Origin of the sequence: Macrococcoides caseolyticum, from assembly GCF_002902665.1 — a bacterium.
Classification (GTDB): Bacteria; Bacillota; Bacilli; order Staphylococcales; family Staphylococcaceae; genus Macrococcoides; species Macrococcoides caseolyticum.
In genome coordinates this window covers 57672-115342 of sequence record NZ_PPRM01000008.1, presented here as the reverse complement: position 1 = coordinate 115342, position 57671 = coordinate 57672, and the positions used below count along the sequence as shown (strand labels likewise).

Annotated in this window: 54 protein-coding genes and 2 pseudogenes (2 of these 56 cut by a window edge); 51 read left to right on the top strand and 5 right to left on the bottom strand. The window is 37.9% G+C overall.

The features are described 5' to 3' along the window. The 3 genes in view from rsgA to CD152_RS02100 are tightly spaced (each overlapping or abutting the next) and all read left to right on the top strand, a layout consistent with a single transcriptional unit that may run on beyond the window. A protein-coding gene (rsgA, locus tag CD152_RS02110) for a ribosome small subunit-dependent GTPase A (RefSeq protein ID WP_012656712.1) crosses the window boundary here: on the top strand, positions 1-81 show its final stretch. Its footprint begins 795 nt before the window's first position; 81 of the gene's 876 nt are visible here — the last part of the coding sequence; its start codon lies off the left edge, out of view; it ends in the stop codon at positions 79-81. Next, positions 81-731: a ribulose-phosphate 3-epimerase gene (gene rpe / locus CD152_RS02105; RefSeq protein WP_086038548.1), complete on the top strand. Its 651-nt coding sequence runs from the start codon at positions 81-83 to the stop codon at positions 729-731. Before rsgA ends, rpe begins: the two co-directional genes overlap by 1 nt. Then, positions 728-1366: a thiamine diphosphokinase gene (locus CD152_RS02100; RefSeq protein ID WP_103214313.1), complete on the top strand. Its 639-nt coding sequence runs from the start codon at positions 728-730 to the stop codon at positions 1364-1366. Before rpe ends, CD152_RS02100 begins: the two co-directional genes overlap by 4 nt. Positions 1367-1413: 47 nt before the next feature. Here CD152_RS02100 and rpmB read toward each other — a convergent pair whose 3' ends face one another. After that, entirely contained in the window at positions 1414-1602 is a 189-nt protein-coding gene (gene rpmB / locus CD152_RS02095; RefSeq protein WP_041635892.1) for a 50S ribosomal protein L28, read from the bottom strand. Between the two features lie 252 nt (positions 1603-1854). On the opposite strand from rpmB, the gene CD152_RS02090 reads away from it, so the two are divergent. From CD152_RS02090 to rplS, 21 genes are all read left to right on the top strand, one after another. Next, a complete protein-coding gene (locus CD152_RS02090; RefSeq protein WP_099483194.1) occupies positions 1855-2229 on the top strand; it encodes an Asp23/Gls24 family envelope stress response protein in 375 nt (124 codons plus the stop codon). 10 nt (positions 2230-2239) lie between these two features. Next, a complete protein-coding gene (locus CD152_RS02085) occupies positions 2240-3889 on the top strand; it encodes a DAK2 domain-containing protein (protein ID WP_232237516.1) in 1650 nt (549 codons plus the stop codon). A gap of 67 nt (positions 3890-3956) precedes the next feature. Then, positions 3957-4622 (top strand): L-serine ammonia-lyase, iron-sulfur-dependent subunit beta, encoded by a 666-nt coding sequence (sdaAB, locus tag CD152_RS02080; RefSeq protein WP_101034963.1) that lies wholly within the window; start codon positions 3957-3959, stop codon positions 4620-4622. Between the two features lie 12 nt (positions 4623-4634). Next, positions 4635-5525, top strand: a complete 891-nt coding sequence (gene sdaAA / locus CD152_RS02075; RefSeq protein ID WP_103214311.1) for an L-serine ammonia-lyase, iron-sulfur-dependent, subunit alpha — start codon at positions 4635-4637, stop codon at positions 5523-5525. Further along, positions 5494-7530 (top strand): ATP-dependent DNA helicase RecG, encoded by a 2037-nt coding sequence (recG, locus tag CD152_RS02070; protein WP_103214310.1) that lies wholly within the window; start codon positions 5494-5496, stop codon positions 7528-7530. The genes sdaAA and recG overlap by 32 nt, the downstream gene beginning before the upstream one ends. Positions 7531-7542: 12 nt before the next feature. Next, complete coding sequence (locus CD152_RS02065) at positions 7543-8193, top strand: class A sortase (RefSeq protein WP_103214309.1); 651 nt, start codon at positions 7543-7545, stop codon at positions 8191-8193. A gap of 142 nt (positions 8194-8335) precedes the next feature. Further along, the gene (gene fapR, locus CD152_RS02060; protein ID WP_103214308.1) at positions 8336-8899 is read left to right on the top strand and encodes a transcription factor FapR; all 564 of its coding nucleotides are present in this window, start codon (positions 8336-8338) and stop codon (positions 8897-8899) included. Positions 8900-8901: 2 nt separating this feature from the next. Further along, the gene (gene plsX / locus CD152_RS02055) at positions 8902-9882 is read left to right on the top strand and encodes a phosphate acyltransferase PlsX (RefSeq protein ID WP_101034961.1); all 981 of its coding nucleotides are present in this window, start codon (positions 8902-8904) and stop codon (positions 9880-9882) included. Next, entirely contained in the window at positions 9875-10771 is an 897-nt protein-coding gene (gene fabD, locus CD152_RS02050; RefSeq protein WP_103214307.1) for an ACP S-malonyltransferase, read from the top strand. Before plsX ends, fabD begins: the two co-directional genes overlap by 8 nt. A 1-nt stretch (position 10772) precedes the next feature. Further along, complete coding sequence (gene fabG / locus CD152_RS02045) at positions 10773-11507, top strand: 3-oxoacyl-[acyl-carrier-protein] reductase (RefSeq protein WP_041635893.1); 735 nt, start codon at positions 10773-10775, stop codon at positions 11505-11507. 30 nt (positions 11508-11537) lie between these two features. Continuing rightward, the gene (locus CD152_RS02040; RefSeq protein ID WP_041635894.1) at positions 11538-11771 is read left to right on the top strand and encodes an acyl carrier protein; all 234 of its coding nucleotides are present in this window, start codon (positions 11538-11540) and stop codon (positions 11769-11771) included. A 151-nt stretch (positions 11772-11922) separates the two neighbouring features. Beyond that, positions 11923-12651 carry a ribonuclease III gene (gene rnc, locus CD152_RS02035; RefSeq protein ID WP_103214306.1) on the top strand — a complete coding sequence of 243 codons (729 nt, stop codon included), beginning with the start codon at positions 11923-11925 and terminating at the stop codon, positions 12649-12651. Then, the gene (smc, locus tag CD152_RS02030; protein ID WP_103214305.1) at positions 12651-16229 is read left to right on the top strand and encodes a chromosome segregation protein SMC; all 3579 of its coding nucleotides are present in this window, start codon (positions 12651-12653) and stop codon (positions 16227-16229) included. Before rnc ends, smc begins: the two co-directional genes overlap by 1 nt. Continuing rightward, entirely contained in the window at positions 16226-17476 is a 1251-nt protein-coding gene (gene ftsY / locus CD152_RS02025) for a signal recognition particle-docking protein FtsY (RefSeq protein WP_103214304.1), read from the top strand. Before smc ends, ftsY begins: the two co-directional genes overlap by 4 nt. Next, a complete protein-coding gene (locus tag CD152_RS02020) occupies positions 17469-17813 on the top strand; it encodes a putative DNA-binding protein (RefSeq protein WP_012656727.1) in 345 nt (114 codons plus the stop codon). The genes ftsY and CD152_RS02020 overlap by 8 nt, the downstream gene beginning before the upstream one ends. An 11-nt stretch (positions 17814-17824) precedes the next feature. Next, positions 17825-19177, top strand: coding sequence for a signal recognition particle protein (ffh, locus tag CD152_RS02015; protein ID WP_103214303.1), 1353 nt, complete (start codon positions 17825-17827; stop codon positions 19175-19177). A gap of 142 nt (positions 19178-19319) precedes the next feature. Then, on the top strand, positions 19320-19595 hold the full coding sequence (gene rpsP / locus CD152_RS02010) for a 30S ribosomal protein S16 (RefSeq protein WP_041635895.1): 276 nt from the start codon (positions 19320-19322) through the stop codon (positions 19593-19595). Positions 19596-19600: 5 nt separating this feature from the next. Continuing rightward, positions 19601-19828 carry a KH domain-containing protein gene (locus CD152_RS02005; RefSeq protein WP_041635896.1) on the top strand — a complete coding sequence of 76 codons (228 nt, stop codon included), beginning with the start codon at positions 19601-19603 and terminating at the stop codon, positions 19826-19828. Between the two features lie 47 nt (positions 19829-19875). Beyond that, positions 19876-20373, top strand: coding sequence for a ribosome maturation factor RimM (gene rimM / locus CD152_RS02000; RefSeq protein ID WP_086038558.1), 498 nt, complete (start codon positions 19876-19878; stop codon positions 20371-20373). Continuing rightward, on the top strand, positions 20373-21095 hold the full coding sequence (gene trmD, locus CD152_RS01995; RefSeq protein WP_103214302.1) for a tRNA (guanosine(37)-N1)-methyltransferase TrmD: 723 nt from the start codon (positions 20373-20375) through the stop codon (positions 21093-21095). Before rimM ends, trmD begins: the two co-directional genes overlap by 1 nt. Before the next feature lie 122 nt (positions 21096-21217). Further along, positions 21218-21565: a 50S ribosomal protein L19 gene (gene rplS / locus CD152_RS01990; RefSeq protein ID WP_012656731.1), complete on the top strand. Its 348-nt coding sequence runs from the start codon at positions 21218-21220 to the stop codon at positions 21563-21565. 38 nt (positions 21566-21603) lie between these two features. Here rplS and CD152_RS01985 read toward each other — a convergent pair whose 3' ends face one another. The 4 genes from CD152_RS01985 to CD152_RS01970 are packed head-to-tail and all read right to left on the bottom strand — an operon-like array spanning position 21604 to position 28095. Next, positions 21604-24183, bottom strand: coding sequence for a YfhO family protein (locus CD152_RS01985; RefSeq protein ID WP_103214301.1), 2580 nt, complete (start codon positions 24181-24183; stop codon positions 21604-21606). Continuing rightward, on the bottom strand, positions 24167-26761 hold the full coding sequence (locus tag CD152_RS01980) for a YfhO family protein (RefSeq protein WP_232237477.1): 2595 nt from the start codon (positions 26759-26761) through the stop codon (positions 24167-24169). Before CD152_RS01980 ends, CD152_RS01985 begins: the two co-directional genes overlap by 17 nt. A gap of 3 nt (positions 26762-26764) precedes the next feature. Further along, the gene (locus CD152_RS01975) at positions 26765-27142 is read right to left on the bottom strand and encodes a GtrA family protein (RefSeq protein WP_103214299.1); all 378 of its coding nucleotides are present in this window, start codon (positions 27140-27142) and stop codon (positions 26765-26767) included. Beyond that, positions 27139-28095, bottom strand: a complete 957-nt coding sequence (locus CD152_RS01970) for a glycosyltransferase family 2 protein (RefSeq protein WP_012656735.1) — start codon at positions 28093-28095, stop codon at positions 27139-27141. The genes CD152_RS01975 and CD152_RS01970 overlap by 4 nt, the downstream gene beginning before the upstream one ends. A 122-nt stretch (positions 28096-28217) precedes the next feature. On the opposite strand from CD152_RS01970, the gene ylqF reads away from it, so the two are divergent. The 27 genes and pseudogenes from ylqF to infB all read left to right on the top strand — a co-directional run. Further along, positions 28218-29090, top strand: coding sequence for a ribosome biogenesis GTPase YlqF (ylqF, locus tag CD152_RS01965; RefSeq protein WP_103214298.1), 873 nt, complete (start codon positions 28218-28220; stop codon positions 29088-29090). Then, positions 29080-29874: a ribonuclease HII gene (locus CD152_RS01960; protein WP_103214297.1), complete on the top strand. Its 795-nt coding sequence runs from the start codon at positions 29080-29082 to the stop codon at positions 29872-29874. Before ylqF ends, CD152_RS01960 begins: the two co-directional genes overlap by 11 nt. Before the next feature lie 97 nt (positions 29875-29971). Further along, the gene (gene sucC, locus CD152_RS01955; RefSeq protein WP_012656738.1) at positions 29972-31141 is read left to right on the top strand and encodes an ADP-forming succinate--CoA ligase subunit beta; all 1170 of its coding nucleotides are present in this window, start codon (positions 29972-29974) and stop codon (positions 31139-31141) included. A gap of 15 nt (positions 31142-31156) precedes the next feature. Then, positions 31157-32065: a succinate--CoA ligase subunit alpha gene (gene sucD, locus CD152_RS01950; protein WP_012656739.1), complete on the top strand. Its 909-nt coding sequence runs from the start codon at positions 31157-31159 to the stop codon at positions 32063-32065. A gap of 130 nt (positions 32066-32195) precedes the next feature. Continuing rightward, positions 32196-33083: a DNA-processing protein DprA gene (dprA, locus tag CD152_RS01945; RefSeq protein ID WP_103214296.1), complete on the top strand. Its 888-nt coding sequence runs from the start codon at positions 32196-32198 to the stop codon at positions 33081-33083. Between the two features lie 84 nt (positions 33084-33167). Next, the gene (gene topA / locus CD152_RS01940) at positions 33168-35237 is read left to right on the top strand and encodes a type I DNA topoisomerase (protein ID WP_103214295.1); all 2070 of its coding nucleotides are present in this window, start codon (positions 33168-33170) and stop codon (positions 35235-35237) included. Between the two features lie 164 nt (positions 35238-35401). After that, positions 35402-36703 carry an FADH(2)-oxidizing methylenetetrahydrofolate--tRNA-(uracil(54)-C(5))-methyltransferase TrmFO gene (gene trmFO / locus CD152_RS01935; protein ID WP_012656742.1) on the top strand — a complete coding sequence of 434 codons (1302 nt, stop codon included), beginning with the start codon at positions 35402-35404 and terminating at the stop codon, positions 36701-36703. A 59-nt stretch (positions 36704-36762) separates the two neighbouring features. Beyond that, positions 36763-37635: a tyrosine recombinase XerC gene (locus CD152_RS01930; protein WP_086038567.1), complete on the top strand. Its 873-nt coding sequence runs from the start codon at positions 36763-36765 to the stop codon at positions 37633-37635. An 11-nt stretch (positions 37636-37646) separates the two neighbouring features. Next, positions 37647-38189, top strand: a complete 543-nt coding sequence (gene hslV, locus CD152_RS01925; RefSeq protein ID WP_012656744.1) for an ATP-dependent protease subunit HslV — start codon at positions 37647-37649, stop codon at positions 38187-38189. Positions 38190-38199: 10 nt separating this feature from the next. Then, positions 38200-39573, top strand: coding sequence for an ATP-dependent protease ATPase subunit HslU (gene hslU, locus CD152_RS01920; protein WP_086038568.1), 1374 nt, complete (start codon positions 38200-38202; stop codon positions 39571-39573). A gap of 17 nt (positions 39574-39590) precedes the next feature. Continuing rightward, positions 39591-40364: a GTP-sensing pleiotropic transcriptional regulator CodY gene (codY, locus tag CD152_RS01915; RefSeq protein WP_086038569.1), complete on the top strand. Its 774-nt coding sequence runs from the start codon at positions 39591-39593 to the stop codon at positions 40362-40364. A gap of 215 nt (positions 40365-40579) precedes the next feature. Then, complete coding sequence (gene rpsB / locus CD152_RS01910) at positions 40580-41347, top strand: 30S ribosomal protein S2 (RefSeq protein ID WP_086038570.1); 768 nt, start codon at positions 40580-40582, stop codon at positions 41345-41347. A 125-nt stretch (positions 41348-41472) separates the two neighbouring features. Next, the gene (gene tsf, locus CD152_RS01905; protein WP_012656748.1) at positions 41473-42354 is read left to right on the top strand and encodes a translation elongation factor Ts; all 882 of its coding nucleotides are present in this window, start codon (positions 41473-41475) and stop codon (positions 42352-42354) included. A gap of 144 nt (positions 42355-42498) precedes the next feature. Further along, positions 42499-43221, top strand: a complete 723-nt coding sequence (gene pyrH / locus CD152_RS01900; RefSeq protein WP_012656749.1) for a UMP kinase — start codon at positions 42499-42501, stop codon at positions 43219-43221. A gap of 25 nt (positions 43222-43246) precedes the next feature. Then, positions 43247-43804: a ribosome recycling factor gene (gene frr, locus CD152_RS01895; RefSeq protein ID WP_086038571.1), complete on the top strand. Its 558-nt coding sequence runs from the start codon at positions 43247-43249 to the stop codon at positions 43802-43804. 142 nt (positions 43805-43946) lie between these two features. Further along, positions 43947-44696 carry an isoprenyl transferase gene (locus tag CD152_RS01890; protein WP_103214294.1) on the top strand — a complete coding sequence of 250 codons (750 nt, stop codon included), beginning with the start codon at positions 43947-43949 and terminating at the stop codon, positions 44694-44696. A gap of 10 nt (positions 44697-44706) precedes the next feature. Continuing rightward, entirely contained in the window at positions 44707-45492 is a 786-nt protein-coding gene (locus CD152_RS01885; RefSeq protein WP_086038572.1) for a phosphatidate cytidylyltransferase, read from the top strand. Between the two features lie 152 nt (positions 45493-45644). After that, positions 45645-46775 carry a 1-deoxy-D-xylulose-5-phosphate reductoisomerase gene (dxr, locus tag CD152_RS01880; protein ID WP_101140662.1) on the top strand — a complete coding sequence of 377 codons (1131 nt, stop codon included), beginning with the start codon at positions 45645-45647 and terminating at the stop codon, positions 46773-46775. Between the two features lie 2 nt (positions 46776-46777). Continuing rightward, positions 46778-48058, top strand: coding sequence for an RIP metalloprotease RseP (gene rseP / locus CD152_RS01875; protein WP_101039682.1), 1281 nt, complete (start codon positions 46778-46780; stop codon positions 48056-48058). 83 nt (positions 48059-48141) lie between these two features. Continuing rightward, positions 48142-49848: a proline--tRNA ligase gene (locus CD152_RS01870; protein WP_101152207.1), complete on the top strand. Its 1707-nt coding sequence runs from the start codon at positions 48142-48144 to the stop codon at positions 49846-49848. A 71-nt stretch (positions 49849-49919) separates the two neighbouring features. After that, the gene (locus tag CD152_RS01865; RefSeq protein WP_407943919.1) at positions 49920-54224 is read left to right on the top strand and encodes a PolC-type DNA polymerase III; all 4305 of its coding nucleotides are present in this window, start codon (positions 49920-49922) and stop codon (positions 54222-54224) included. A 114-nt stretch (positions 54225-54338) separates the two neighbouring features. Next, positions 54339-54806, top strand: coding sequence for a ribosome maturation factor RimP (gene rimP / locus CD152_RS01860; protein WP_012656757.1), 468 nt, complete (start codon positions 54339-54341; stop codon positions 54804-54806). 9 nt (positions 54807-54815) lie between these two features. Beyond that, positions 54816-55877 carry a transcription termination factor NusA gene (nusA, locus tag CD152_RS01855; protein ID WP_086038576.1) on the top strand — a complete coding sequence of 354 codons (1062 nt, stop codon included), beginning with the start codon at positions 54816-54818 and terminating at the stop codon, positions 55875-55877. Positions 55878-55886: 9 nt separating this feature from the next. Then, positions 55887-56174: an RNase P modulator RnpM gene (rnpM, locus tag CD152_RS01850; RefSeq protein ID WP_041635898.1), complete on the top strand. Its 288-nt coding sequence runs from the start codon at positions 55887-55889 to the stop codon at positions 56172-56174. Further along, positions 56171-56503, top strand: coding sequence for a YlxQ family RNA-binding protein (locus CD152_RS01845; protein WP_012656759.1), 333 nt, complete (start codon positions 56171-56173; stop codon positions 56501-56503). The genes rnpM and CD152_RS01845 overlap by 4 nt, the downstream gene beginning before the upstream one ends. Next, positions 56496-56655, top strand: a pseudogene (locus CD152_RS12225) (translation initiation factor IF-2 N-terminal domain-containing protein); the annotation flags it as partial. The gene CD152_RS01845 and the pseudogene CD152_RS12225, both read left to right, overlap by 8 nt. A gap of 113 nt (positions 56656-56768) precedes the next feature. Beyond that, positions 56769-57671 (top strand): annotated as a pseudogene (gene infB / locus CD152_RS01840) (translation initiation factor IF-2); its annotated part runs 1005 nt beyond the window's last position; the annotation flags it as partial.

Sequence of the window (57671 nt, the reverse complement as noted above, 5' to 3'; positions counted from 1 at the left end):
ACCGGTGAAGTACTGCAATCAAGATATGATCATTATTTACAGATGATGTCTGAAATTGAGAATAGAAAGGTGAGATATTAATGAAAGTAGCCCCAAGCTTATTATCCTGTAATTTTCTTGAATTGAAAGAGGAAGTAGCTGCCCTCCATGCAGCAGGTGCAGATTATCTTCATTTTGATGTGATGGATGGCCAGTTTGTTCCGAATATTTCCTTTGCCTTCCCAGTATTACAGCAGATTAGAAGTATAACAGATCTGACGATCGATACACACTTGATGATACAAGATCCAGAACGGTATATTCAAGCGTTTGCTGATGCAGGTAGTGATATTATAACAGTGCATGTAGAATCTACGAAACATATTCATAGAGCACTGCAGATGATTCGGAATGCTGGCAAGAAAGCAGGAATTACACTTAATCCAGGAACACCGGTCGCATCGATTATCCCGGTACTTGACATGGTTGATCTTGTTCTCGTTATGACAGTGAATCCAGGTTTCGGTGGTCAGTCATTTATCAAGAGTGGCGTTGATAAAATTCGGTTCTTAAATGAATATCGAAATGAGCATGGCCTTTCATATGAAATAGAGGTCGATGGTGGTGTCAATGAGGATACAGCTCTTTTATGTAAAGCAGCCGGTGCTGATGTACTTGTAGCAGGCTCTTATTTCTTTAAGCATGAAGATTATGAAATACCAGTAAAGCTATTGAAAGGAGATAGAGAATGAATCTTCATATATTATGTACGCAGCTGGAAGTAGATGAATCGATTTTTGAGAGGTATGGAAGTGACGACTGGATTGGTGTAGATTATGGTGCATTGATGCTGATTGATCGTAACATTCGACCAATCGCAGCATTTGGAGATTTCGACTCTATTGATGAGACAGAGAAATTACGTATAGAGTCTGTTATCGATATCGACCTTCTTCCTGCTGAAAAGAATGAAACAGACCTTGAAGTTGCAATGCAATATGCGAAAGACTTAGAGTACAACAAAGTATTTATTCATGGTGCGACGGGTGGAAGACTTGATCATTTTCTTGGAAACCTGCAGACACTATTACATCCAGAAATATTATTGTCGGCAAGCGAATTTCATATCGTTAATGCGTATAACACGATTCAGGTACTTACTGCAGGCACACATATCATTGAACATGAACCTGGTAAAAAGTATATATCCTTTATTCCGGTGAATGACGGTGTAACCTTGACGCTTGAGGGATTTAAATATGATGTTGATCGCCTGGAAGTGAGTCTTGGAATTACAAGAACGGTTTCGAATGAATTTGTTGAGCGTCGTGCGCAAGTTACGGTAGAACAAGGGATGGTTTATTGTATACAAAGTACAGAGCAATAAAAAAAAGACCTTTCACACAAAGGTCTTTTTTGTATCTATATATTCAATTAAACGCGAGTCACTTTACCTGATTTTAATGCACGAGCTGAAACCCATACACGTTTAGGCTTACCATCTACTAAGATGCGGACTTTTTGTAAGTTAGCTCCGAAGCGACGTTTGCTGTGGTTCATTGCGTGAGAACGATTGTTACCAGTTACGGCTTTACGACCTGTAACATGACATACTTTAGCCATTGTTTTTGCCTCCTTTAATAGAATATAGAGATACACTTATCTTTTACATACCATAATAATTTAACATAATTCAATGTGTAATGCAATAAATTTTTGTTTATCGGTTATAGCAATAGAGTAAAAATTACAGTAGTTACTTAAAATAATATTATATATAATATTATTTTATCTTTAAACAATAGATTTCTTGTAATTATGAATATTTATTGATTATAATAATATGACGAGTGTATAAACAAGGGAGGCAATGAAATGACATTAGAAATAACAAATGAATTTGGTTCAATCGATATCTCTAGCGATGTTATCGCAACGATTGCAGGTGGTGCGGCAGTTGAATGTTATGGTATCATCGGTATGGCAAGTAAGCATCAGGTAAGAGATGGTATCGCGGATATTTTAGGTCGTGACAACTATTCTAAGGGTGTTATTGTAACAAATAACAACGGTACATTAGATGTTGATATGTATATTATTGTTGCATATGGCACGAAAATTTCTGAAATTGCAAGCAATGTACAATCGACAGTTAAATACACTTTAGAACAAACTTTAAACTTAACGGTTAATTCAGTAAACATATACATTCAAGGTGTACGTGTCATCAAACTGGATGATGAAGAATAGGGAGGATTTCATAATGAAAACAATTGACGGCAAGCTATTTGCTGAAATGATCATCACAGGAGCAAATAACTTATCTCAAAATGCAGACTATGTAGATTCACTGAATGTCTTTCCGGTACCAGATGGTGATACTGGAACGAATATGAATCTTTCGATGAGTTCAGGTGCGAAAGAGACTGAGGAGAATATTGAAGCACATATTGGAAATGTGGGAATTGCATTCTCAAAAGGTTTATTGATGGGAGCGCGTGGGAATTCGGGTGTTATTCTATCACAGCTATTCAGAGGGTTTTCTAAGTATATCGAAACGGAGAGTACGATAGATTCCCAAAAATTTGCTAAAGCATTTCAAGCTGGGGTTAAAACAGCTTATAAGGCAGTAATGAAACCAGTTGAAGGTACTATTCTTACAGTCGCTCGTGAAGCTGGAGAAGCTGCTATGAAGGCTAGTGAGTCAACGGACGACTGTATCGTAATTATGGAAGCGCTTGTTAAAGCTGGGAACGAATCATTAAAGCGCACGCCAGACCTGCTTCCGGTATTAAAAGAAGTTGGTGTAGTAGATAGCGGTGGTCAAGGGTTAATGTATGTCTATGAAGGATTCCTTACTGTTTTAAAGGGTGAGACGATTGCGGCGCCTGTTAAACGAGATCTTAATGACGATTTCATCAATGATGATCATGATTTCGGTGATGTGGTTAAAACTGAAAATATCGTGCCGGGATTCTGTACTGAATTTATGGTTCGATTTAAAGATGGAATGAAACCGTTTAATGAAGATGATTTCAGAGAAGATATGTCTAAGTTTGGTGATTCGCTCCTTGTGATTTCTGATGAAGAAATCGTTAAAACGCATGTTCACTCAGAAACGCCTGGGGAAGCATTAACATATGGTAGTCAATATGGAGAAATTATCAAGATTAAGATAGAGAATATGCGTGAACAGCATCGTGAAGTGTTGCGTAAGCGTGGTATTAAGGAAGCTAAAAATGAGATTGAGAAAGTAGAAAAAGCGTTGATTACTATTTCTATGGGTGAGGGGATTACGGATTTATTCAGGTCTATTGGTGCAACGCATGTTATTAGCGGTGGACAGACGATGAATCCATCTACTGAAGATATTGTAAAGATTATTGAAGCAAGTGGATGTAAAGAAGCGGTCGTTCTACCGAATAATAAGAATATAATTATGGCTGCAGAACAAGCAGCTCAAGTTGTGGATATTCCTGTAGCAGTAGTTCCGTCTAAGACAATACCACAAGGATTAGGTGCGATGCTTGCATACAATCCGGAAGCATCTAGTGAGGACAATAAGGCATCAATGACAGAAGCGATGCAGCATGTGAAGTCAGGTTCCGTTACATATGCCGTCAGAGATACGACTATTGATGGTGTTAACATTGAGAAAGATGCATTTATGGGTATTAATGAAAGTAAGATTACGGTATCGGATAAAGATCAGAACAAAGTATGTATTGAATTGTTGAAATCAATGATTGATGAAGATGCAGAAATTGTTACGATCATTAAAGGAATCGATGCTGCAGATGAAAATGTTGCTGCCATTGAAAATTTCTTGAGAGAAAATTACGAAGATATTGAAATTGAAATACAAGATGGAAAACAGCCTATATATAGCTTTATGTTTTCTGTAGAATAAGTTAATCTATATGTATTAGAACTACACTTTAAAGTGTGGTTCTTTTTAATGGATAAGGGGGAGCTTTATGAAATATAGAAGTGTATTTGATATTATCGGCCCGGTGATGGTAGGTCCATCATCTTCACATACAGCAGGTGCAGTCAGAATCGGTTTAGTTGCCAGAGATTTATTTGGAAGGATGCCGGATGCTGTTGATATCTATTTATATGGTTCATTTATGGAAACATATAAAGGTCATGGAACAGATGTGGCATTAGTTGCAGGTTTGTTAGGTTTTGATACTGATGACAGTCGTATTCCAAAAAGCCTTGAACTTGCCGAAGAAGCAGGATTACAGGTAAATTTTATTGAGATGACAGAAGAAAAAAGTCACCCTAATACTGTTGTTCTCAACATGAGAAGTCATGATCAGCAGCTCTCTATCGAAGGCATTTCAATTGGAGGGGGCAAGATTGAAATAGTTGCATTAAATGGTTTTCCAATCGCAATTTCGGGGAATTATCCTGCGTTACTCGTATTTCATAAAGATACGTTCGGCACGATTGCGAAAGTTACAAGTATTCTTAGCGACCACAAAATTAATGTCGGTCAGATGCAGGTCTCGCGTAAGGAGAAAGGTGACCTTGCTTTGATGACATGTGAATTAGATGATGAGATAACAGATGATGTACTAGAACAGATTAGGCGTTGTGAGGGCATTCAGACTGTAACGTTGATGACAGAATCGTAGAGGGGAGAAGTTATGTTTAAAAGCGTAGAAGAACTGATAAATATTTGTGAGACAGAAAATAAAAGCATAGCAGACGTGATGATTGCACAAGAGATGTCTGTAAGTAAGCTTGATTATGAAACAGTAATGTCGAATATGGAACGAAATTTAATCGTAATGGAACAAGCTGTAGCGCGTGGTCTGGACGGCGTTACAAGTCCTACAGGTTTAACAGGAATGGATGCAGTGAAGTTACGTGATTATATCGCAAAGGGCAAAACGTTAAGTGGTGCGACTTTGCTGGATGCAGTTTCGAAAGCGGTTGCAACAAATGAAGTGAACGCTGCTATGGGATTAATTTGTGCAACACCGACTGCCGGCAGCGCTGGGGTAGTGCCAGGAACATTATTTGCTATGCAAGCACGACTGAATCCATCGCGCGAACAGATGATTAAGTTCTTGTTTACAACTGGAGCATTTGGATTTGTTGTGGCTAATAATGCCTCGATCTCCGGTGCTGCAGGTGGTTGTCAGGCAGAAGTAGGCAGTGCAGCAGCTATGGCAGCAGCAGCGATCGTAGAGATGGCTGGTGGATCGCCACAGATGAGTGCACATGCATTCAGTATTTGCCTTAAAAATATGCTAGGTCTTGTATGTGATCCAGTGGCAGGACTTGTAGAAGTGCCGTGTGTGAAAAGAAATGCAGCTGGTGCATCCAACGCTATTGTATCAGCAGATATGGCGCTTGCAGGTGTGGAGAGCAGAATTCCGACAGATGAAGTAATTGAAGCCATGTATAAGATAGGTTTAACGATGCCAAGTGCACTGCGTGAGACAGGGCGTGGAGGTCTTGCAGGCACTAAGACTGGCCAGGAAATGAAGGAAAGAATCTTTGGAAAATCAGCATCTTCTAATAACAGATAGTACATTGAAGGAGTTAAAAGGTGTCGGTCCGAAATCTTTAGAGAGTCTCAATTCACTCAACATACATTCTATTGAAGATCTCATATTATATCTGCCTTATAAATATGAAGATGAAACCGTCATTAATTTACATGAAGCCGAAGATGGTGGAAAAATAACGGTGCAGGGTGAAATTTACTCTGCACCTGTTTTGGCTCATTTTGGTCGCGGAAAATCTAAAGTATCATTCCATATGATGGTTGACAATGTCGCGGTGAAAATAGAATTCTTTAATCAGATGTACGTGAAACGGATTGCAGAAATAGGCAAGACGGTTAAAGTAACCGGTAAATGGAACAGGTCGAAGCAGGTGATTCAAGGCAGTAAAATATCAGAAGATGAACATTCAGGTGTGCAGCTTGTCCCGCAATATAGTCTGAAAGGTTTGATTAAGCGGGCGCAGTTTAGAAAGATGATTGACAGCGCGTTTCAGACCGTGAAAATTCAGTCCTTTTTGCCGGAACATTTAAAAGTGAGATATAAACTTTGGGATCTGGATCAATCACTATATGAGATACATATTCCTTCAAGCCATAAACATCTGCAGCAGGCACGTAGAAGTTTTGCGTTTTGTGAATTGTTACTCTTTCAACTTAAGATGCGGATGCTTAATCAGCTTGAACAAAGCGGAGCGCCACATAGCAAGGTCGATTATGATATCACGAAGGTTAAGGCGTTTATTGATACCCTGCCATTCGAATTGACAGAAGCACAGAAACAAGTGGTCAATGAAATATTTCGGGATATGAAGCATGAATTTCGCATGAATAGGCTGCTTCAAGGTGACGTAGGATCAGGGAAGACGATCGTTGCTGCAATTTGCATGTATGCATTAATGACTGCAGGTAGACAAAGTGCATTGATGGTGCCTACTGAGATACTGGCTGAACAGCATGCAGAAAGTTTATCTGAAATCTATGGTGAATCACTAAACATAGCACTCCTTACAAGTTCCATCAAAGGTAAAAAGCGGAGATTAATTTTAGAAGCGTTAGAACGTGGCGATATCGATATCATTGTAGGTACGCATGCGCTTATCAGTGAACCTGTTCAATTTAATGATCTCGGTCTAGTCATTACTGATGAGCAGCATAGGTTTGGAGTAAATCAGCGTAAATTATTACGTGAAAAAGGTAATGATGCAAATGTACTCTTTATGACAGCGACACCGATACCACGTACATTAGCAATCTCTGTATTTGGTGAACTTGACGTTTCAACGATTAAACAGATGCCAAAAGGACGTAAACCCATTATTACAGAATGGGCGAAACATGAGGAAATTGAAATTGTGCATGACAAGACTGCACGTGAAATACGAGCAGGGCGACAGGTCTACGTAATATGTCCGCTGATTGAAGCTTCAGAACATCTGGATGTAAAAAACGCGACTGAAATCTATGAAGCTTATCAAAGGCTATTTGGCACTGATAAAGTAGGATTACTTCATGGTAAGATGAAGACAGAAGAAAAAGATGAAGTGATGAATAAATTCCAAAATCATGACTTTGATGTTATAGTGTCTACAACAGTGGTTGAAGTCGGTGTGAATGTTCCGAACGCAACGATGATTGTCATCTATGATGCAGAACGTTTTGGTTTATCTACCTTGCATCAGTTAAGAGGTCGCGTCGGTCGAAGTTCTTATCAAAGTTATTGTATATTGGTGGGCAATCCAGAAAGCGAAACAGGAATTGAAAGGTTGCAGATTATGACGCAGACAACAGATGGCTTTGTACTCAGTGAAAAGGATCTGGAAATGAGAGGGCCAGGTGACTTCTTCGGCATTAAGCAAAGTGGTCTACCGGACTTTAAGGTAGCAAATATTGTTGAGGATTATCGCATGCTGGAAGTCGCGCGTGACGAAGCAAGCGAGCTAATACTAAGTGGTGCAATCGAACAACCTGAATTACGCGCATTAAAGATGCGTCTAGATGCAGACCTCGCAGTACATCAACTTGACTAAGAGGAGATTGAAATGAGAGTTATCGTAAGATTGATCGGAGTTCTATGTATCATAGCAGCGATTACGATGTTTTTCTGGCAGGATATTCGTGCGTATTTCACGCATTCAGTCAACGAAAAGATAATACAGTCGTATGAGAAGCATGATGATAAAGTAAATGTTAATGGTTTTGAAAAATGGATCACTAAAACTGAACCTGAAAAATTAAAGCTTAAAGACAATATGATCGGCTACTTAAAAGTGCCGGCTGCGGACATAAACGAGCCGCTATATAAAGGACCGGCAACCCAGGAAGCGATGAAAAATGGTGTCGTACTCGTAGATAAAGATGAAAAGATAACGGAACAGAATGTTGCGATTGCGGGTCATCGTGTAGAAGGTGCAGGGATTCGTTTCAACTATCTGGACCGTGCAAAAGTTGGTGATACCGTTGAATTATTATCGAGAAGCGGCAAAAATGTTTATAAGATTACAAAGATCTATGATGTGCAACCGACTGAAGTCGGTGTACTAGATGAAAAGCCTGGAAATCCACAGGAACTTACCTTGATAACGTGTAACGATTATAACCCAGATACTTTAATGTTTGAGAAGCGAATGATCGTTAAAGCGCAGATAATTGAAAGAAATGGTCAGAAAGTAGCGGTTCAAAAGTTAAGATAGATACGCTTATAAAACTAAATCTTTTTTGAAGCTCAGAGGAATAAGGCATATAAATGTCTTTTCCTTTTTTTGTTGCAGTGTGTTTATATTTTTGTTATATTTACTAGTATTAAGACCAACTACTAATAAGGGAAATGAATGTATGAAAAAGTTGTCAAAGCACTTAAGACAGGAACAGTTACAACAATTATTGGAAAATGATCCATTCATAACGGATGAAACATTAAGTCATGAATTTAATGTAAGCATACAGACCATTCAGCTTGACCGTCTGGAACTTAACATACCTGAATTAAGAGAGCGTATTAAGAATGTTGCGGTTAAATCACATGACGAAATCAGAACATTATCTATGGATGACATCATAGGAGAAGTTATCGATATTGAACTTGATCATATGGCATTATCTATTTTGGATATTAAGAAGGAGCATGTTTTCAGTCGAAATAACATTGCGAGAGGACATTATTTATTTGCACAGGCAAATTCATTATGTGTCGCTCTAATCAATGATGAATTTGCACTGACTGTTTCAAGCAGCATACATTTCCAGAAGCCTGTGATGCTTGGTGACCGAGTTGTAACAAAGGCAGTGCTTATTGAGAAGAAGGACAAAAGAGCAAAGATCGAAGTTTTCAGTACAGTCAATCAAAGTCAAGTATTCTATGGCGAGTTTGAGATGTATCACAATAATAAAGGAGCTTAAATATGATTAAGATAGCAGTAGATATGCACGGCGGAGACAATGCACCGGACATCGTTCTAGATGGAATTGAAATGTTCCTTAAGGAATTTAATGATGTAGAGATTCATCTGTATGGTGATGAAAAAGAGAACCGAATTAATCATCCGAGACTAACGATGCATCATACAACGGATGTCATCACGATGGATGATGAACCTGTGCGTGCGATTCGACGAAAGAAGGATGCTTCCATGGTGCGTGCAGCAGAAAGCGTCAAACTAAAAGAAACTGATGCTGTTGTTTCTGCTGGTAATACGGGTGCATTGATGGCTGCGGGATTATTTGTTATCGGAAGGATAAAAGGAATCGAACGTCCTGCACTAGCGCTGACATTACCAACAATTAATGATGAAGGATTTATGTTGCTGGACATGGGTGCAAATGCTGATGCGAAGCCAGAACACCTCGTCCAATATGCTAAGATGGCATCAATTTATGCGCACAAAAATCGTGGTATCAGTAACCCATCTGTAGGGCTCGCAAATATCGGTACAGAAGATAAGAAAGGCAATCAACTCGCACGTGATACATTTAATCTACTAAAAGAAGAGACATCAATCAACTTTATCGGTAATGTTGAATCTAAAGCACTATTAAACTATGCAGCAGATATCGTGGTTACTGATGGGTTTACTGGGAATATGATTCTAAAGACCTTAGAAGGTACAGCGAACAATATCTTTAAGATGTTGAAATCAACTTTGTTAGCTTCTACGAAAACAAAGATTGCAGCAGGGCTCATAAAAAAAGATTTGATGCAACTTAAAAATAAGATGGATTACTCAGAATATGGAGGTGCCATATTATTTGGAGTTGATGGAATCGTTATTAAAGCACACGGTTCAAGCGATAAGAAAGCATTCTTCAATGCGCTTAAACAAGCACGACAATCAGCAAGAGAAGATGTTATATCATTGTTAAAACAAGAGGTGACACATGAGTAAGCGAGCGCTACTATTTCCGGGACAAGGATCACAGTTCGTTGGTATGACCGACGATTTTAACGAGCGAGGGCAAAAGACGCTTGAACAATTGAATCATCTGTTTGATGTCGACCTCGTGCATATTATGCAACATGATGAAGCGGTTAATGATACGAAGTATACACAGCCGGCAATTGTAATGCATAGCGTAGTATTGTTAGAGCAAATTCAACAGCCATTCGATTATTGTCTGGGTCATAGTCTGGGAGAATACAGTGCACTAGTCGCATCAGGTGTTTTAACAAAAGAGGATGCTGTTCAAATTGTCTACAAACGTGGTCAGTTAATGAGTGAAGCATATCCGCAAGGTGTGGGGAAGATGGCGGCAGTTATTGGAACAGATCGATTGGTTATAGAAAAAGCTTGCGAAGCTGTTAGCAGTGAAGACCATATATTAAACGTTGCGAATATTAATGGTCCAGGACAGATTGTCGTGTCTGGTCATGCACAGTGTATAGAAGCGCTCATCGACAGAAAACATGAACTCGGCCTAAAGAAAATCATTCCGCTCAATGTCAGTGGTCCATTTCATTCAGAGCTTATGAAAGTCATCGAAGAAGAATTCAGGGCGTATCTTGAGCAGTTTGATTTTCAAGAAGCACAAATTCCTGTTGTGCAAAATGTAAATGCATTACCTGAAATTGATGCGAAGCGCATCAAGGAGAACTTAGTAAGACAATTATATTCTCCGGTGGAATTTACAGATTCCATACGTTATCTGATTGACCAAGGAGTCACTGAGTTTGTTGAAATCGGGCCTAAAAAGGTGCTTACTGCACTCGTAAAGAAAATAGAACGTAATATTCCTGTTAGAAATATTACTACTACAAATGAAATAAGTGAGGTTTAATATGAAGACGGCTTTAGTTACGGGAAGTTCCAGAGGTATCGGCAGAAGTATTGCTTTAGCTCTGGCAGACGAAGGATTTAATATTATCGTCAATTATTCAGGGAATGAACAAAAAGCAAAGCAAGTTGTACAAGCAATTATTGATAAGGGTCAAAAAGCTGTTGCGATTAAAGCAGATGTCAGTAATCATGAAGAAGTTAAATCGATGATAGATCAGTCCATTGCTACTTTTGGATCATTAGATTGTATCGTCAACAATGCAGGAATCACTAGAGATAATTTAGCGATGCGTATGAAGAGAGAAGAATTTGTAGATGTCATCGATACGAATTTAACTGGCGTATTCAATGTCATCCAGGCTGCCTCAAGACAACTACTACGCCAACGTGCAGGAACTGTCATCAATGTCAGCAGTATCGTCGCAAGTATCGGAAATGCTGGACAAGTCAATTATGTCGCAGCTAAAGCAGGTGTAGAAGGAATGACGAAAACCTTTGCTCGGGAATTTGCTAGCCGTGGTATACGTGTTAACGCGGTAGCCCCGGGATTTATTAAAAGTGATATGACTGATGTGCTGGATGAGACGCTTGTCCAAACGATGAAAAGTCAGATACCGTTAGGTGAGATGGGACGACCTGAAGATGTTGCGTACATGGTAGCATTTCTGGCGAGTGATAAAGCACACTATATTACAGGGCAGACATTTCATGTTAACGGTGGTATGTATATGCAATGATCACTATAATTATTTTAAGGAGGTGAAATTATGGAAAACTTCGACAAAGTAAAAGATATTATCGTAGATCGTCTTGGTGTAGATGCAGATAAAGTAACTGCAGAAGCTTCATTCAAAGATGATTTAGGTGCGGATTCTTTAGATATCGCTGAACTAGTTATGGAATTAGAAGATCAGTTTGGAACTGAGATTCCTGATGAAGATGCTGAAAAAATCAACACGGTTGGTGATGCAGTGAAATATATCGAATCATTAGAAAAATAATATAAGGCTATAAATACATAATCCGAACACACCATTTGCCGCTGTGTTCGGATTTAAATTATTAATGCTGATTATTTAAAAGTTTATTAAGCAATCACTTTTTTTTACAGCGTATATAACGTAGAATAAAAGGATAGACAAGGAGGACGAAATGAATAAAAGACAGCTAATAATCGACAAATTTAAAGTAAAGTTAAACAAGGTGCTCACACACCTGGATATTATACCAAATGATATTGAACTGTATGTACAGGCATTCTCACACTCGAGTTTCATTAATGATTTCAAGCTTGATAAAAATAAGGACAATGAACGCCTGGAATTCCTAGGAGACGCGGTGTTAGAATTGATGGTTTCACAATATTTATACCAGCAGCATAGGGATCTGCCAGAAGGTAGGCTGACAAAGTTACGCGCTGCAATTGTATGTGAACCTTCACTTGTGACATTTGCGAGGATGTTAAAGTTTGACCAGTTGATTTTGCTAGGCAAAGGCGAGGAAAAGACAGGTGGCAGAACACGTCCATCTTTAATTGCAGATGTATTTGAGGCCTTCGTCGGGGCGTTATATCTTGACCAAGGACATGATGTAACAAAAAGATTCTTTAACAGCTATATTTTTCCTGCGATAACTGAAGATCTGCTGCATGGCCTTATTGACTATAAGACTTGTTTACAGGAATATATTCATAAAACTAAAAACTTACAAGTTACCTATCGCCTCGTTAAAGAGGAAGGACCGGCACATTTCAAAGCGTTTACGTCTGAAGTTTATGTTGAAGATAAAGTGATCGGTACAGGTACCGGAAGAACGAAGAAAGAATCAGAACAACAGGCAGCCCAAACTGCTTTATTGCTTCTGACAGCAGGAGAGTCATAATGATTTATTTACAGTCGGTAGAAGCAACGGGGTTCAAGTCGTTTGCAGATAAGACAACAGTGCTGTTTGATGAAGGTGTTACAGCGATTGTTGGGCCAAACGGTTCAGGGAAAAGTAATATTACAGATGCTATCAAGTGGGTGCTTGGCGAACAATCAGCAAAATCTCTGCGTGGTGCAAAGATGGAAGATATCATCTTCTCTGGTGCGCAGGATAGGAATGCAACTAACTTTGCACAAGTAACTCTTACGATCAATAATATTGAGCGCAGCCTTGCTGTTGATTCTGATAAGGTACTGATTACTCGTAAACTCTTTCGCTCTGGTGAAAGTGAATATTTCTTGAATCACCAGAAAGTAAGACTTAAGGATATCACGGAGTTATTTCTAGATAGTGGTCTTGGTCGTGATGCTTTCAGTATTATTTCTCAGGGGAAAGTCGATCAGGTACTGAATGCTAAGCCGAGCGAACGTCGCCAACTGATTGAAGAAGCGGCTGGTGTATTGAAGTATAAGAAACGTAAGGTGGAAACTGAACAGAAGCTTGAAGATACGATGAATAACCTCAGTCGTGTGCATGATATTATTTTTGATCTAAAGGATCGCGTGGAGCCCCTTAAAATTGAAGCGAGTATTGCTGAAGAATATATCGCATTATCTGAAGAGATGAAGGATGCAGATATTCAAGTGACGGTACATGATATCAAAGAGAGCAATGCAGAATATGAGCGTCTGCAGCAGGAGATTCAAAGTTTTGACGAACAGCTTAAATATAGGAAGGATAAGAGTGCACGTATTTCTAATAAGCTGGATGCACATAAATCGGAAAGAAATAAACAACAGAAGCTTCTTGAAACATATAAATCCGATTTGTTACATATTACTGAACGTATTGAACGTAATATCGGTCTGCTGAATGTGAATAAAGAGCGTCTCATTCATCAGGATGCGAACTTTGAGGAGAAACATCAGCTGCAAAAAACACTTGCCCAGACGCTGGAACATACAAAAAAAGAGTTATCAGCAACAGAAGCTAAAATACAAACTTTAAAACAGGAAAGATTATCAAAAAAACAAAAACTATCTCAGGCAGAATACGACCAATCTGCATTAGCTGATGACATCGAAGCATTGATTGAAGAGACAAGAAGTGAATACTATGAACAGTTTACGATGAAGACGAAACTTGAAAATGATATACAGCATATGAATTCAAGAATCGAACAGTTTAATTGTAAGGAAGAAGCGCAAGTTGATGAATCGACAATGACACAGTATGAAGATTTGCTCTCAGAGCAGCAGTCGTTGAACGAACAGATTAATAGTATGGAACAGATGGTTGATAACAAACGACTATCCTATACAGAGCGTCAGCAACATATCACTAAGCAAAAGCAGCTTTACTTTAGGGAAAGTGAAAACTTAAAACAAGCTGACCGTTTTATCTCTACACTAGAATCTAAAGTGCATCGATTAAAAACAATGCAAGAAGAATATCAAGGGTATTATCAAGGTGTCAGGTTACTGCTAAAAAATAAAGAGAAGCTAGATGGTATTCATCATACGGTACTTGATACCATAGCAGTAGACCCTCGCTATAACGATGCGCTGGACAGTGCTTTAGGTGGGGTCTTACAGCATATTATCGTAGAAGATGCACAAGCTGCACGTAAAGCAATAGAATTCTTGAAATCAAAACAAGCAGGACGTGCTACATTTCTACCATTAAATGTCATCAAACCTAGAAATATCACGAGTGATATCGTAACTGGACTGACCCGATTCGAAGGGTATATCGGCACGTTAAATACGCTTATTACAGCAGATAATAAATACAAAAATATTATAGATAATATTGCAGGACATATTATCATCGCAACGACACTTGCTGAAGCCAACAAGATTGCAAAGTTCGTATCATATAGACATAAAGTGGTAACACTGGATGGACAAGTTGTTAATCCAGGAGGTTCAATGACAGGTGGAAGTAGACAAAAGCCGACGCAAGCCTTGTCATCTCGAAACGAATTGCAGCAGTTGTCGCAGCAATTAAACGACTATGAATCACAAACTTTACAATTAAGAGAAAAGGTAAGTCAGTTGAATGAATCAATTTCAGAGGCTGAATTCCAGCTTGAACAGGATAAACAAAATGGTATTCAGCTGCGTGATGAATTACATCAGCTAAAGTTGACGCGTGAAGAAATTCATATAAAGCTAGAGCGCTTGCAGTCAAAGCTTGAGACTAGAACACAATATGATAAAGAGCGACAGGAAATCAATCAACTGGAGAAAGACAGAGCGCTTATCTATGACAACATTCAGACAATCGAAGCACGGCTATCGGAACTAACAGACAAGATAAAGTTATATCAGAATAATGCACAGAATAAAAAATCATTACTTGAAAATATGCAACATGAAATGCAAGGTATTCATAAATCTATAAATAAGCTAGAAGCAGATATTCATTATTATCAAAAGGTAAAAAGAGATCTGTTAGACAAAATAGAGACAATAGAAAGTGAACTTAAACATTTAAGTCAACTTGAGCATGCGATTGACCGAGAGAAGCTTCAAAAAGAAATCATTCAACTTGAAAAAAGTGTTGATGAAGACAGAGGAAAGAAAAGTTTTCTGCATCGCCAGATTGAAGATTTACAGCAGACTGTCGAGGAATATATCGAACAAGAAGCCGAACTTGAAATGCAGAGTAAAGAACTTGTGCGTCAGATAAATGGCATTGAAAATGGCATTGGTGACCTCAAAGTACAGCATTCGAGATTGGATGTAAAGCTTGAAAATTATCTCGAACATCTAAGCTTTACTTATGAAATGACCTATGAGGCTGCAGAAGACTATATATTTGAACATCGCTTGACGATCGATGATGCAAAGCAGTTAAACGAATTAAGAAGTCGTGTCAAACTTACGAAGATTGCTGTAGACGAATTAGGACCAGTGAATATGAATGCGATAGAACAATATGCAGCAGTGAAGGAGCGTTATGAATTCTTAATATCACAAGAAGCGGATCTGCTAGAAGCCAAAGATAATCTCGAAATGATTATCAGAGATATGGATCATACAGTTGCTGAGCGCTTTAAGGCAACATTTGAAGTGGTATCAAATGCTTTTGAGCACATCTTCAAACAATTGTTCGGTGGTGGGGAAGGAAGATTGATTCTGACGGAAGAAGATTATTTAACAAGCGGGATCGACATCTATGTTCAGCCACCAGGAAAGAAAAGGCAGCACTTATCGTTGTTATCGGGCGGTGAACGTGCGATGACTGCGATAGTTCTGCTCTTTGCAATCTTAAATAAGAAGAAAGCACCGTTCGTAATACTAGACGAAGTAGAAGCGGCACTTGATGAAGCAAACGTCAGTCGATTTGCGCATTATTTAACCACATTAAAGAAAGATACCCAGTTTATTGTGATCACCCACCGTAAGGGGACGATGGAACAAAGCGATCGACTTTACGGCGTTACGATGCAGAACTCAGGGATATCTAAACTAGTAAGTGTGAATCTGAAAGAAATTGACGATAAAAAATTTAAGGAGTTGACGAAATGAGTTTCTTTAAAAAATTAAAAAATAAATTTGTCGGAAATAACGAAGAAACGACGGATCCATTGGAAACCTTAGCACCAGACGATACACTAGATCCACAGCAGGAGGATCCAGCGCATGATGTACAGACAAGCGAAAGTGTAGATCACGCTGAAGTTATTGAGCAGCCGAAGAAAACGGAAAAGAAATCTGACTGGGAATTCGATTTTGATGATGATGATTTAATTTCTATTGAAGAATTTGAGGAGCTTGAAGCACAGCAAATTGGTGCGAAATTCCGTGAAGGGCTAGAGAAATCTCGTGAAAACTTCCAGAATAAGCTTAACGATTTACTTGCGATGTACCGTACTGTTGATGAAGATTTCTTCGAAGCTTTAGAAGAAATGCTGATTCAGGCAGATGTTGGATTTAATACGGTCATGGATTTAGTGGAATCTCTTCGTATGGAGGCGAAGCGTCGCAATATTACAGAGACAGCTGACTTAAGGGAAGTTATCGTAGAGAAGATTGTAGAGATCTATGAACAAGAAGACGATAAACTACAAGAAATGAACATTCAGGAAGATGGCCTTACTGTAATACTTATGGTTGGTGTTAACGGTGTCGGAAAAACGACGACAATAGGAAAACTTGCGCATCGCTACAAAGGACAAGGTAAAAAAGTGATGCTTGCTGCAGGAGATACGTTCCGTGCAGGCGCCATTGAACAGCTTCAAGTATGGGGTGACCGTGTCGGTGTTGAAGTAATTAAGCAAAGTGAGGGCTCAGATCCAGCAGCCGTTATGTACGATGCAATTGGGGCTGCGAAAAATCGTGGCGCGGATATTTTAATCTGTGACACAGCAGGGCGTCTTCAAAATAAAGCAAACTTAATGACAGAATTAGAGAAGGTTAAAAAAGTGTTATCTCGTGCTGTACCAGGTGCGCCGCATGAAGTGCTGCTTGCATTGGATGCGACAACAGGACAAAATGCGCTCGTACAGGCAAAAGCATTTAAAGAAGTGACGGATGTATCGGGAATTGTTCTGACGAAGCTGGACGGTACCGCAAAAGGTGGTATCGTGCTTGCGATTCGGAATGAACTGCACATTCCGGTTAAATTTGTCGGACTCGGTGAAAAGTTGGATGATTTACAGCCGTTCGATGCAGAAAGTTATGTATACGGATTATTTGCTGATATGATTGAAGTTTCTACTGAAGAAGAGAATAAGGCAGCAGAAGTAATGAAGGATAATTCAGACCATGAGTGATCTGCTGAAGACGATGCGCATGAACTATCTGTTTGACTTTTATCAGTCATTATTAACAGACAAACAGAGAAACTATCTTGAAAAGTATTATATGGATGATGAATCACTATCAGAGATTGCTGAAACGTTTGAGGTATCAAGACAAGCAGTTTATGATAATATTAGACGTACTGGTGATTTATTAGAAGAATATGAAAGTAAGCTTGGTCTGTACCATAAATTTGAACAGCGTCAGGCCATATACGAAGAGATGCTTCGATTAACTAAACTACAGGGTAATGCACAACGTAATCAGCAGTTAGAAGCATATATAGAACAATTACAAAGAATAGAATAGGGGGTCATTGTATGGCTTTTGAAGGATTATCAGATCGACTCCAGGCTACAATGCAGAAGATTAAAGGTAAAGGTAAAGTTACAGAAGCGGATATAAAGGTGATGATGCGTGAAGTACGCTTAGCATTACTTGAAGCCGATGTTAACTTTAAAGTGGTAAAAGAATTTGTTAAGACAGTATCCGATCGTGCAATTGGTTCAGAAGTGATGCAGTCATTAACGCCTGGGCAACAGATTATTAAAATTGTACAGGAAGAACTAACGACTTTAATGGGTTCTGAGAATACTCAGATTAATATGAGTAAGAAACCACCGACTGTTGTGATGATGGTAGGTTTACAAGGGGCAGGTAAAACGACGACTGCAGGTAAACTGGCACTTTTAATGCGCAAGAAATATAACAAGAAACCATTGCTCGTCGCATGTGATATCTACAGACCTGCTGCAATACAGCAGCTACAGACAGTAGGGAAGCAGATCGATATACCGGTATTTACTTTAGGGGATCAAGTATCACCTAAAGAAATTACAGAACGTGCACTACAACACGCAAAAGAAGAACATCTGGACTTTGTGATTATCGATACAGCAGGACGCCTGCATATTGATGAAGCATTGATGAATGAGCTTGTTGAAGTTAAAGAAATCAGTCAACCTGATGAAATTATGCTTGTCGTAGATTCTATGACAGGTCAAGATGCAGTGAATGTCGCTGAGAGTTTCGATAGTCAGCTGGATGTTACGGGTGTTACTTTAACGAAACTTGATGGAGATACTCGTGGTGGGGCAGCGCTCTCGATTCGAAGTGTCACACAAAAACCAATTAAGTTTGTCGGTATGAGTGAGAAACTTGATGGACTAGAACCTTTTCATCCAGAACGCATGGCATCTCGTATTCTAGGTATGGGTGATGTGTTAAGTTTAATCGAAAAAGCACAGTCTCAAGTAGATGAATCTAAAGCGAAAGAACTTGAACAGAAGATGAAGACCTCATCATTCACTTTTGATGATTTTCTGGAGCAGCTCGAACAGGTTAAAGCTCTAGGCCCTCTTGATGAACTGCTTAAGATGATTCCTGGTGCGAACAAGATGAAAGGTCTTAATAATGTTAATATGAACGCTAAGCAAATTGATCATGTGCAGGCAATTATTCGTTCAATGACGAAAGAAGAACGTAACAATCCGGCGATTATCAATGTATCACGTAAGAAGAGAATCGCAAAAGGTTCAGGCAGAAGTTTATCTGAAGTGAATAAACTGATTAAACAGTTTGAAGAGATGAAGAAGATGATGAAGCAGTTTACAGGAATGAAAAAAGGTAAAAAAGGGCGTAATCCGTTCCAGGGCATGAATTTACCGTTTTAATATCTACTAAGAGACAGAAAAAACTTGATTTTTTCTGTCTTTTATATTAAATTTATTTTTGTAAAGAAAAAACACTTTACAGGAAACAAGTTTCCTGTTAATATTAGTACTTGAGAAAAGATTAGAAATGGAGAGATTTATAATGGCAGTAAAAATTCGTTTAACTCGTATGGGTTCTAAAAGAAACCCATTCTACCGTATTGTAGTAGCAGATGCACGCGCACCACGTGATGGTCGTATCATCGAAGCAATTGGAACTTATAACCCAGTTGCTAAACCTGAAGCAGAAATCAAAGTTGATGAAGCTTTAGCGTTAAAATGGTTAGCAGATGGTGCAAAACCAACTGATACAGTTCGTAATATCTTATCAACGCAAGGTATTATGGAGAAATTCCATAACCAAAAAATCGCGAAGTAATCGCTATGGAAAAATTAATACAAACCATTGTTACACCGCTTGTGAGTCATCCTGAAGATATTAAGATCACGAAGGAAGAACATGCATCCAGCATTACATATCACCTATCAGTCAATCAGGACGATAAAGGTAAAGTAATCGGTAAACAAGGTCGTATTGCCAAGGCAATGCGAATAGTTACGAGTGGTGCAGAACTTGCGTCTGTTAAGAAAGTGTTTGTAGAGATTGATTAAGAGTACCTTTTTTGGTACTCTTTTTTTATGAGATGGAGGTTTGTGAAATGGAAATGAATGTAGGGAAAATCGTCAATACACACGGTGTGAAAGGCGAAGTAAAGATTTTAACGGCATCTGATTTTGCCGCAGAACGTTTTAAGCCAGGTAAGGTGCTGATGATCCCATTTAAAAATGAGCGAGTTACGCTTACAATCAAATCGTATCGTACCCACAAAAACTTCCATATGATAGCATTTGAAGGTTTGAATAATATAAACGATGTAGAAAAGTATAAGGGCCTGGATGTCTATCAGGAGATTGAGAATGAAGATATTATATTGGACGAAAACGAATACTTCTATTCAGATATTATTGGGTGCACTGTGTTTGATGGCGAACGCGAAATCGGTATTGTGAATGATATCTTTGAAACAGGAGCGAACGATGTATGGGTCGTTCAAGGAGATAAAGAATACTTGATTCCGTATATTGAAGATGTTGTTAAGTCAATCGATATTGATAATAAAAAAATCATCATCGAAGCGATCGAAGGGTTATTATAATGAAGATTGATTATTTAACATTATTCCCTGAAATGTTTGACGTACTGAATCATTCTATTATGAAACGTGCACAGGAAAAAGGAATTGTAGAGCTGAACACAGTGAACTTCAGAGATTATTCAGGTAATAAACATAACCAGGTGGATGATTATCCATATGGCGGAGGGCAAGGTATGGTTCTAAAGCCAGAACCGATATTCAATGCAATGAATGCCATTGATAAAGCGAGCAAGACACGTGTTATCCTTATGTGTCCGCAAGGAAAACCTTTCACGCAGCAAGTTGCTGAATCGTTAGCACAAGAAGAGCACCTTGTATTTATTTGTGGTCATTATGAAGGATATGATGAACGCATACGCGAGCATCTTGTAACTGATGAACTCTCTATCGGTGATTATGTATTAACCGGTGGAGAACTTGCAGCAATTACAATGACAGATGCAATCGTGAGACTGATCCCTGAATCAATAAAAGAAGAAAGTCATCTGGATGATTCATTCTCAACTGGATTACTTGAATACCCACAATATACGAGACCTGCTGACTATAATGGAATGAAAGTACCGGATGTACTGCTTAGCGGTAACCATAAGCATATCGAATCATGGCGCCATGAAATGCGCTTGAAGCGTACTTTTGAACGCAGACCAGATTTATTAGAACACTACCCACTGACTCAGTCAGATAAAGAATATTTAGAACATCTTAAACGTGATAAATAGATGTCAATATATATTGCTTTACACAGTGAAATATGATATTATTTTAAAAGTGTGAATCACACATAAATCACTATGATCCGCTGAGCGAAGACTTAAGAACATAGGCAGAAGGAGAAGATAAAATGAATAACAAATTAATCGAAGCAGTGACAAAAGAACAATTACGTACAGACATTCCTGCATTCCGTCCTGGTGACACTTTAAAAGTTCACGTACGTATCGTTGAGGGAACTCGCGAACGTATCCAGGTTTTCGAAGGTGTAGTAATCAAACGTCGCGGTGGTGGAATTTCTGAAACTTTCACAGTTCGTAAAATTTCATACGGTGTTGGTGTTGAACGTACATTCCCTGTACATACACCTAAGATCGAGAAAATTGAAGTATTACGTCGTGGTAAAGTACGTCGTGCTAAATTGTACTACTTACGTAGCTTACGTGGTAAAGCTGCACGTATTAAAGAAATTCGCTAATATTAGACAAACAGAGCTAGAGACTTATGTCTCTAGCTCTATTTGTTTAAATAACGAATATATAAGAAGGTAAGAAGCATGCCTATAATAGAAATTATCTGCATTAACTGGAAATATGGTGGTGTATATTTAATCGTTATATGTTTTGTATCAGCATCAACCTTAACGGCCGTCATTAAATAGTTCCCTTCAGAAATCTGAGCTTTTTTACCATCAGCTTCAGCAGTCATACCTTCTAAAAATGGAACGGGTATAACCACATAGCCTGCTTTATGCTGAGCAAGTGTAATTTCCATCTTGTCTTTATTCTTCTTAAACAAATGTGTATTTGTATTCTTTGATGCTTCTGTTAATTGTTGATAATCCTCTCCATATATTCCAAGAAGTTTATAGTTATAAGTACCTGTCTTTAATTTTAGATCGATAATATTTGTTGCTTTGACTTTTAACGTGATTACAGGATTAAATCGGCGATAATCATCATTCAAAGGTTTTCTTGACTGATAAATTTCATTGATCCAGACATAATGATAATCTGTTGCTGTCTTTGATTCAATCTTTAAAGTTACATATAGATCCTTATATTTATTGATTTTCTTGCTATCAAGTTTATAAGTGATGCCGCCGTTTTCCTGATTCACAATAAGTTTATTCCCCTGAAGTATCGCATTACGCAATTGTGGCTCTGCATCTTTCAGTAAGTTCTTCTGTGTTTTAATCTTGCTGTCGCCCTTACCTTCAAGTACGACACCATTTAGCATTGCATGCTCTCTATCTATAGGCTGATTCAGTTCTTTTGTATTATATACTTTATCGGTGACACGAACGAATGGAAGTCTATGAGTATTATTATAGACATAGTACTTTTGCGACAGATCATTCTCAGCATAAAGATTACCACGAGCATACCCATAGGGGATAGTCATCGTTTCATTGATTCTGATAATCTGATTGACATTAAACAAGCTATTTAAGTTTGCACGTTCACCAAGACGATAGTAAATAGAGTTACTATCGGTATCCATCGTAATATTTAGATCTTTGTCATAGAACTTATAGATATCTTTGTTGAAGATACTTGAATATAATTTTATCCCATTGAACTGCATTAACATAGGTGTATTATGTGTGATCGAGGTCTGCCAGTCAATACGGTCACCCGGCTTTTGTACCGCTTTAATTTCATCGATAATTCTATTTTGAATCGGTGATTGATAAGTTTTACCTGTAATATATTCGATATTTCGCTCCTTTTCAGGATGCAACGTATCAATCTGTTCGGTCATATATTCATATACAAAGAAATTGGTCATGATAAAAATAACGGCATGTGTGAGTATATACAGATATCTTTTTTTGTTATAGATATAAAATCCAGTCAGTATACAGAATATTGGAATATAGATCAGCCAGATCAGAAACTTCTCGTGACCAATTACAGAAACAGGATAGATGAATAGTGCCGGTATTAAAGAAATTAGAAATGACTTCATTTTAAGTTCGCTTAATTTATCAAGATAGATCGCTGCTAGAACGGAAGTCGTAAATACAAGTAGATAGACCCATCTTCTCTGATCGATTGAGAATCCGTTAAAGAAACTATCAAAATATGGGCTTAAAGAACCGATCATAAAGATAATAGAAAGTATCGCATAAAGTCTATAATCATAATGCTTATACAATACAAACGTCGCTAAAGCGATAACAGCCACTGCTGAAATAACGACATAATAGCCATCGTAGAATAAATTATAGAAACCGACCATGTCAATGATAGGATTGAGCTTAATCGAGGGTAGTGTTCTGTCATTCATTAAATAGCTTGTAGCACCAGTGAAAAATCCGACACTGCTGACCATCAGTGCAAGGATGCCACTAATGCTACCTGTAATCAGCTTGTCTTTTAAGCGCAATAGATCATCATCTTTACTGAAGATCGATCTATATAAAAAATATACAGATACGAAAATAAATTCATAGTAGCTAAAATAAAAGTTAGCATGCAGTGTCAGTGCAACTGCAATTATAAAAAGAAGTGGCTTTCTTTCTCTGAATAGTCGTTCGAGACCAAAGATTGTCATTGGGAGCCACAGCATTACATCACTAAAGAAGCTCCATGTAAATGTAAAGAAGTAGTACACTGTTGACCAGCCATAAATAAAACTGCCGGTAAATGCGGCATAGCGGTTTATATTCATATATCTTAAAAATTTATAAGTCACAAAAAATATAAGTGATAGTTTGATGATTGAAATGAAAATTTGATTTTTTGCCCAGAATACTGGGTCAGTCACATCATAGGATAAAAAAATATCTCCAATATAGATACAGATAAAATTTAAATATGTTATCGGCGATGTAGAATAATAATAAGAAAGACTTTTAAAAAAGTCTCCACCGATGCCAAAGTCCATATCATAGAAGAAATGAAAATGAGAGAACTTATTATAAAGATACATCTGAAATGGCAGCATCTGTGCGATACCATCACCCTTGCCGGTGAACAACGTCCCACGGTCAAACATACGAAAAAGGACGATACTATGTGCAATACATGCACATAGTATTGAAACAAGCAATATAGATATATTGGGATAACGCTTAAATCTTTGTCTCATCTTTAGTTAACCTCGTAAATTTAATGTAGAGTACAGCCAGGATGATACCCATCAATGACAATACTATCATGAGATAAAAGTATGGAGGCGTGTATTTTAGGACAACTTCCTTTGTGTCCTTGGTTACTGGGATCGTTGTCATAATATAATTGCCTCGTTTTACCTCTGCTTTCTTTCCATCCACGTAAGCCTTCATGCCATCACGATGAATGATAGGAACAACCATCGTGCCATCTTTAGAAGATTCTAGGGTGATAGTCATTTTATTACCTTCATCTTTAAACTTATAGTCGATTGCTTTCTTTATACTCTTCAGCTGTTTATAATCTTCACCATAAATACCGTTGATTTTCAGTTTATAAGTACCAGGTGTCAGACCGATTAGAATCTTTCCGTTCTCAGGTGATTTTACACGATACAGCAAATCATCATAATGTGTACGATACTTACTTGTCTGGAAAAGACGATTATTGGCATATTTGTTCACATTAATCTGATGATTTGTGATAGGTGAAATGATTTCAACGTGCATATCGACATAGAAGTCCTTGTATTGTTGCTGTAAGTTTCTAGGGATTTCGATGATTAATCCACCACTTGGAGGATTGACTTTAAGCTTCTCGTTCTGGGTAAGCCAATTTGACCCGCTTGTATTGATGTCTACCTTATCGATTAAATTTTTATTTTTCTTGAAAGGATAGCTTGTAGGTTCGTCTTCTGAAACAATACCTTCCATCATCGCATGTTCTCGGTCGATAATTTCGGTGATATCCCTAGTATTGACAAATTTATTTGTAATCCTGACAAAAGGAATGGTCTGTGTGTTCTCATAAACTTTATATTTCCCGTCATTCTGAACGAGTTTAAAGTTTTCAGGTACGTCAGACTGATATGCTTTACGAACGAGATACTTGACATTGAACAATGATTCAAGGTTGCTTCTTGACTGGAAGGTAGAGTATCGACTGACTGACTCCTCCTTCAGATTAATCTTCATGTCCTTAAAATAGAAATCGACTAAAGCACCATCGAATATACTTGAATACAGACTTACACCTTTAAACCCTTGATACATCGGTGTGTTATCTTGTTCAAGCACCCTCCAGTCGATACGTTCGTCAGCTTTCGTCTTTTGTTTTAGCTGATCGATAATGTGCTGCTGCAAAGGTGAATCATAAACACTTGATACAATATAGTTCATCTTCGCACGATCATTGATACCCGGATTATAATTATCCAGTTTATTATGCACTCGAATGATGTCCCAGTTGAAGATAAGAATTAGGATAATCATAGAAATATAGAGCGCCTGCTGCTGTTTTTTATCCTTTACGATCAATACTAATAATCCGATGATAGTGATGATCGGAACAATATATACCCAGCTCACCGCTTTATGAATCATAAAATGACTCGCAAAGACAATCGATATCCCAGGAATAATGGAGATGAGATAATGTTTTACAGTGATTGTTCTAAAGTGCATCAAATACATTCCAATCAGACCGCTTGTGAAAAAAGAGATTAAATAATGCCAGCGTTTTTGCGGAGCGCTGAATCCATTGAATACAGTATCTATAAAGGGTGTAAGGCTGAAACACATAAAGATAATCGACATGATACTAAAGAATCTGTAAAAATAATTATCATATAATTTAAAGGTAAAGATGGCCTGAACCGTTAAGAATAATACAATGACTAAGTAATTGTCATAGAAAATATTTGCATTTTGATCAAAAGAATCAAATAAAGAAATACCCGCTTTATATGGCGCACGTTCATTTTGTAGGAAGCTCTTAACGCCATAGAAGAAGAACACACTGCTGATTAATAATCCGATAATCGACATGATAATGAAATGAAGCCACTGTGTTTTACGCGGCACGACATCATATTTTGATCTGAATATATTTCTTGCAATAAAATAGATAAGCCCTGCAAGCAGGTGATAATATGCGAAATAGAAATTGTTGATAAATATAAGTGCTGCTGCAATGATAAATATAGAGTGTTTCTTATTCTGAATGAAATATTCAATCCCAAGCAACATAAGTGGTAAAAAAATAAAGACATCGCTAAAAAATGACCAGTACAAAGTAAATCTGAAATATATAGCGGACATGACAAATAAAAAGGCAGCAAGCATAGCTGATGATCTTTCCAGACGAATCTTTCTAAAGTATAGGTAACTGAAAATAATAGCGATAGCAGATTTAACGATAGAAACGTAAAAAGCGTTTTTGGCCCAAAAGGAAATACTATCCGTTTTAAAGTTGAAAAATAAATCTAGAAACGAGACGCATATGATGTTTATAAAGTAAATAATATTTGTTGAATAGTAATATGATAAATCTGTAAAATAATCTCCACCGAGACCGAAATCCATACTGTAGAAGAACTCACCATTAATAAATTTCTTATAAAGATAAAGCTGCATCGGTAGCATTTGTTCTAATCCATCATTTGGACCTGTAAAAATTGTACCATCCTGCAAAAAACGGTAAATATAATAACTATGCCCAAAGACAGCAAGCATCAAGGCAATTATTGGAATAAATATTTTTCTGTTGTTTTTCATCATTTACTCCTTTGTTAAGATATAAGTTGTAACGAAATAAGTAATAGGTATCGTAAATACTAATGCAGGGAAAGGGGCATAAACATTATTGAAGTGTGATAGGTCTACAAATATAAAGAGCAGCAATGTCTGTATGCCCATATTTACAACCTGTGTCAAGGGAAACTGGATCAACTTTTTTAAAGTTGGTTTTACTTTATATACAACATAACAGTTTAAAAAATAAGAAATGATAAATGACACGAGAAATCCCGTTAGATGACTCGATAAATAACCTAAATGTAAAACCTTTAATAATAGTAGATAGACAAGGTAATAATTGATTGTATTAACGACACCTACGATGACAAACTTGATCAGCCGGCTGTAACGATTTATCATATGCGTGTTCTCACTTTCTCCTGTATATCACTTTCTCTAATATTAGTTTCGCTAATGATGTAGTGAGGTCGACCTTTTGTCTCATAATAGATCCGACCGATATATTCGCCGATAATGCCAAGGCCAAACAGTTGAACGGAACCAAGAAATAATACCGATGCAATGATTGTGAAATATCCAGGGGACTCTACGCCGTGGCGCATAATTTGTATGAAAGTGATCAATATATAGAGTAAACATAATGTCATAGTGAGTGCGCCAAAATGGAAGCAAAGACGTAATGGTTTATTGTTATAGCTGATAATACCGTCAATTGCATAATCGATCAGTCTTTTTGGAGAGAATGAAGACTGACCTTCAAAACGTTCGATATTTTTAAAGTTCAATGTTTTTTTGCTGAAACCTACCCATTCAAATATTCCTTTAGAAAATCGGTTATATTCTTTTAAGGAAAGGATGCTATCAATCACGCGTCTTGAGATAAGCCGAAAATCACCTTCACCATCTGTCAGCTGAATATCAACTGCATTGTTAATAATTTTGTAAAATAACTGAGTTGGGTATTTTCTGATAGCATGCTCTCCTGAACGGTCTCTGCGCATGACCACCTGGTCATACCCTTCTTCATAATAATGAATCATCTCCGGTATGCGTTCAGGAGGGTGTTGAAAATCAGCATCTAAAATAACAGCACAGTCTCCACGAGCTGCATTGAGTCCAGCAATCATGGCAGACTCTTTACCGAAATTACGAGAAAAGGAAATATACCTTATTTGAGGAAAAAGGATTGCCTGCTCTTTTATGATTGATAAAGAACGATCTTTACTTCCATCATTGACGAGTATGAGTTCATAGTTATAGTTGTTATTATGCATCACAGCATCAATCTGTTCAGTAAGTAGCTGGATATTCTTCTCTTCATTATAAATTGGTGCAATGAGTGAAATTAGCATAAAGACTCCTTACGTAATATGTTAAAATATTAATTATAAATCATAAAGATATTTTAACATACAATGAAGTAAAGCGTACTTTGTATGATGATTAAATCAAATAACTGGAAAGAAGTGAAATTATGGCAATACAATGGTTCCCAGGACATATGGCAAAGGCAAGGAGAGAAGTTACAGAGCAGCTTAAGCTCGTGGATGTAGTATTTGAGCTTGTTGACGCACGTATCCCTTACTCTTCACGTAACCCGATGATTGATGAAGTAATCAAGGATAAACCGCGTGTCGTATTATTAAATAAGATGGATATGGCAAATTTAAATGAAACAAAAAAGTGGATGTCATATTTTGAGGAACAGGGCTTTTATCCTGTGCTCATTGACAGTAAAAATGGTAAAAATTTATCTCAAGTTACGAAAGCGGCAGAAATCGTTACGCAAGAAAAGTTTGAGCGCATGAAGCAAAAAGGGTTACGCCCACGTGCAATTCGTGCAATGATTGTCGGCATTCCAAATGTGGGTAAATCAACTTTAATTAATCGCCTTGCAAAGAAATCAATCGCAAAGACAGGGAATATGCCAGGGGTTACAAAGAAACAGCAGTGGATTAAGGTTGGAAAGACATTGGAACTATTAGATACACCCGGGATTTTATGGCCAAAGTTTGAGGATCAGACCGTCGGTAAAAAACTAAGTTTAGCAGGTGCAATCAAAGATAGCATTGTTCATCTAGATGAAGTCGCTATATATGGGATCTCATTTTTGCAGGAAAGAGACCTGAACACATTTAACAAGCACTATAATATTGATGTCACAGCAGATACGCCGTATATTGAAGTATTTGATGCGATCGGCAGAAGTCGAGGTCTAAAGTTAAAGGGTAATGAAATAGATTATGAATCGGTTGTAGAATTGCTTATAAGAGATATACGTAACGAAAAAATTGGAAAATATACATTCGATCATATTTCAATGTTAGAGGTTGATGATGAAGAGTAATGACTACACAATCGCTTTACTTAAAGAAAAGGTAAGAGAGATGAATCAAGCAGAACTTATTGATTTTTTTGAAGAAGAGTCGAGAAGTGGCGCGTTAAAAGTGAAGCAGACGAGAGTAAAACAAATAGCGCAGGAAACTCAAGCGATACACGAATATGAACAAATGCTCGAATATGAACGTCGCTATAACGGGAAAGTCGTTTGTGGTATTGATGAGGTTGGACGTGGTCCATTAGCGGGTCCAGTTATCGCATGTGCTGTCATCTTAAACGATGGCCATCACTATATTGGGTTAAATGATTCGAAACAGTTATCAAAGCACAAGAGGGCATCGCTTTATGAAGCATTAACACAGTCGGTTACATATGCGATAGGTGTAGCAAGTGTGGAGGAAATTGATAAATTTAATATATATGAAGCAACGAAACTTGCGATGCATAGAGCGATAGATAAGTTACCCGTAAAGCCTGACGTACTACTGATAGATGCGATGAAACTGAATACAGGTTTAATTGAAGAATCAATCATTAAAGGTGATGCTAAAAGTGTTTCTATCGCTGCAGCAAGTGTGATTGCGAAAGTTTATCGCGATCACCTGATGGAAGAGATTCATGAGGAATTTCCTTACTATAATTTTAACCGTAATGCTGGATATGGTACTAAAAGACATTTAGATGGTTTAATGCAGTATGGGATAACTGCGCATCATCGCAAATCATTCGAGCCGATTAAATCAATGATAAAAACAGAAGAACACGCAAAGACAATTACGAAACTGTCGTAATTGTCTGTTTTTTAAGCGTTTGCGGTTTACAATAGCGCTTTCATTTTTTATAATTGGAACGTAAGCTAAATTAATGCGCATTATAGGAGGATGGACAATGAATATCCATGAGTATCAAGGGAAAGAAATTTTTCGCTCTATGGGTGTAGCAGTTCCGAACGGTTCTGTTGCTTATACACCTGAAGAAGCAGTTGAAGTAGCTAAAGGTCTAAAAGAAGGGGTTTACGTCGTTAAAGCTCAAATTCACGCTGGTGGCCGTGGTAAAGCTGGTGGTGTTAAGATTGCAAAATCTTTAGACGAAGTTGAAAGCTACGCGAAAGAATTACTTGGAAAAGTATTAGTTACGCATCAAACTGGTCCTGAAGGTAAGGAAGTTAAACGTCTTCTTGTTGAAGAAGGATGCGATATTAAAAAAGAATATTATTTAGGGTTCGTACTAGACCGTGCTACAGATAGCGTAGTATTAATGGGGTCTGAAGAAGGTGGAACTGAAATTGAAGAGGTTGCTGAAGCAACGCCTGAAAAAATCTTCAAAGAAGTGATCGATCCAGTTGTTGGATTAATGCCTTATCAGGCACGTCGTTTAGCATTTAACATTAACATTCCGAAAGAATCTGTAAATAAAGCAGTAAAAATTATGTTAGGTTTATATGATGTATTCATGAAGAAAGATGCATCTATTATTGAAATTAACCCGCTTGTAACGACAGGCGACGGTGAAGTGTTAGCGCTTGATGCTAAAATCAACTTTGATGCAAATGCATTATTCCGTCAAAAAGACGTGATGGAATTACGCGATTTAGATGAAGAGGATCCAAAGGAAATTGAAGCATCTAAATATGATTTATCGTATATCGCTTTAGATGGAAATATCGGTTGTATGGTAAACGGTGCCGGTCTTGCAATGGCGACGATGGATACAATTAATCATTTCGGCGGAAATCCGGCGAACTTCCTTGATGTAGGGGGCGGCGCAACGAAAGAGAAAGTTACTGAAGCATTCAAGATCATTTTAGGTGATGAGAAGGTTGAAGGTATTTTCGTTAATATCTTCGGTGGCATCATGAAGTGTGATGTTATCGCTGAAGGTGTTGTTGCAGCAGCGAAAGAATTAGAATTAACAATTCCATTAGTAGTACGTTTAGAAGGTACAAACGTGGATCAAGGTAAAGAAATTCTAGGTAATTCAGGATTAGCAATTACACCTGCAAGCACAATGGCTGAAGGTGCACAAAAAATCGTTGAATTAGTAAAAGAAGCTAAATAGGAAGCGGGGATAATCGTGGGAGTATTTATTGATAAAGATACGAAAGTAATCGTACAAGGTATTACAGGATCAACAGCATTATTTCATACGAAACAAATGATAGAATATGGTACTAAAATTGTTGCAGGTGTTACACCGGGCAAAGGTGGCATGGAAGTTGAAGGCGTACCTGTATTCAATACAGTTGAAGAAGCAGTAAAAGCTACAGGTGCTACAGTTTCAGTTATTTATGTTCCAGCACCATTTGCTGCAGATGCAATTGTTGAATGTGTTGATGCAGAATTAGATTTAGCAATTTGTATTACTGAACATATTCCGGTCTTAGATATGGTTAAAGTAAAACGTTATATGCAAGGTAAGAAAACACGCTTAGTTGGACCAAACTGTCCAGGTGTTATTACTGCAGATGAATGTAAAATAGGAATTATGCCAGGATACATTCATAAAAAAGGACATGTGGGCGTTGTCAGCCGTTCTGGAACATTGACGTATGAAGCAGTGCATCAGTTAACACAAGCAGGTATCGGTCAAACAACAGCTGTAGGTATTGGTGGAGACCCTGTAAACGGTACAAACTTCATCGATGCGTTAGAAGCGTTTAATAATGACCCTGAAACATTAGCTGTTGTCATGATCGGTGAAATTGGTGGAACAGCTGAAGAAGAAGCTGCTGAATGGGTTAAAGCGAACATGACGAAACCTGTCGTAGGCTTTATCGGCGGTCAGACAGCACCTCCTGGTAAACGTATGGGACATGCTGGTGCAATCATTTCAGGCGGTAAAGGTACGGCTGAAGAAAAGATTAAAACAATGAACGCTTGCGGTATTAAAACTGCAGCGACTCCTTCTGAAATTGGTTCGACATTAATCGAACGTATTAAAGAAGAAGATGGCTTATATGACAAATGTTTAACAGTTAAATAATATAGATTCCGGGCGACCCATCATTTATTTATAGGTCGCCCGGAATTTTTTTATTAATATTTACAAATATTAATATTTAGATGAAAGGAAATTAAAGAACACCTATTAGAATAGTAATGAGGTGATAGATATGAAACGACATCATAAACTTTTAAAACTTATCTATGCAGGTTTCACGACCCAGGAGTTACACAAGATATATAATGTTTACCATTCCTTTGATTTAAATTTTCTTCAGCTCAAGCCTATACTGCGACAAATTCTTAACTGCCATGAGCGAACGCTGGATAATAAGTTATCAAAGTTTCAAAATCTGAAAATCAAGATGCTGATAGAAGAACTTGAAAATAAGGAGATTACCCCAATCTATTTTGATTCAGAATTGTACCCACAACTACTGCTTGAAATTTATGATTATCCCTTTGTTTTATTCGCAAAAGGCAATATTAATCTTCTTAACTATACGAATGCTTTAGCAATTGTAGGGAGCAGAGATGCAACGCATTATACAGCAGATGCCCTGGACCAGATTGTACCTGAACTGATAAAAAATAATATATACATCGTCAGTGGCCTGGCAAAAGGTGCAGATAATTATGCGCATCTGGCATGCAACTTTTATGGAGGGCATACGATTGGCGTCCTTGCATACGGTCATGATTTCATCTATCCGGCAGAGACTGCTTTAATAAGAAGGCTGATGGAAAAACGTCACATCGTGATAAGTGAATATCCACCGACTACACCGATACAAAAGTTTAGATTTCCAGAACGTAATAGAATTATCAGCGGTCTTGCTCAAGGTATCCTGATCACGGAAGCAAAGGAGAGAAGTGGGAGCTTGATAACACTGGATCAAGGTTTGGAACAGAATAGGAACATCTATTGTCTGCCGGGACCTATCGTTCATGAACTTTCAGCAGGATGTAACAAAAGAATCAAAGAAGGGGCAAAGCTTGTTCAATGTACACATGATATTATAGAAGATTATTTTTTTCCTGATATTTCAAAAAATTAAAACTATATTTATGAGTTTTATTTGACAATCACTTACATATACGTATATTATTTATCATTGAAAACAATTAAGTAAGAGGGGGATATACAATTGGCAGAAAATCTCGTCATTGTTGAGTCGCCTGCAAAAGCTAAAACCATTGAAAAATATTTAGGGAAGAAATTTAAAGTTGTCGCATCTATGGGGCATGTACGTGATCTACCACGTAGCCAGATGGGCGTTGATACCGAAAATGATTTTGAACCAAGATATATAACGATTAGAGGAAAAGGGCCTATCGTTCAAGATTTAAAAAAACATGCAAAGCGCGCGAAGCATGTCTATCTTGCAAGTGACCCGGACCGTGAAGGTGAAGCGATTGCCTGGCATTTGGCACATATACTGAATATAGATGAAAAAGCAGCGTCCAGAGTTGTATTCAATGAAATTACAAAGGATGCGGTCAAAGAGAGTTTTAAGCATCCAAGACAAATTGAACAGAATCTTGTTGATGCACAGCAAGCACGACGCGTACTGGACCGTCTCGTAGGCTATAACATTTCTCCGGTATTGTGGAAGAAAGTTAAAAAGGGGCTTTCGGCCGGCCGTGTTCAATCTGTAGCACTTAAGCTTATTATTGATCGAGAAGAAGAAATCAATGCATTTAAACCAGAGGAGTACTGGACGATTGATGGATTGTTTGAATATGACAAAAAACAGTTCAAGGCAAAGTTCTTACATGAGAATAATAAGCCTAAGAAATTAAAACAAGAAGACGATGTTAAAGCGATTGTCAAACAACTGAAATCAGATGCATTTGAAGTAACGGATGTGACTAAAAAAGAAAAGCTCAGAAATCCTGCACAACCATTTACGACGAGTTCACTCCAGCAGGAAGCTGCTCGTAAGCTAAACTTTAAAGCCCGTAAGACGATGATGCTTGCTCAGCAATTATATGAAGGAATAGACTTGAAGAAACAAGGTACAGTGGGTTTAATTACTTATATGCGTACGGATTCTACTCGTATTTCAGATACTGCAAAGAACGAGGCTGCGAGCTATATTGAAGAACATTATGGTAAATCATACTTGTCTAAACGCACTAGTAAGAGTGGCGGTGCTCAAGATGCACATGAGGCAGTACGTCCAACATCGGTGATGCGTACGCCTTCGGAGATGAAAGCTTATCTTTCTAGAGATCAGTTACGTCTATACAAATTGATCTGGGAGCGTTTTATGGCAAGTCAAATGGCTGCAGCAGTCATTGATACGGTCAGTGTAGACCTTGTTCAGAATAATATTAAATTCAGAGCAAATGGTCAGACGATTAAGTTTAAAGGATTTATGAGTGTGTACATCGAAGGTCAGGATGAAGAAACTGAAGATGGAGAGAATAAATTACCGGTCCTGGAAGTGGGTGATACAGTTAAGGCTGTTAATATCGATGAAAACCAACATTTCACGCAACCACCTCCGCGCTATACTGAAGCCCGTCTTGTTAAAACGATGGAAGAAAAAGGTATTGGTCGACCTTCAACGTATGCACCAACTATAGATACGATCCAAAAGCGTAATTATGTAAAGGTAGACCAGAAGAAATTTTATCCGACAGAGCTTGGAATCATTGTCAACGAGTCTGTTAAAGAATATTTCCCTGAAATTATTGATGTTGATTTCACGGTGAATATGGAAACATTATTAGACAAAATTGCCAGTGGAGATATGGAATGGAAGAAGGTCATTTCAACTTTTTATGGTGATTTTAAAACTCATGTTGAACGTGCGGAAGCAGAAATGGAAAAGATTGAAATCAAAGACGAACCAGCAGGAGAAGATTGTGAGAAATGTGGTTCTCCGATGGTATATAAAATGGGACGTTACGGTAAATTTATGGCCTGTTCAAATTTCCCTGACTGCAGAAATACAAAAGCAATCGTCAAAACTATTGGTGTAGCGTGTCCAAAGTGTAAAGATGGCGAAGTTGTTGAACGTAAATCTAAGAAAAATAGAATTTTTTATGGCTGTAGCAATTTTCCGGAATGTGATTATATTTCCTGGGATAAACCTATTGCAAGAAATTGTCCGAAGTGTGACACACAGCTTGTGGAACGTAAAAAAGGAAAGCAGACACAAGTTGTATGTACGAATTGTGATTATGATGAGAAGCCTCAATAGCACATCCATAAATAATCATGTTAATCTGAGAACAGATTTGAAATATAATCTGTTCTTTATTATTTTTTCGATTTTTGTGAAAAATGAATCTGTTTTTAATAATAATAGTTTATTTCATTACAAAATTGTAATACAATCATGAAGGATATTCAGGAGGAGATAATATGACAACTGTAAATATAATTGGTGCTGGTCTTGCCGGTAGTGAAGCGGCATACCAATTAGCAAAACGAGGTATTAAAGTTAAACTATATGAAATGAGACCGGTAAAGCAGACCCCTGCTCATCATACAGACAAATTTGCTGAACTTGTCTGCTCAAATTCATTACGAGGTAATGCGTTGACGAATGCTGTCGGTGTCCTTAAAGAAGAGATGCGTAGACTCGACTCATTGATCATTAAAGCTGCTGATAACGCAAGTGTACCTGCAGGAGGAGCATTAGCTGTAGATAGACATGAATTCAGTGGATATGTGACAGATACATTAAAGCAACATGCAAATATTGAAGTTATCAATGAAGAAATTACAGAAATACCAGATGGACCGACAATTATTGCGACTGGCCCATTAACTACTGAAAGCTTATCGAAACAGATTCAGGCGCTAACAGGACAAGATCATCTTTACTTCTATGATGCAGCTGCACCTATCATTGAAAAGGATTCGATCGATATGGACAAAGTATATTTGAAGTCTCGTTATGATAAAGGCGAGGCTGCATATTTGAACTGTCCGATGACAGAAGAAGAGTTCAATACATTCTATGATGCTTTACTTGAAGCAGAAGTAGTACCATTAAAGGAATTCGAAAAAGAAATTTACTTTGAGGGCTGTATGCCGTTTGAAGAGATGGCAAAGCGAGGACGTAAAACGCTATTGTTTGGACCGATGAAGCCTGTGGGTCTAGAAGATCCTAAGACTGGGAAACGTCCGTACGCAGTGGTTCAGCTACGTCAAGACGATGCAGCTGGAACACTTTATAATATTGTAGGTTTTCAGACGCATTTGAAGTGGGGCGCACAAAAAGAAATATTAAAGCTGATTCCTGGTCTTGAAAACGTGGAAGTGGTCAGATATGGTGTTATGCACCGTAACACGTTTATCAATTCACCGACAAATCTACAGCAGACGTATCAATTTAAAGGCAATGACAGTCTATTTCTTGCAGGTCAGATGACAGGTGTAGAAGGTTATGTGGAAAGTGCAGCAAGCGGATTAGTAGCAGGAATCAATATGGCTAAATACGTTGAAGATAAGCCGGTTATCACATTCCCTGAAAATACAGTGATTGGTTCAATGGCATATTATATTACGCATACGAACAGCAAGAACTTTCAGCCGATGAATGCCAATTTCGGGCTCTTACCAAGTCTGGATAAACGTATTAAAGATAAAAAAGAACGATATGAGGCGCTCGCAGCACGTGCCTTAGCCTCTTTAGAACATTTTAAAGTTACTTTATAGTGTTTTAGTTGTGTGTCAATTTTAAATTGTGATAGAATTCAGATAAATAGGAGGGCTGTATGGATACTAATGATTTGCAAAGGTTCTTAACTTACTTGAAGAATGAGCGTAATTTTTCAGACCATACTGTTACTGCCTATAAAAATGATGTATTGCAGTTTATTGCGTTTTTAGAACAGGAACAGTTAGATTTTAGAACTTTTGAATATCGTGATGCGAGAAATTACCTCGTGAGTCAATATAATAAAGGGCTTGAACGTACGACGGTGTCGAGAAGAATTTCTGCATTACGCTCTTTTTATGGGTTTTTATATGATGGAGATGAAAGTAATCCCTTTGTACAGCTTGTCCATCCGAAACAAAAGAAGTATCTGCCCGAGTTCTTCTATGAAAAAGAGATGACTTTATTGTTTAATAGTATCGACATGTCAAAACCGTTCGCAGTAAGGGATAAGTTTATACTTGAAATGCTGTATGCTACGGGAATGCGTGTTTCGGAGTTTATTGAGCTGAAGAGTGATGCGTTCGATCTGGGACTTATGACAGTAAAGGTGATGGGTAAAGGGCGTAAAGAAAGAATTATTCCTTATGGTGCCTATGCACATCGGTCACTACTAGATTATGTGGATTTTAGAAACAGCATGACGATAACGCATGACTATCTACTGATCAATCAGCGGGGAGGCCCTCTGACTGCTAGGGGACTGACGTATATTCTTGATATGCTGATCAAAAGGAGCAGTGCAGATGGACATATCCACCCCCATAAATTAAGACATACATTCGCAACACACTTATTGAATAACGGAGCAGATTTGCGTACTGTTCAGGAATTGCTTGGCCATGTCAATTTATCGACAACAAGCAAATATACGCATATAACGAAAGCACACTTAAGAAATTCATATTTAAACGCACATCCAAGAGCATAAGGAGTGGAAGAATGAATAATCAATTACATGCTACGACAATCTTTGCAATCAGACATAATGGTCGAGCGGCGATGAGCGGTGATGGACAAGTGACACTCGGGCAGCAGGTCATTATGAAACAGACTGCAAGAAAAGTGAGAAGACTGTTTAATGATGAAGTCGTTGCAGGATTTGCCGGCAGTGTTGCAGATGCATTTACACTATTTGAAATGTTTGAAGCAAAGCTTTATGAATATAATGGTAACTTATCACGTGCAGCAGTTGAGCTGGCAAAAGAATGGCGTGGCGACAAAATGTTACGTCAACTTGAAGCGATGCTGATTGTTATGAATAAAGATGAACTGCTTGTCGTGAGCGGTACAGGCGAAGTAATACAGCCTGATGACGATATTATTGCGATTGGTTCAGGCGGGAATTACGCGCTAAGTGCAGGGCGTGCATTAAAGCGTCATGCAAGCACGTTGAGCGCGCGTGATATTGCACAGGCTTCTTTAGAAACAGCAGCTGATATATGTGTATTCACAAATCATAATATTATTATTGAAGAAATTTAGGAGGCATATCATGAAGTCAGCGAACTTAACGCCAAGACAAATCGTTAGTCATCTTGATGAACATATTATCGGTCAGCAGGATGCAAAGAGGAAGGTGGCGGTAAGCTTGAGAAATCGTTACCGTCGTATGGCACTAGATGATGAGATTCAAAAGGAAGTTATTCCTAAGAATATATTGATGATCGGGCCGACGGGTGTCGGTAAAACAGAGATAGCGAGACGAATGGCAAAGCTGGTTGGCGCCCCTTTTGTGAAAGTAGAAGCAACTAAATATACAGAAGTCGGTTATGTAGGTCGAGATGTTGAAAGTATGATCAGGGATCTTACGGAAAATGGTGTCAGGTTAATTAAAGAGAAGAAAAAACAGGAAGTTCTAGAAGAAGCTAAACGAAATGCAGAAGAACGCCTTGTTAAATTGCTCGTCCCAGCGATGAAGAAAAAAGAAAATAAAGCTGGAAATCCATTTGAAATGCTGTTCAATCAAACCATCCAAGAAGAAGAAGACGCACCTGATGAGCAAGTAAAATTAAAACGTAAAGATATTCAAGCTCAACTGAAAGCAGGAAAATTAGAGGATGAAACTGTCAAGATTAAAGTAGAGCAGGAATTTAAAGGATTGAATATGTTCGGTATGGATATGCAGAACAATCAAATGCAGGATATGTTCAGTCAGATGATGCCTAAGAAGAAGGTTGAACGTACCTTAAAGGTTTCAGATGCAAGGGAAGTTCTGATTGATGAAGAAGCAACAAAGCTGATTGATGAAGAATCAATGCATAGTGAAGCTGTAGCCTTAACAGAGCAGTTAGGAATCGTATTTATCGATGAAATAGATAAGATAGCTGGGGGTAATCAAGGCCCGGATGTTTCAAGGCAAGGTGTTCAGCGAGATATATTACCGATTGTCGAAGGTAGTGTGGTTCAGACGAAATATGGAGTGGTTAATACGGAGCATATCTTATTCATAGGTGCCGGGGCTTTCCATGTATCGAAGCCAAGTGACTTGATTCCAGAATTACAAGGAAGATTTCCGATTCGTGTGGAGCTTGATAAGCTATCGGTGGATGATTTCAAAAGAATATTAAAAGAACCGAAACTATCACTGTTAAAACAGTATGAAAGCTTACTGGCGACAGAAGATGTTACTATCAATTTTACGGATGAAGCAATTGACAGGCTCGCGGAGATGTCCTATGAAGTGAATCAGGAAACTGACAACATAGGTGCAAGACGCCTACATACAATTTTAGAAAAGATGCTTGAAGATCTGCTGTTTGAAGCTTCGGAAATGCCGAATGCACACGTAGATATTACTGCACAATATGTGGATGCTAAATTAGGAAATATTACAAAAAATAAAAATTTAAGTGAATTTATACTTTAAAGGAGTGCCTTTTAATAATGGAATTATTACAAAGAACGAGAAAGATTAATAAACTTTTACAGGAACATAAAGGGATTGCAGTTGACTTCAAAGAAATGGCAGACTATCTTGGTTCAGCGATGCAATCTAATGTGTTCATCCTATCACGTCGCGGAAAGTTATTAGGGTTTGGCGTTAATGAACTACTTAAGAATGAACGCATTATCAAGATGCTTGAGGAACGTCAGTTTCCAGAAACATATGTTGAGCTACTTTTAAATATCGATGAGACAAAGAGTAATATTCAAATAGAGAATGACCTGTCCGTGTTTCCGTCTGAAAATGCTGACTTATTCGCTCAGTCTAATACGGTTATTATCCCGATAAAAGGGGGCGGTACGCGTCTTGGAACGCTTGTATTAGCTCGTGTAGACAGAGCATTTGATGATGAGGATCTTGTACTTGGAGAATATGCGGCCACTGTAGTAGGTATGGAAATTCTGCGTGAAAAGCACGCTGATATTGAAAATCTTGCAAGAGATAAGGCTGCAATCAATATGGCTATTAATTCATTGTCTTATTCAGAGAAAGAAGCGATTGAACATATCTTTGATGAACTAGGGGCATCAGAAGGATTACTTGTTGCTTCTAAAGTAGCAGATAGAGTCGGAATCACGCGTTCAGTTATCGTTAATGCACTTCGTAAGCTTGAAAGCGCAGGAGTCATCGAATCACGCTCGCTTGGTATGAAAGGTACATTTATCAAAATTAAAAAAGAACATTTCTTAGAGGAACTGTCTGCGTCTCATTAGTCAATGTGATAAACATGTAAGATTATAAGAAATAAATTATGTTTCTTGTGCTTTTTGATTTTTATTATTGAATGTAATATTGATTTATGTTATATTAATCTATGGCTAAAAAGCCAAATTCACACATTACAGATAAGTATTTCGGACGGTGCAACATCTGTTGTTTCTGAAATTGCCTGTAATGGCGGAATAAAACCAATTAGGAGGAAATTAAAATGGCAGTAATCTCAATGAAACAATTGCTAGAAGCTGGTGTTCACTTCGGTCACCAAACACGTCGCTGGAACCCAAAAATGAAGAAATATATCTTCACTGAAAGAAATGGTATTTATATCATCGACCTTCAAAAAACAGTTAAGAAAGTTGAAGAAGCTTACAACTTCGTAAAATCTATTTCTGAAGAAGGCGGTACTGTATTATTCGTAGGTACTAAAAAACAAGCACAAGAAGCAATCAAAGAAGAAGCAGAACGTGCAGGTCAATTCTTCATCAACGAACGTTGGTTAGGTGGAACATTAACAAACTACAAAACAATTTCTAAACGTGTAAAACGTATTTCAGAAATTGAAAAAATGGAAGAAGACGGTACTTTTGATGTACTTCCTAAAAAAGAAGTAGTTGAACTTAAAAAAGAATATGATCGTTTAATCAAATTCTTAGGTGGAATTCGTGAAATGAAATCTATGCCTTCAGCATTATTCGTAGTAGACCCTCGTAAAGAGCGTAACGCGATTGCAGAAGCTAAGAAATTACACATTCCAATCGTTGGTATCGTAGATACAAACTGTGATCCAGATGAAATCGATTACGTAATCCCTGCAAACGATGATGCGATTCGTGCCGTTAAATTATTAACTGGTAAAATGGCTGATGCAATCTTAGAAGGTCGTCAAGGCGTATCTAATGAAGAAGTTGCAGCTGAACAAAATATTGATTTATCTGAAGAAGCAGAAGTTAAAGCAGAAGAAACAACTGAAGCTTAATTGAAATAAAAGTGATAAGTGTATAACATTTATCACTTTTTTTAAAAGCTAAAGCATTTGCTTTAGTTTTAATTAAAATTTTAGTAAAATAAAACCGTAAACATAAATCTCTGGAGGTATTATACATGGCTATTACAGCACAATTAGTTAAACAATTACGTGAAAGAACAGGCGCAGGTATGATGGACTGCAAAAAAGCATTAACTGAAACAAACGGAGATATCGACGCAGCCGTTGACTACTTACGTGAAAAAGGGATTGCAAAAGCTGCTAAAAAAGCTGACCGTATCGCTGCTGAAGGTACAACTTATGTTGCTTCTAGTGGCAACACTGCAGTTTTATTAGAGTTAAACTCTGAAACAGATTTCGTTGCACGTAATGAAGGTTTCCAAGCATTAGTTAAAGAAATGGCAGATCATATTTTAGCAACTAAACCAGCTGATCTTGATGCTTTAATGGCGTCTGAAATCGAAACTGGTAAAACTGTTGAAACTAAATTGAACGAAGCAATTTCTACAATTGGTGAGAAATTAACTTTACGTCGTTTCGTATTAGCTGAAAAAACAGATGCAGATGCATTTGGAGAATACTTACACATGGGTGGACGTATTGGCGTATTAGCAGTAGTTGAAAATTCAACTGATGCTGAAGCTGCAAAAGACGTTGCAATGCACATCGCTGCATTAAATCCTAAGTTCGTTTCTCGCGAACAAGTTTCTGCTGAAGAATTAGAACATGAAAAAGAAATTTTAAAACAACAAGCATTAAATGAAGGTAAACCAGAAAATATCGTTGAAAAAATGGTAGAAGGTCGTCTACGTAAATATTTAGAAGAAATTTGTGCGGTTGATCAGCCATTCGTTAAAAATCCAGATCAAACTGTTGCTGAATTCTTAAAATCAAAAGGTGGTTCATTAAAATCATTCGTACGTTATGAAGTTGGGGAAGGTATCGAGAAACGTCAAGATAACTTTGCTGACGAAGTAATGGGTCAAATGGGTAAATAATGTTCTGATAAAGACACTTCGGTGTCTTTTTTTATACATAAAAGGTTAGAAAAACTACATATAATGATTTATTTAACAGAAGATTATTGATATAATGGCTATAGTTTTGTGTACAATACACATATTTTGAGAGGACGGGTAATAATGATTGAAACTTCTAAATATAAACGTGTCGTATTAAAGTTAAGTGGAGAAGCGCTTGCCGGAGAAACAGGCTTTGGCATTAATCCGTTTGTGATTAAAAGTGTAGCGAAACAAGTGGCAGAAGTAGCAAAGATGGATTGCGAGATTGCTGTAATCGTAGGCGGGGGTAACATATGGCGCGGTAAAACGGGAAGTGACCTAGGTATGGACCGTGGTACTGCTGACTATATGGGGATGCTTGCTACGGTAATGAATTCATTAGCATTACAGGACTCTTTAGAACAATTGGATTGTGACACGCGTGTGCTAACTTCAATTGAGATGAAGCAAGTTGCAGAACCTTACATTCGACGTCGAGCGATACGCCATCTTGAGAAAGGTCGAGTTGTCATCTTTGCTGCTGGTATTGGAAATCCTTATTTCTCAACAGATACGACAGCTGCATTACGTGCTGCGGAGATGGAAGCAGATGTCATCCTTATGGGTAAGAATAACGTAGACGGTGTATATTCAGCGGATCCGAAACTTGATCCAAATGCGAAGAAATATGAAACATTAACATATATTGAAATGTTACAAGAAGGGCTGCAGGTAATGGATTCAACAGCAAGCTCATTCTGTATGGACAATGATATTCCACTCGTGGTATTCTCAATTATGGAAGATGGTAATATTAAACGTGCTATTATGGGTGAAGAGATAGGTACTACCATCACAAAATAAAATTTAGGATCAAAGGAGAAAAAGAATGACAACTGAAATTATGAATGAATTAAAATCAAAGATGGAAAAGAGTATCGAGAGCTTACAGCGTGACTTTGCTGCAATTCGTGCGGGCCATGCAAATGCTAATCTATTAGATCGTGTATCTGTAGTTTATTACGGTGCTGAAACACCAGTTCAGCAATTAGCAGGTATATCAGTTCCTGAACCAAGAATGCTGTTAGTTACACCTTATGATAAAACATCGATTGATGATATTTTAAAGGCAATCAATATGGCAAACCTCGGTGTTAACCCAACTTCAGACGGAAATGTAATCCGTATTACAGTGCCAGCTTTAACAGAAGAACGCCGTAGAGAACTTGTTAAAGAAGCTAAGAAAGAAGCTGAGAATTCAAAGATTGCGATTCGTAATATTCGTCGTGATGCAAACGATGCACTTAAGAAAGCTGAAAAAGCAGGGGATATTACTGAAGATGATTTAAAATCATTTTCTGATGATGTTCAAGCCGAAACTGATAAATTTATTAAGAAGATTGATGAATTAACTGCTTCTAAAGAAAAAGATATTTTAGAAGTATAGTATAAGTGTAATAAAATAAATTATAGTTTGAATAAATGGCGAGCCAAATCATTTTTTTGGCTCGACCTTTTTTTGTGATTTTCATGAATATACATATATCTTATGTTAAAATAAATGAATAAGTTGAATTACGGAGGCCGCTATGTTCCCATTTAAAAAAAGGAAAGTGACAGAAAACATTCAATTGAATAAGGCGCATATTCCGAAACACATTGCTATTATAATGGATGGTAATGGGAGATGGGCGAAAGCTAAGAAGATGCCGCGCATCAAAGGGCACTACGAAGGCATGCAGACAGTAAAGAAGATAACAGGACATGCAAGTGATCTGGGTGTAGAATATTTAACATTGTATGCATTTTCTACTGAAAACTGGTCGCGACCTAAAGATGAAATAAATTATTTAATGAAGTTACCAGGAGATTTCTTAAATACCTTTCTTCCGGAATTAGTTGCAAAGAACGTGAAGGTAGAGACGATCGGATTTATTGATGATCTGCCAGAGCACACAAAGCATGCTGTACTAGAGGCGAAAGAAAGAACAAAGGATAATACAGGATTGAAGTTAGTATTTGCATTGAACTACGGTGGCAGAAAAGAAATTATCTCTGCGGTACAGTTAATTGCAGAACAATATAAATCTGGAGAGATTTCATTAGATGAAATCAATGAATCTCAGTTTAATGAATTTCTATTTACAAAAGGCATGCCAGATCCAGAACTTCTCATTCGTACATCTGGCGAAGAGCGCTTAAGTAACTTTCTAATCTGGCAATGTTCGTATAGTGAGTTTGTGTTTGTAGATGAATACTGGCCAGACTTTACAGTACAAAGTTTAGATAAGTGTATTTCAATATACCAGAATCGACATAGACGATTCGGTGGACTATAAGGAGTAAATCATGAAAACGAGAACGATTACTGCGATAATCGCAATGGCAGTTTTTTTGCCTGTAGTTGTATATGGAAAGCTGCCACTATTAATTATGGCATACTTACTTGCGATTGTAGCGCTTAAAGAAGTATTAAATATGAAGAATATCAAGCTTTATTCATTACCTGGCATCATTAGTGTCATTGCGCTATGTTTAATTATGTCACCAGAAAAAAGTAAGCTTGTTGCGCTTGATTATCAGGTTCCTTTTTTGATATTAATGAGTTTGATTATGCTTAGTTATACAGTGATGAGTAAGAATAGATTTAATTTCGTAGATGCTGCATTTTGTATGCTTGCAGTTGCATATATTGGGATTGGTTTTATGTATTTCTACGAGACGCGTAATAACGGTCTGATTTATATCTTATTTGCTTTGCTTATCGTATGGGTCACAGATACAGGTGCATACATATTTGGGCGTTTATTTGGCAAGAATAAGCTGTGGCCAGAAATCAGTCCCAATAAAACGATAGAAGGCTTTGTAGGAGGTATTCTAAGTTCTACGATAATAGCAATTATATTCAGCATCAATTATGATATGCCACTATCGATCTTGCCACTGATCCTAGTAACTTGGTTATTCAGTATGTTCGGTCAGCTCGGTGATTTAGTGGAAAGTGCATTAAAGCGTCATTTCGACGTTAAAGACTCAGGGAATCTTCTGCCGGGTCACGGTGGGATTCTTGACCGCTTCGATTCATTTATCTTTGTATTACCTTTAATGAACATATTGTTGATCAGTTTCAAGTAAATCATAGTATCTCTTTATAGCTACAACCCTATTCGTGCCTTGTTTAATCATGAATAGGGTTATTTTTTGTGGTAGATCAGTATTTGAATTTCTTATGACGATTGCAAGATTTATGATAGAATAAAGCTATTAAACGTAAAAAAGGTGAAGCAATGAAAAACATAGGAATATTAGGTGCCAGTGGTTCAGTTGGTACACAAGGATTAGACATTATAAGACAATATCCGGATACTTATAAGCTTGTAAGTTTCTCAGTCGGTAAGAATTTAGAGCTGGCAAATAAAATTATAGAAGAATTTAGGCCGGATATCTGCTGTGTACAAGATAAAGAAGATATAGATAAGATTCAATCATCATCTATTAAAGTCGTATATGGTAATGACGGATTGATGGAAATAGCTGCATATGTCAAAAATGACATGCTCTTAAATTCAATTATGGGGAGTGTCGGCTTAAAGCCTACTGTGCATGCGATTAAGCACGGCATCGATATTGCGCTTGCCAATAAAGAGACGCTTGTTGTTGCAGGAGAAATTATTATGCAGCTCGCACGTGAATACAATGTGAATATTATACCTGTAGATTCAGAACATTCTGCTATCTTTCAGTGCTTGAATGGTGAAGATCATAAACATATTGAGAAACTGATTATTACGGCGAGTGGAGGTTCATTTAGAGAGTTATCTCGCGAGGCACTGAAAGATGTCACTGTACAGGATGCACTGAAACATCCGAACTGGTCGATGGGCAAGAAGATTACAATTGATTCTGCGACAATGATGAATAAAGGACTTGAGGTCATTGAAGCAAGATGGCTGTTTGATATGCCGATCGATAAAATTGAAACTTTGTTACATAAGCAAAGTATCATACACTCAATGGTAGAGTTCAATGATACAAGTGTGATTGCTCAGCTTGGAACACCGGATATGCGTATGCCTATTCTTTATGCATTTAGTTATCCAGATCGTCTCGCGCGTAAAGCAGAACGTCTAAATCTTGCTGAAGTTGGTCAGTTGGACTTTAAAGCGATGGATTTTGATAGATATCGATGTCTGAAACTCGCCTATGATGCGATCAGTATTGGTGGCACGATGCCAGTTGTAATGAATGCAGTCAACGAAGTTGTCGTACAGCAGTTTTTAGATGGAGAGATTGGTTTTTTAGATATTGAGACAATTATTGAACGTGAAATGAATACACATGATGTGATACAAAGTCCGGATCTTGAAACCATTCTTGAAATTGATGCACAGTATAAGTCAAGAAAGTATGAGGTGTAGCGATGTTAGGATTATTAGCCTTTATATTAGTTTTTGGATTAATTGTTACGGTGCATGAACTCGGGCATTTAATCTTAGCTAAACGTGCGGGTATCATGTGTCCAGAGTTTGCAATCGGTATGGGACCGAAGCTCTTCTCTTACAAGAAGAATGAGACGCTGTACACGATTCGTATGCTGCCTGTCGGTGGGTATGTCATGATGGCTGGAAGCGGTATGGAAGAAAACCCGCTAAAAGCAGGGATGAATGTTAATATTAAGAAGAATTCTGATGGCGAAGTGACACATATTCTGCTTGATGAGCAGCATCAATTCCAGCAAATCGAACAAATTGAAGTTATTGATAGTGATTTCGATGATGCAATGTTTATTGAAGGCATCAATCAATATACGCAGCAGCAAGAGCGTCTTCAAATTGCAGAGCAGTCATATTTTGTTCGTGAAGGGGACTTAGTTCAGATTGCTCCTCCGAGCAGACAGTTCAGAACGAAGAAACCGTGGCCAAAGTTCTTAACATTATTTGCAGGGCCATTCTTTAATTTTCTGTTGACACTTGTACTATGTATTATCATTGCATTTATGATAGGTTCTCCTACAAATTCTGTGAAAGAAGTAGCTGAAGATTCTCCTGCAATGAGTGCTGGACTGAAAACAGGTGATAGAATTATACAGCTTAATGACGAGAAGGTAAATACGTTCGGTGAGATAAAAGCATACCTTGCTAATAATGAGGGTAAACCATTAGTTGTTACTGTTGAACGCGGAACTAAGACTGAAAGCATTAAGCTAGAACCTAAGAAGGTCGTCACTCAGATTTCTAAAACAAAGAAAGAAACGACATATCAGATTGGTTTCTTACCAGAAAGACAGTTCTCACTGACAGATCCATTCATTAATGGTTTTAATGAAACGATGCGCTATGCAACGCTGATCTTTACATTACTTATTGAACTGTTCACTTCTATATTTACGGGTAGTTTTTCTTTTAACATGTTAAATGGACCTGTAGGTATCTATAAATTTACAGATACTGTTGCGCAGCAAGGACTTATCCCACTGCTCAATTTAGCAGCAATGCTTTCTATAAACATCGGCATTATGAATTTGATACCTGTTCCTGCTTTAGACGGCGGACGTATATTGTTTGTTCTGTATGAGGCTATATTCAGACGTCCTGTGAATAAACGTGTCGAGATGATTATCGTCGGAGCAGGGGTAATCTTTATGTTCTTTGTGATGATAATGGTGACGTGGAACGATATTTCAAGATACTTCTTAAAATAAACAGCACAGTGCTGTTTATTTTTTGTTTGATTAATGAATATTTTATTATATGATATATGTATTATAGATTTTAGGAGGCAGCTATGAAACAGAGTAAAATGTTTATTCCAACATTAAGAGAAGTTCCAAGCGATGCAGATAGCAAGAGTCATCAGCTACTGCTTAAAGCAGGGATGATCAAACAAGTCGCAAGTGGTGTGTATAGTTACTTACCGATTGCTAAACGCGTATTAAATAAAATCGAGTCAATTGTCCGTGAAGAGATGGAAGCGATTGATGGTGTAGAAATATTAATGCCTGCCTTACAGCCTTCAGAGCTTTGGAGCGAGTCTGGTCGCTGGCAAAGTTATGGCGCAGAGCTTATGCGCATGACAGACCGTCATGGTCGTGAATTTGCGCTCGGACCAACACATGAAGAAATCATTACATCACTAGTGCGTGATGAATTAAAGTCATATAAGAAGTTACCGGTAACGTTATTCCAGATTCAAAACAAGTTTCGAGATGAGAAGCGTCCTAGATTTGGATTGTTACGTGGCCGTGAATTTATTATGAAGGATGCATATAGCTTCCATGCAACAGAAGCGTCACTTGATGAGACATATCAGGATATGTATAATGCATATTCGAAGATTTTCTCGCGTCTAAACTTACAGTTCCGTCCAGTTATCGCAGATAGTGGTGCAATTGGTGGAAGCCACACACATGAATTTATGGCGTTAGCGGAAATTGGTGAAGATACGATTTGTTATACGGATGGCAGTGATTATGCAGCAAATATCGAAAAAGCAGAAGTCGTATACCATCCAAATAAGAAACATACAGAAGAGAACGTATTAGAAAAAGTACATACGCCTGGCGTAAAAACAGCGCAGCAATTAGCAGATTTCTTGAAACGTGACCTAGATGAAATTGTAAAATCGATGATTGTTAAAGTTGATGACCAGTTTGTAATGTTCTTAATTCGTGGACATCATGAATTGAATGATATTAAGGTAAGATCATTCTTTGGAACAGAACATGTAGAGATGGCAACAGAGGATGACATTCGTTCAATCCTAGATGCGAGCCCAGGTTCACTAGGACCCGTCGGAGTTAATAAGATTGATATCTATGCAGATAACAGTGTACAGGATCTCAATAATTTAGCAGTCGGTGCAAATGAAGATGATTATCATTATGTGAATGCTAATGTAGATCGTGACTTTAACGTGAAAGCCTATGGTGATTTCCGATTTATATTAGAAGGTGAACCAGCTGCAGATGGTAGTGGTCCAGTTAAATTTGCAGAAGGTATAGAAATCGGCCAAGTGTTTAAACTCGGAACAAAGTACAGTGAAAGTATGAATGCGACTTTCTTAAACGATCAAGGCCGAGCAGAGCCTATGGTAATGGGATGTTATGGAATAGGTGTTTCACGTACATTATCAGCAGTGATCGAGCAGCATAACGATGATAAAGGTATTATATGGCCAACTGCTATTACGCCATATGAAGTGCATATCATCAGTGTGAATCCTAAACAGGAAGTCCAAAAAAACCTTGCAGACCAGCTTTATGATGCATATCGCACGCAGTATGAAGTACTATATGATGACCGAGCAGAACGTGCGGGTGTGAAATTTAATGATGCAGATTTAATCGGAATACCGGTTCGTGTGGTGGTTGGGAAACAAGCAGCTGACGGTATTGTCGAGGTTAAGAACCGTCGTACTGGGGACGCTGTTGAAGTCCATATAGACAATTTACAAGAAACGATTCAATCAATTTATGCATCTTTTGAATCATAATTTGATATAATGAATAATAAAAGTAATACGCACCTGCGTGTTACTTTTTCATTTTGAAGGTGGTAAAAAACGTGACAATAAATAATAATGAAAAATTTAAAGTATTGTTGAAGCAGCTGCAGATCGAAGATTTATTTACAATACCTGATCTCGATGAAGCGGAGCTCACTAAGATTGATATTTATAAGCATGACCGTAGATGGCATATGTACTTTAAATTTCATACGCACCTGCCATATGAGTTATTTGCCTTGCTTAAATCAAAGATTAAAGAACATTTTGAACATATTGCAACGGTGACATTTGAAATAGAAGTATTGGATGCTCTTGATACAGAAAAACTCTGCGCATATATTCCTTATGCGATTGATCAGACGAATATGAGTCCGAGCTTAAAGCATCAGTTAAATAGTAAACCCTTTACATTCAGTGGTGATATATTGAAGTTTCATGTAACCAATGAAATTGAGAAAGTTCATTTTGAAAAGAACTGTAATGGCACGCTTCTTAAAGCCTTTAAAGACGTAGGCTTTAATGTCTCACGCTGTATATTTGAAGTGTCAGACAATGCTGAACAAGAAGAGCTGGCATCTTTAGAAGCGTATATACAGGAAGAAGAAGAGAATCACAGCAAAATATTAAGGGAAAAGATGATCGAACGAGAAAAGCAGCGTAAGGAAGATGATGGCCCTGAAGTGACACGTTGTCAGATAGGGAAGCCGATACAAATTGAAAATGTTAGACGTATCGAATCCATTATTGAAGAAGAATATAAGGTTGCACTTGAAGGCGTAGTCTTTGATATTGACATTAAGGCCCTGAAAAGTGGACGACATATCGTGCAGCTTAAAATTACAGATTACACAGATTCTTTAATCGTCAAGATGTTCACACGTAAAGGAAAGAATGACCTAGAGCATTTTGAGTCATTAAAAATCGGAGACTGGGTACGTGTACAAGGTCGTATTGAAATGGATACCTTTGTACGAGACCTGGTCATGATGATGGATGATATTGAGGCCATCAAAAAACCTGAAAAGCAAGATAAGTCCCAGGACAAACGTGTTGAATTCCACCTGCATAGTGCAATGAGCCAGATGGATGGTATCACGCATATCGGAAAATATGTTGCTCAAGCTGCAAAATGGGGGCACAAAGCAATCGCGGTAACCGATCATAACGGTTGTCAGGCATTTCCGGATGCGCATGCTGCAGCAAGTGCGGCGGGCATCAAGATGATCTACGGTATAGAAGGGATGCTTGTAGATGATGGCGTGAACATCACTTATAAACCACAAGATATAACGTTGAAAGATGCGACATACGTCGTCTTTGACGTAGAGACAACAGGTTTAAGCTCACAATATGATAAAATTATTGAACTTGCGGCAGTTAAAGTAAAAGACGGAGAAATTATCGATAAGTTTGAGCGCTTTAGCAATCCCGGAGAACGTCTGAATGAAACGATTAAGAACCTGACTGGAATCACTGATGATATGCTTATAGATGCACCGCCGATCGAATCTGTATTGAACGATTTTAAAGATTTTGTAGGGGATGCAATCTATGTTGCCCATAATGCAAGCTTTGATATGGGATTTATCGATACGGGGTTCGACCGCTTAGGATATGGACCAACGGAAAATGGTGTTATCGATACGTTAGAACTTTCAAGAACAATCAATACTGAAATGGGCAAACATGGCCTTAACTTTCTTGCCAAGAAGTATGGTGTAGAATTAACACAGCACCATAGAGCTATCTATGATGCGGAAACGACTGCGCATATCTTTGTGAAGATGTTAAAACAGATGGAAACGCTTAGTGTTACGAACCACAAGGAAATTGACCTGAAGCTCTCAAATAAGGATGCGTATAAACGTGCCCGACCGATGCATGTAACATTAATCGTACAGAATCAGAAAGGACTAAAGAATCTTTTCAAAATCGTAAGTGATTCTATGGTGAAATACTTCTATAGAACACCAAGAATCCCGCGTTCACTTTTGAATGAATATCGTGAAGGTATACTGGTCGGCAGTGCGTGTGATAACGGTGAAGTGTTTACGGCGGTGATGCAGAAGGATCAGGAAGAAGTTGAGAAAATCGCGCGCTACTATGATTATCTTGAAGTACAGCCAAAAGCACTATATCAGCATTTATTAGATAAAGACTTGATTCGTGATAATGAAACGATGGAAGAAATCTATCAGCGTATCCTCGACGTTGGTGAAAAACTAGACATTCCAGTTCTAGCCACAGGTAATGTCCATTACTTAAATGAACATGATAAGATTGCGCGTGAAATCTTGATTGCATCAAATCCGGGTAATCCGTTGAATAGACAGACGTTACCGGATGCACATTTTAGAACGACAGATGAAATGCTAGATGCCTTCCATTTCTTAGGGGAAGAGAAAGCGTATGAAATCGTCATCAAAAACACCAATGAACTTGCTGACCGTATAGAGACGGTTATTCCTATTCAGGATAAACTGTTCACACCGAATATCGATGGTGCAAATGAAGAGATTCGAGAGATGAGCTATGCACGTGCACGTAGTATATACGGAGAAGAACTTCCTGAAATTGTTGTTGCCAGACTGGAGAAAGAACTGGATAGTATCATCGGTAATGGATTTGCCGTGATATATTTAATTTCTCAGAAGCTTGTGAAGAAAAGTCTGGATGATGGTTACCTGGTAGGGAGTCGTGGTTCGGTTGGATCAAGTTTTGTAGCGACAATGACCGAGATCACTGAAGTCAATCCATTACCTCCTCATTATATTTGTCCGAAATGTAATTCAAGTCATTTCTTTGAAGATGGAAGTGTTGCGAGTGGTTTTGACTTACCAGATAAATCATGTCCATCTTGTGATGTACCTTACATTAAAGAAGGGCAGGATATTCCGTTTGAAACGTTCTTAGGATTCAAAGGTGATAAAGTTCCGGATATTGACTTAAACTTTAGCGGAGAATATCAGCCGATCGCACATAACTATACAAAAGTACTATTTGGAGAAGATAAAGTATTCCGTGCAGGTACGATCGGTACGGTTGCAGAGAAAACGGCATTCGGTTATGTGAAGGGCTATATGAATGATTCAGGTACGCATAAACGTGGTGCTGAAATTGATAGGCTTGTAAAGTCATGTACGGGTGTCAAACGTACGACAGGACAGCACCCTGGTGGTATTATCGTTGTGCCCGATTATATGGATATCTATGATTTTACACCGATTCAATATCCTGCAGATGATCAGTCCAGTGCATGGAAAACGACTCATTTTGATTTCCATTCTATACATGATAATTTATTGAAGCTAGATATCCTCGGACACGATGATCCTACGATGATTCGTATGCTCCAGGATTTATCAGGTATGGATCCTAAGACAATTCCTGTCGATGATAAAGAAACGATGAAGATATTCTCGAGCCCTGAGTCTCTAGGTGTAACTGAAGAGGATATATTATGCAAGACTGGAACCCTAGGTGTGCCAGAGTTTGGTACTGGCTTCGTGCGTCAAATGCTTGAAGATACAAAGCCTTCATCATTCAGTGAGCTCGTGCAGATTTCTGGATTATCTCATGGGACAGATGTATGGCTTGGCAATGCCCAGGAACTTATAAAGAGCGGGACCTGTGATTTAAGTTCTGTTATCGGATGTCGTGATGATATTATGGTGTATCTAATGTATGCCGGCTTAGAACCATCACTTGCATTTAAGATTATGGAATCTGTGCGTAAGGGTAAGGGATTATCTGAAGAGTTTGAAGTTGCAATGCGCGAGAACAATGTACCTGAATGGTATTTGGATTCATGTAAAAAGATTAAATACATGTTCCCGAAAGCCCATGCAGCAGCATATGTCCTGATGGCGGTACGTATCGCATACTTTAAAGTGCATCATCCGTTATATTATTATGCAAGTTACTTCACTGTTCGTGCGAGTGACTTTGATTTATTGACGATGACGAAAGACAAGCATACGATCAAAGCAACAGTTAAAGATTATTATAGTCGTTTTCATGATCTTGGTAAGAAGGAAAAAGATGTACTCACAGTGCTTGAAATCACTAATGAAATGGCGCAGAGAGGCTTTAAGGTTCAGCCGATTTCACTGGAAAAAAGTACAGCATTTGAATTTATTATTGAAGGCGATACATTAATTCCACCCTTTATCTCTGTTCCAGGTCTAGGTGAGAATGTTGCGAAACGCATCGTAGCAGCGAGAGACGAGGGACCTTTCTTGTCAAAAGAAGAGCTGAATAAAAAAGCAGGTGTTTCTCAAAAGATTATTGATTATCTAGACGAACTCGGAAGTCTTGCTGGTATGCCTGATAAGGCACAGCTCTCAATTTTTGACCTGTAATTATTTGATGAATGAACAACTTTATGTTATGATTTAATTGTTAAAGAAAATACTCTACTAGCGAAAAGAGTGGGAATCCCCGCTCTTTTCTTACGTTTATGTTAGGAGGATTATATGAGTAAAGTTACAGAACGCGTTGAAGCGATATGTCAACCGGTAGTTGAATCTTTAGGATTTGAACTTGTAGATGTGGAATATGTGAAAGAAGGTCCGGATTATTATCTACGTATCGCCATAGACAAGCCAGGTGGTATCGATATCAGTGACTGTGCACTGGCAAGTGAGAAAATCAGTGAAGTGATGGATAAAGAAGACCCGATTACAGAAGCATATTTCCTGGATGTTTCATCTCCAGGTGCGGAACGTCCGCTCAAAAAGGAAAAGGATTACGAGAATGCAATTGGTAAACATGTATACGTAAAACTTTACGAACCTGTTGAAGGGGATAAAGAATGGATCGGTGAATTAAAAGAAGTCTCAAAAGATACGATAACATTATCAGCAAAGATTAAAACGAGAACAAAAGTGATTGAAATTGACCGTAAGCGTATTGCTAAGATTCGTCTTGCAGTCATTCTATAGGAGGCAGTTATGAAAAACAATGAATTATTAAATGCGATTGATTTTCTTGAAAAAGAAAAATCGATTCCAAGAGAAGTACTGATAGAAACGATTGAGGCAGCTTTGATTACTGCTTATAAGAAAAACTATAATTCGGCAAACAATGTACGTGTTGAACTGAATATGGATAACGGAGCATACCGAGTATATTCACGTAAGGACGTAGTTGAAGAAGTAATGAACTCAAGAGAAGAAGTAAGTCTTGAAACAGCATTATTATCGAACCCTGCATATGAAATCGGCGATATATATGAAGAGGATGTTACACCTAAAGATTTTGGACGCGTTTCAGCGCAAGCTGCAAAGCAAGCAGTATTACAAAGATTAAGGGATGCAGAACGTGGTATATTATATAATGAGTTTATCGATAAGGAAGATGATATTATGACTGGTATCATCGACCGAGTGGATCATCGTTATGTTTATGTAACTTTAGGTAAGACAGAGGCTGTTTTATCTGAAGCAGAAAGAAGTCCGAATGAAGTTTATCGTCCGACAGAACGAATTAAGGTCTATGTCAATAAAGTGGAACAGACGACTAAAGGACCTCAAATCTTTGTGTCACGTAGTCATCCAGGATTATTAAAGCGTTTATTTGAACAAGAAGTTCCTGAAATTTTTGATGGTACGGTAGTGGTAAAATCTGTAGCCCGTGAAGCAGGAGATCGCTCGAAGATCAGTGTCTATTCGGATAATCCTGATATCGATGCTGTGGGTGCATGTGTGGGTGCGAAAGGTGCACGTGTTGAAGCAGTTGTGGAAGAACTCGGTGGAGAAAAAATTGACATCGTTGAATGGAGTGCAGATACGAAGACTTTCGTTAAGAATGCATTGAGTCCATCTCAAGTTGTCGATGTATTGGTAGACGAAGCGAACCAGTCAACAACAGTAATCGTTCCAGATTACCAGTTGTCCCTCGCTATTGGTAAGAAAGGTCAGAATGCACGTCTTGCTGCCAAGCTAACGGGCTGGAAGATTGATATTAAATCTGAGACAGATGCTAAAGAAGCGGGCATTTATCCGGCAGAATAGGGGGATTTGATGAAACAACGTAAAATACCCATGAGAAAATGTATTCTTTCGAATGAAATGAAACCTAAGAAAGAAATGATTCGTGTCGTTAAAAATAAAGAAGGCGAAATATTTGCAGATGCGACCGGTAAGCAAAATGGGCGTGGTGCATATGTTTCGATGGATCTGGATATCATAAATAAAGCACGTGAAAAAAAGAAATTAGAACATTATTTTGAGACCGATGAAACGGTGATGAATCCAGTATATGATGAAATTATTCGACTTATCTATAGAGAGATGATTCCAAAACGATGACATCTAAAGATAAATTGTTGAATTTGCTAGGTCTTGCGATGCGTGCAAGAAAGTTATCTACTGGAGAAGAACTTGTATTAAATGATGTACGAAGTAAACGTGCTAAGCTCGTCATCATTTCTACAGACGCATCAAATAATACTACGAAAAATGTTTCGAACAAATGCCAGTCCTATCAAGTCGCTCTAGAACAAGTATGTACTAGGTATGAACTAGGGTTTGCACTTGGTAAAGATGAACGTGTAACAATTGGCGTTCTGGATGCAGGATTTGCCAAGTCAATGAAAGCTTTGATTCGAGACATCAATGAGGAGAGAAGCTATGAGTAAAAAGAGAATATATGAATACGCAAAAGAAGTCAGCTTAAAAAGTAAAGATATTATCGATGCATTAAAGAAAATGAACATCGAAGCGTCGAGTCATATGCAGGTAATCGAAGCAAAAGAAATCGCTGCATTAGATAAGATCTTCAAGAAATCAGATGCCAAATCAGAAGTGAAATCTGAGCAAAAAGCTGAAGCAAAAAAAGAAGAACCGAACAAAGAACAGCCTAAAAAAGAAGAACCGAAAAAGCAAAGTGATCAGAAGAGACCACAAAATAATAATCAAAAACGTAATCCAAACCATCGTCCTGGAAGCCATAATAAGCCAGGTACGGGCGGTCCATCTAAAAACAAAAAAGGTAAAGGCAAAGGTAAACAAAAACCTGAACCAAAACAAGAAGTACCTGTTGTAAAAGAAACACCTTCTAAAATTACGTATGAAGAAGGCATTACAGTAGGAGAGCTGGCTGAAAAACTAGGTAAAGATGCTTCTGAAATCGTTAAAAATTTATTTATGGTCGGTATTATGGCTAATATCAATCAATCTTTAAACCAAGAAGCAATCGAGCTTATTTGTGATGAGTATGGCGTAGAAGCTGAACTAGAAGTTGTTGTCGATGCAACGGATCTAGAAACATATTTTGAAGATGTAGATGCTAATGAAGAGGATATTATGGAACGTCCGCCTGTTGTTACAATTATGGGACACGTTGACCATGGTAAAACTACATTACTTGATTCTATCCGTAATACACGTGTTACTGCAGGAGAAGCAGGAGGAATCACACAGCATATCGGTGCATATCAAATTGAATATAATGATAAGCCTATTACATTCCTTGATACACCAGGGCATGCTGCGTTTACGACAATGCGTGCACGTGGGGCACAAGTAACAGATATCACGATATTAGTAGTAGCAGCTGATGATGGCGTAATGCCACAAACGGTTGAAGCTATCAACCATGCGAAAGCAGCAGAAGTACCAATCATCGTCGCTGTAAACAAAATTGATAAGCCGACTGCTAATCCAGACCGTGTAATGCAGGAACTTGGTGAGCATGGTTTATACCCTGAAGATTGGGGCGGAGACACAATATTTGTGCAGCTTTCTGCGATAAAAGGTGACGGTATTGATGACTTGCTTGAAATGATTCAGCTTGTAACTGAAGTG

Bases quoted from the DNA above. Each gene is read 5' to 3' on its own strand.
- rpe (WP_086038548.1), top strand. From the start codon at position 81: ATGAAAGTAGCCCCAAGCTTATTATCCTGTAATTTTCTTGAATTGAAA.
- CD152_RS02100 (WP_103214313.1), top strand. From the start codon at position 728: ATGAATCTTCATATATTATGTACGCAGCTGGAAGTAGATGAATCGATT.
- rpmB (WP_041635892.1), bottom strand. From the start codon at position 1,602: ATGGCTAAAGTATGTCATGTTACAGGTCGTAAAGCCGTAACTGGTAAC.
- CD152_RS02090 (WP_099483194.1), top strand. From the start codon at position 1,855: ATGACATTAGAAATAACAAATGAATTTGGTTCAATCGATATCTCTAGC.
- sdaAB (WP_101034963.1), top strand. From the start codon at position 3,957: ATGAAATATAGAAGTGTATTTGATATTATCGGCCCGGTGATGGTAGGT.
- sdaAA (WP_103214311.1), top strand. From the start codon at position 4,635: ATGTTTAAAAGCGTAGAAGAACTGATAAATATTTGTGAGACAGAAAAT.
- CD152_RS02065 (WP_103214309.1), top strand. From the start codon at position 7,543: ATGAGAGTTATCGTAAGATTGATCGGAGTTCTATGTATCATAGCAGCG.
- fapR (WP_103214308.1), top strand. From the start codon at position 8,336: ATGAAAAAGTTGTCAAAGCACTTAAGACAGGAACAGTTACAACAATTA.
- plsX (WP_101034961.1), top strand. From the start codon at position 8,902: ATGATTAAGATAGCAGTAGATATGCACGGCGGAGACAATGCACCGGAC.
- fabD (WP_103214307.1), top strand. From the start codon at position 9,875: ATGAGTAAGCGAGCGCTACTATTTCCGGGACAAGGATCACAGTTCGTT.
- fabG (WP_041635893.1), top strand. From the start codon at position 10,773: ATGAAGACGGCTTTAGTTACGGGAAGTTCCAGAGGTATCGGCAGAAGT.
- CD152_RS02040 (WP_041635894.1), top strand. From the start codon at position 11,538: ATGGAAAACTTCGACAAAGTAAAAGATATTATCGTAGATCGTCTTGGT.
- rnc (WP_103214306.1), top strand. From the start codon at position 11,923: ATGAATAAAAGACAGCTAATAATCGACAAATTTAAAGTAAAGTTAAAC.
- smc (WP_103214305.1), top strand. From the start codon at position 12,651: ATGATTTATTTACAGTCGGTAGAAGCAACGGGGTTCAAGTCGTTTGCA.
- ftsY (WP_103214304.1), top strand. From the start codon at position 16,226: ATGAGTTTCTTTAAAAAATTAAAAAATAAATTTGTCGGAAATAACGAA.
- CD152_RS02020 (WP_012656727.1), top strand. From the start codon at position 17,469: ATGAGTGATCTGCTGAAGACGATGCGCATGAACTATCTGTTTGACTTT.
- ffh (WP_103214303.1), top strand. From the start codon at position 17,825: ATGGCTTTTGAAGGATTATCAGATCGACTCCAGGCTACAATGCAGAAG.
- rpsP (WP_041635895.1), top strand. From the start codon at position 19,320: ATGGCAGTAAAAATTCGTTTAACTCGTATGGGTTCTAAAAGAAACCCA.
- CD152_RS02005 (WP_041635896.1), top strand. From the start codon at position 19,601: ATGGAAAAATTAATACAAACCATTGTTACACCGCTTGTGAGTCATCCT.
- rimM (WP_086038558.1), top strand. From the start codon at position 19,876: ATGGAAATGAATGTAGGGAAAATCGTCAATACACACGGTGTGAAAGGC.
- trmD (WP_103214302.1), top strand. From the start codon at position 20,373: ATGAAGATTGATTATTTAACATTATTCCCTGAAATGTTTGACGTACTG.
- rplS (WP_012656731.1), top strand. From the start codon at position 21,218: ATGAATAACAAATTAATCGAAGCAGTGACAAAAGAACAATTACGTACA.
- CD152_RS01985 (WP_103214301.1), bottom strand. From the start codon at position 24,183: ATGAGACAAAGATTTAAGCGTTATCCCAATATATCTATATTGCTTGTT.
- CD152_RS01980 (WP_232237477.1), bottom strand. From the start codon at position 26,761: ATGAAAAACAACAGAAAAATATTTATTCCAATAATTGCCTTGATGCTT.
- CD152_RS01975 (WP_103214299.1), bottom strand. From the start codon at position 27,142: ATGATAAATCGTTACAGCCGGCTGATCAAGTTTGTCATCGTAGGTGTC.
- CD152_RS01970 (WP_012656735.1), bottom strand. From the start codon at position 28,095: ATGCTAATTTCACTCATTGCACCAATTTATAATGAAGAGAAGAATATC.
- ylqF (WP_103214298.1), top strand. From the start codon at position 28,218: ATGGCAATACAATGGTTCCCAGGACATATGGCAAAGGCAAGGAGAGAA.
- CD152_RS01960 (WP_103214297.1), top strand. From the start codon at position 29,080: ATGAAGAGTAATGACTACACAATCGCTTTACTTAAAGAAAAGGTAAGA.
- sucC (WP_012656738.1), top strand. From the start codon at position 29,972: ATGAATATCCATGAGTATCAAGGGAAAGAAATTTTTCGCTCTATGGGT.
- dprA (WP_103214296.1), top strand. From the start codon at position 32,196: ATGAAACGACATCATAAACTTTTAAAACTTATCTATGCAGGTTTCACG.
- trmFO (WP_012656742.1), top strand. From the start codon at position 35,402: ATGACAACTGTAAATATAATTGGTGCTGGTCTTGCCGGTAGTGAAGCG.
- CD152_RS01930 (WP_086038567.1), top strand. From the start codon at position 36,763: ATGGATACTAATGATTTGCAAAGGTTCTTAACTTACTTGAAGAATGAG.
- hslV (WP_012656744.1), top strand. From the start codon at position 37,647: ATGAATAATCAATTACATGCTACGACAATCTTTGCAATCAGACATAAT.
- hslU (WP_086038568.1), top strand. From the start codon at position 38,200: ATGAAGTCAGCGAACTTAACGCCAAGACAAATCGTTAGTCATCTTGAT.
- codY (WP_086038569.1), top strand. From the start codon at position 39,591: ATGGAATTATTACAAAGAACGAGAAAGATTAATAAACTTTTACAGGAA.
- rpsB (WP_086038570.1), top strand. From the start codon at position 40,580: ATGGCAGTAATCTCAATGAAACAATTGCTAGAAGCTGGTGTTCACTTC.
- tsf (WP_012656748.1), top strand. From the start codon at position 41,473: ATGGCTATTACAGCACAATTAGTTAAACAATTACGTGAAAGAACAGGC.
- pyrH (WP_012656749.1), top strand. From the start codon at position 42,499: ATGATTGAAACTTCTAAATATAAACGTGTCGTATTAAAGTTAAGTGGA.
- frr (WP_086038571.1), top strand. From the start codon at position 43,247: ATGACAACTGAAATTATGAATGAATTAAAATCAAAGATGGAAAAGAGT.
- CD152_RS01890 (WP_103214294.1), top strand. From the start codon at position 43,947: ATGTTCCCATTTAAAAAAAGGAAAGTGACAGAAAACATTCAATTGAAT.
- CD152_RS01885 (WP_086038572.1), top strand. From the start codon at position 44,707: ATGAAAACGAGAACGATTACTGCGATAATCGCAATGGCAGTTTTTTTG.
- dxr (WP_101140662.1), top strand. From the start codon at position 45,645: ATGAAAAACATAGGAATATTAGGTGCCAGTGGTTCAGTTGGTACACAA.
- rseP (WP_101039682.1), top strand. From the start codon at position 46,778: ATGTTAGGATTATTAGCCTTTATATTAGTTTTTGGATTAATTGTTACG.
- CD152_RS01870 (WP_101152207.1), top strand. From the start codon at position 48,142: ATGAAACAGAGTAAAATGTTTATTCCAACATTAAGAGAAGTTCCAAGC.
- rimP (WP_012656757.1), top strand. From the start codon at position 54,339: ATGAGTAAAGTTACAGAACGCGTTGAAGCGATATGTCAACCGGTAGTT.
- nusA (WP_086038576.1), top strand. From the start codon at position 54,816: ATGAAAAACAATGAATTATTAAATGCGATTGATTTTCTTGAAAAAGAA.
- rnpM (WP_041635898.1), top strand. From the start codon at position 55,887: ATGAAACAACGTAAAATACCCATGAGAAAATGTATTCTTTCGAATGAA.
- CD152_RS01845 (WP_012656759.1), top strand. From the start codon at position 56,171: ATGACATCTAAAGATAAATTGTTGAATTTGCTAGGTCTTGCGATGCGT.